Genomic DNA, 56286 nt, shown 5'->3' on the forward strand with positions numbered 1-56286 from the left:
CTCGTCGCCCGCTTCGTACCCGTCGGAGTCCCCGTCCCCGAATGCGACGGACCCTCAACACCAACATCACCCGTGGCGGCCGACGCGGCGACTGGCACGACCGCTGCGCTCAATGCAACCAGAAGGGCTGTCAGCAGCGCGTGGAGCCGCAGGTTCCGCCACCTGCGTTGTCGAAGACCAGCCGTGCCGCTGCCACCCCATCTGACGAAAGGCCAGGAAGTCTTGCGCGTCAGCAACCGCGCACGTTCGTTGTAGGTTGGCATGAGGGCTCCGATCTTTGTTTATACCTGTCTGTTTTGCAGCTTTAACCGCGGCCAGTCCGGAAAGTGGTGTTTTCTCGTTAAGGCCATCTCAAGGGCGGGCGCAAGCGGGGAGGCAAACCGGCTGATGTCGTGGGACCTGTCCTGCTGTCCACGTTCAGCATCCCGGTGATCCTCCAAGACGGCGGCGAACGGGGACCCACAGCGGCGTCTTTTTCCCTGCAGGGCTGTTGCACCTCAACCAGGCCGAAGCAGGGTACCCGCACGAGGCTGCCGATGGTGTGATTAACGGTGTGCCCGCAGGCGATGACAATCTTCTGGACGATGCGGTCTTCGTACGAAGCACCAACTGCGCATGGCCCTTTAGTCTCCCCCATGCCGTAGAGCGTATGGTCCGCCCCCTAGGGGAGTCCTGAGTAGCCGGTACCCGCTTTTCCAGCAACATCAATCCGCTTTAGGTAAGTACGGGGTTTACGACGCGGCTCCTTGGATAGGGATAGGGGTTTTTGGCTGCACTCTTTCCCGCATCTCTGCGTGTTCACGTAAGACCGCGGCGGCTGGTAGGGCAGAAGAACGCAGATTGTATCTGGCACCCCCAACCCCTGAAACGGCGTTATTGGCGACGGCAGGGGGGAAAGCTCGCGGAAGGAGGCGCCTGACCGCACGGCAGCCTCTTCGCTCACTTGGCCTGGGCGCAGAATTGTTTTCCAGCGCCCGCTTCGCTTCCGGGATATCCAGGAGGACGGAGCTCAAAGTCGCCGACGTTCTGTTCAACCTGTAGAACGAAAGACACTATGCTGTACGCATGACCTTCACCAAGACCGTGGCCATCGCCGTCCCGCTCGAAGCCGAGCTTGTGGACCAGATCCGTGCCATCGACCCCTCCATCACCGTCCTCTATGAGCCCGACCTCCTGCCGCCGGAACGCTTCCCAGCCGACCATGCAGGCGATCCCGCCTTTCAACGGACAAAGGAACAGGAAGACCGCTACTGGGCCATGCTCAACAGCGCCGAGGTGCTGTACGGCTTTCCCAACGAGAGCCCTAACGGCCTCGCCCGCACCGCAAAGGAAAACCCCAGACTGGAGTGGGTCCATGCCATGGCAGCCGGCGCGGGCGGAGCCGTCAAGGCATCCGGGCTCGGCCAGGAGATCCTGCAAAAGTTTAAGATCACCACCTCCGCCGGGGTCCATGCCCTGCCCCTCGCAGAGTTTGCAGCGATGGGAATCCTGAACGGCTTCAAGCGCAGCGCCGAACTTGCGCAGGACCAGGCCGCGAAGGCCTGGCCCAGCCTCCGGGTCCCCACCCGGCTGGTCAACGGATCGGACCTGGTCATCAGCGGCCTCGGTGAAATCGGACTGGAAACCGCCCGGATCGCGCGGGCACTGGGCATGAAGGTCAGCGGCACCAAGCGGACCGTGGAGCCCATCGACGGAATCGGCCAGGTAGTGGACAACGCCGGCCTCCCCGCCCTCCTGGCCACGGCAGACGCCGTCGTCAACACCCTGCCCGGCACCGCCTACACGGAAAAGCTGTTCAACCGGAACCTGTTCGCCGCCATGAAGCCCGGGACCACCTTCGTCAACGTGGGCCGCGGAACCGTGGTGGACGAGGAGGCGCTGCTGGAGGCCCTGGACAACGGCCAGGTGGGCTACGCCTGCCTCGACGTCTTCGCCGTGGAACCACTGCCGCAGGACAGCCCCCTGTGGAACCATCCCAAGGTCATGGTCTCGCCGCACACCTCGGCCCTCAGCGCCGCCGAGAACCGCCTCATCACCGAACGGTTCTGCAGCAACCTCCGGACGTTCCTCGACGGCGGGGACCTCCCCCACCTCGTGGACACGGTCCACTTCTACTAGGACGCGGCGGAGAACAGGTGCGCATCGCAAGACTAAATACAGCAGCAGGCCCGCAGTACGCCGTTGAACGCGACAGCGGCTGGGACCACATCGTTGACCCGTTTGAGGAAGTTCTCCGCTACACCGGCGGCACCACCGCAAACAGCGAGGCCACATTCCTCGCCCCGGTGACGCCCGCCGTCGTCCTTGGCATTGGACATAACCGGACCTTGAATGACCACCCCCTGCCCATCCAGGCGTGGCATAAGTCCGTCCACACCGTCGCCGGACCCGGCGACGCCATTACCGCAGTCAGGGACCACGGGACGGTGAACGCGGAGGGTGAGCTCGCCGTCGTGATCGGTAAGGCCGCCACACACCTGACCGCCGGGAACGCCCTGGAGCACGTCCTCGGCTACACCTGCGTCAACGACGTCACCAACGTGGACCAGAACGCGGTGGACGAGCGGAACTTCCAAGGCAAGTCCGGCGTCAACTACACACCCCTGGGCCCCTGGATAGAAACTCAAATCCCGGATCCCGAAAAAGTGGCCATCGACGTTTACGTCAACGGGACAGCCCAGGCCACCTCCGGAACCTTCAACCTCCCCTCCTCGGTGGTGGACTGCCTCGTCTACGTCACTTCATGGCTGACCCTGGAACCCGGGGATGTGGTCATGACGGGAGCACCCTCCACAGTGGTACCCGTCGAGCCTGGGGACCGGGTGGACATCGTTGTGGAGGGCATCGGCACCCTGAGCAGCGTCGTGGCCTGACGGGCAGAGTGAGCCAACGCGGCACTTATGATGGATTGCGTTCAGTTGACTGAACGCAACCGCACTCTGCCTTGGCGACCTAAGGAGAATCATGGCCGATTCCCATATCCCCGCGTCATCCGACAAGCCGGGAGCCACCTCGCCGGCGCCGGCCGTTACCCGGGCAGCAGCCGTCCTGGATGCCCTCGCCGCCTCGGCGACCGGCCGCCTCACCTTGAGCGACCTCTCGCGTGAGGTGGGAATTCCCAAGTCGTCCACCTCCAACCTCCTGCTGGCACTGGAGGAGGCCCGGCTCATCAGCCGGCAGGGATCGGAGTTCATGCTGGGCCGCAAGCTGGTGGAACTCGGCGCCGCCTATCTCGGCCGGATGGACGAGGTGCAGGAGTTTTACCGCTACTGCGAGCAGGCCTCCGTCCTTTCCCGCGAAACGGTGCGGATCGCCATGCTGGATGGCACCAACGTTATTTACCTGGCCCGGTATGAGGGCCACCCCGCGGTACGGCTCACGTCCAACATCGGCGACAAGATGCCGGTGTCCCTGTGCGCCGTGGGCAAGGCCCTGATCGCGCGGCTGCGTGACCATGACCTGGAGGAAATGTTCCCGGACGACGCCGAATTGCCGGCGCTCACCCCCAAGTCCCTGCGCACCGGCGCGGAATTGAAGGCGCAGCTGAAGGAGATCCGCGAGCAGGGCTTCGCCTTCGAGGACGAGGAATCGACCACCGGCGTAGTGTGCCTGGCCGTCTCCGTCCCCACCCGCGGAGCCCATGGCCCCAGCCTGGGCCTGTCCGTGACCGCGCTCAAAGCCACGTACACCCCTGAGCAGGGGTCCCAGATGGTCAAGGAACTGCAGGAACTTGCCCATTCGCTGGGCAACCCCATGGGCTAACTCCACCAGCCCCAGGAATTCAAAAACCAAAAACTGTTGCCAGCTGTTCAGCTTGCTGTATTGTGTTCAGCATAGTGATCGGCACAACAGGTGTTGTCGCTATCCCACCAGGCCAACGGGGGCCTGGAGTGCATTAGAGGGAGTTCTCTTGACAACTCGTACTAACTCACCGCAGGCCACTGCGGACGGCGCCGTCGTCGATCCGGACCAGCTGCGAAGGGCAACACTTGCCAGCTCCGTGGGGTCCGCCCTGGAGTACTACGACTTCTACATCTACGGCCTTGCGTCGGCCCTGATCTTCGGCCCGCTGTTCTTTGCCCCGCTGGGTGAGAGCGGAGCGGTCATCGCCTCCTTCGCCACCTACGGCGTCGGGTTCGCGGCACGGCCCTTCGGCGGCGTGGTGTTCGGACATATCGGGGACCGCTTCGGCCGCAAGATGGTGCTGATCCTGACCATCGGCCTGATGGGCCTGTCCAGCTGCGCCATCGGCCTGCTGCCCACTTTTGAACAGGCGGGAATGCTGGGAGCGGTACTCCTGGTGACGCTGCGCATCCTGCAGGGCCTGGGTGCCGGCGCCGAGCAGGCAGGCGCCACCACCCTGATCTCCGAGGTGGCCCCGCGCCGCCGTCGTGGTTTCTTCGCCTCCCTCCCATTCGTTGGCATCCAGCTGGGAACCCTCCTGGGTGCGGGGACCTTTGCCTTGATGGCACTGGCAGACAAGCAGGTCCTACAAGGCTGGCTCTGGCGGGTTCCGTTCCTGGCCAGCATCATCCTGATCGCGATTGCCGTCTTCATCCGCCTCCGCCTCAAGGAGACCCCGGTCTTCCAGGAACTCGAAAAGCACAAAGCGGTGGTCAAGAACCCGGTGGGCCAGATCTGGAAGCACTCCAAGAAGAACGTTCTGGTCGGAATTGGCCTCCGCATGGGCGAAAACGGCAACTCGTCCATCTACTCCGCGCTGCTGGTGTCCTTCATCAGCATGCCGGCCGGCGTCTTCCCCGGCGACAAGTTCATCGGCCCCACCGGCCTGCTGATCGCCGCGGGCTTCGCAGCGGTGTTGGTGGTTGCCTTCGGCGCCCTGTCCGACCGTTTCGGCCGCGTCCCCGTTTACCGCTATGGCGCGCTCTTCCAGGCCGTCATCGCCCTGCCGGCCTTTTACCTGGTGACGCTGGGCAATGTGGCCCTGGTCTGGGCGGTCATGGTGGTGGGCATCGCCCTCGGCGTGCAGTCCATGCTCGGCCCGCAGTGCGCGCTGCTCCCGGAGCTCTTCGGGTCCCAGCACCGCTTCACCGGCGTGGCCCTGAGTCGTGAGCTATCCGCGGTGCTCGCAGGCGGCTTCGCCCCAATGATCGGCGTGGCGCTGCTGGCGGCAACCAACCACTCCTGGCTGGTGCCCGCGCTCTACTCGCTGGTCCTGGCCGCGATCTCGTTCGCTGCCACGTTCTTCACCCCGGAAACCAACGGCCGCGACCTGGTGCTCGTGGAGGACGCCAGCTGAACAACGGCAACGCCGCCCCAACTGGCCCATCATTGAGCTGCGGGACCCCGGAAACCCGGGGTCCCGCAGTCGTTCCTGCCTTCAAAAGTGGGCCACTCTGGCACCGGTCCACGAGTTCGAAGGCTGGCGGCCTGCTATATTCTGTTTTCCCGTCCGGTCCAGGAGAAGGCAGGACACAGCACGTCGAACGGCCCGCCATTGATTCCAAGCAGCGCACACCCAGGATCCACGCCAGGGAAAGCCCCGCACGCCGACTTCCTCAACTGCCCCACAGGATTCGTCGAGTATTACTTCGCGGACGGCATCTTCCGCTGGTCGGACGGGCTGTACCGCATGTATGGATATGAACGGGGCGAAGTGGTCCCTTCCGTTGAGATGGTGCTCCCCCACGTCGAGCCCGAAGACAGGCCAAGGGTCCAGGCCTACTGGGACCACGTGGCCTCCCACGGCGGCCCGTCGTCCATTTATGTGTCCATCCGGGACCGCAAGGACCGCCAGCACAAGTTGCTCTACTCCGCGGACTACATCCTGGACGGAACCACACCGATCGGCGTCTGGGGTGTGGTGGTTGACCTCACCACCTCCATCCACACGGACCGGCACCAGCTGGCCACCGAGGCGGTGGCCGCGTCCGCCCTGAACCGCGCGGTCATCGAACAGGCCAAAGGCATCCTGATGGGACGCACTGGTGTCACTGCCGATCGGGCCTACGAGCTCATCAGCCAACTTAGCCAGGACACGAACCGCAAGGTTTATGCCGTTGCCCAGGACATTGTGGACCGCGCCACCAGCCGCGCCGGCGGGCCGGAGAACAAAGGCCATCCCCTCCTGTAACTGCGGGGCAGTACCACCCTTTTCACAGGACAGTGGAGCAGCGACGGCGTGGACCGCCGTCGTCCGCCTAAAGGGCCAGCCGGGGCCCATCAGCCAGGACAGGCCCGGAACCGACAACGGGCAGGGCATCGGTGAACGCCTCGACGACGGCCATCTGGCCGGTGGAGTCCGGGACACCGGGGTACTGGACATGCGCAACCTCTGCCGGTTCGGCGGCAGCTTCCTCCGAGCGCATGCGGACCAGCGCCACGGCAGAGATCAGGAACCAGGCGACATTGGTGACCACTGAGGGCCACGCGCCGTGCAGGGTCCCGTTGATGATGAAGGCAACCGAACCGAACAGGTTGGCCGTCTGGAAGCCCTTCCCGGCCTTCAGCCACCCCATGGAAACAGACAGGTAAGCACTGAGAATCGCAACCGCGCCTGCCCAGCCGGCAATTTCCCACAGCAGTTCCATGGCGTCCTTCCAAGGTGCCTGCGCAGTATCAGGGCAGGGCTTAAGAGGTGGTTCAAGGTTGGGTTTTGCCGGATGCCGCTCCATAAGAACCTGCATCATCCAGCTCTGCGTTGACTCGAGCCCTGTTCGGGCGAGGACCTCTTACGCTGGCCGGCGGCATAATCATATCCCGCGCCCGGGCACCGCTTTTACCGGCGAAACGTGATACTCCCCACGTCTGGACAAGACCCCCGGCGCGTAGCACGATCGAAGCTGTGACCAGCAGTCCCGTCTCCGACCCGTACCTCCGCGAACTCACCCAGCTGAGGCACGTCAAAGACCGGATGGACCGCGAATATGCGCAGCCGCTGGACGTCGAATCGCTGGCGAAGGACGTGCACATGTCCGCTGGCCATTTCAGCCGCCGCTTCAAGCTGGCCTACGGCGAATCCCCGTACAGCTACCTCATGACCCGCCGGATCGAACGGGCCATGGCGCTGCTCCGCAAAGGCGACCTCAGCGTCACGGACGTGTGCTTCGCCGTCGGCTGCTCCTCGCTGGGCACCTTCAGCACCCGCTTCAGTGAACTGGTAGGCATGCCGCCGAGCGTCTACAAACAGGAGGCAGCGGAGGCGACGGCGGGAATCCCGGCGTGCGTGGCGAAACAGGTGACCAGACCGGTCAGGAATCGAGAAGCGCCGGCCCGTGAGCCGTCACTAGCATGACTGATATGGACATCAACATTTCCTCAACCTTCCTTCCCGCCACCGATCCCGACGCTTCCCTCGCCTTCTACCGCGACGCGCTCGGCTTCGAAATCCGCAACGACGTGGGCCGCGGCACCATGCGCTGGATCACCGTGGGCCCCGCCGGCCAAAAGGACGTTTCCATCGTCCTGCACCCTCCGGCCGTGGACCCGGGCATCACAGAAAGTGAGCGCCGCACCATCACCGAGATGATGGCCAAAGGCACTTATGCCACGATCGTCCTCTCCTCCCCCGATGTGGACGCCGCGTTCGCCAAGGTAGAGGCAACCGGCGCGGACGTGGTGCAGGAACCCATCGACCAGCCATACGGCATCCGCGACTGCGCGTTCCGCGACCCCGCCGGCAATACGGTCCGCATCAACCAGCAGCCCTAGGCATATAAACAGACACGTATATAACGGACGACGCCGGAGGGCGGCTGCCAGCGCAGCTTCCCCTCCGGTGCCGCTCCAGGAAGAAGGGGGACACCTTGAGCACGGAAGCAGACATGGACACCAGGCAGACGGGGCACGTTGCAGACAGCCACGACCTGATCCGGGTGGAGGGCGCCCGGGAAAACAACCTGAAGGACGTGAGCCTGGAGCTGCCCAAGCGGCGCCTCACCGCGTTCACGGGAGTGTCCGGCTCCGGCAAGAGCTCGCTGGTGTTCGCCACCATCGCCGCGGAGTCGCAGCGGATGATCAACGAAACCTACAGCGCCTTCGTCCAGGGGTTCATGCCCAACCTGGCGCGGCCGGACGTGGACCGGCTGGAGGGATTGACCACGGCCATCATCGTGGACCAGGAGCGGATGGGCGCCAATCCGCGCTCCACCGTGGGCACCGCCACCGACGCCAACGCCATGCTGCGGATCCTCTTCAGCCGGCTCGGTAAACCCTACGTCGGCCCGCCCACGGCCTTCTCCTTCAACGTCCCCACCCGCAAGGCCAGCGGCATCATGAGCACCGAAAAGGGGGGCCGGGTGGAAAAGAACGTGGTCCGCCAGGTGACCTACCTGGGTGGGATGTGCCCGCGCTGCGAAGGCATGGGGAACATCAGCGACATTGACAGGGCGGCGCTGTACGACGACTCCAAGTCCCTGAATGAAGGCGCGCTCACCGTTCCCGGCTACTCCATGGACGGCTGGTATGGCCGCCTCTTCGAGGGCATGGGCCTGCCCATGGACAAACCGATCGCCAAGTTCACGGCGAAGCAGCTGGACACGATGCTGTACGCGGAGCCCACCAAGATCAAGGTGGAAGGCGTCAACCTCACGTTTGAAGGCGTCATCCCCAAGATCCAGAAGTCCATGCTGTCCAAGGACGTGGAGGCCATGCAGCCGCACGTGAAGCGGTTCGTGGAGCGCGCCGTCACGTTCGCCACCTGCCCGGACTGCGGCGGCACCCGGCTGACTCCCGACGTGCTCGCTTCAAAAATCAACGGCAGGAACATCGCGGACCTCTGTACGATGCAGATCAACGATCTGGCCCAGTGGATCCGGGAACTGGATGAACCATCGGTCCGGCCCCTGCTCGCCGGGCTGCGGGACCTGCTGGATTCGTTCGCCGAGATCGGCCTGGGCTACCTGTCGCTGGACCGTCCCGCCGGCACGCTCTCCGGAGGGGAAGCGCAACGGACCAAGATGATCCGCCACCTGGGCTCCTCCCTCACGGACGTCACCTATGTTTTCGACGAGCCCAGCATCGGCCTGCATCCCCACGACATCGAGCGGATGAACACGCTCCTGCTGCAGCTGCGGGATAAGGGCAACACGGTCCTGGTGGTGGAGCACAAGCCGGAGATGATCGCCATCGCCGATCACGTCGTCGACCTCGGCCCCAAAGCGGGCACCGGCGGGGGCGAGATTGTCTACGAAGGCGATGTGGACGGGCTGCGTTCCAGCGGCACCATCACCGGCCGGCACCTGGACGACCGCGCCCGCGTCAAGGACTCCGTCCGGAAGGCCACCGGCGCGCTCGAGGTCCGGGGCGCCTCAACGAACAACCTGCAGGACGTCGACGTCGATGTGCCGCTCGGCGTGCTCTGCGTGGTGACGGGCGTGGCCGGCTCCGGGAAGAGCTCCCTGATCCACGGCTCGCTGGCAAAGCGGGAGGGCGTGGTGGTCATCGACCAGGGCGCCATCAAGGGCTCCCGGCGCAGCAACCCGGCCACCTACACGGGGCTGCTGGAGCCGATCCGGAAGGCCTTCGCCAAGGCCAACGGCGTGAAGCCGGCACTGTTCAGCTCCAACTCGGAGGGCGCGTGCCCCACCTGCAACGGCGCCGGCGTGATCTTCACCGAACTGGGTGTGATGGCCACGGTCGAGTCCACCTGTGAGGACTGCGAGGGGCGCCGCTTCCAGCCCGCCGTCCTTGAATATACTTTGGGCGGCATGAATATCGCCGACGTCCTGGACCTGTCGGTGGACGCGGCACTGGCGTACTTCGCCGACGGTGAAGCCAAGACGCCCGCCGCCCACAAAGTCCTCGAACGCCTGGCGGATGTGGGCCTGGGCTACGTCACCCTGGGCCAGCCGCTGACCACCCTGTCCGGCGGCGAGCGCCAGCGGCTCAAGCTGGCCACCCAGATGGCGGAGTCCGGGGACGTCTACATCCTGGATGAGCCCACGGTGGGGCTGCACCTGGCGGACGTCCAGCAACTGCTGGGGCTGCTGGACCGGCTGGTGGACTCCGGCAAGTCCGTGATCGTCATTGAGCACCACCAGGCGGTGATGGCGCACGGTGACTGGATCATCGACATCGGTCCCGGAGCAGGGCACGACGGCGGCAGGATCGTTTTCGAGGGCACCCCGGCCGACCTGGTGGCGGGGCGGGCCACGCTCACCGGCCAGCATCTGGCAACGTATGTGGGTGCCTAGAGCCGCCCCAGAGCAGGACCGCCCAGGGTGCACCGGCGGAAGCCGCGGCCAGCAGGATGCCCGGCAGCAGCGGGTGGCCACCAGGACGGCGGGATTTCAATGCCGGGCTGGCCTACGCTGGCCGTATGCCCCAAAAGTTCCGGTACGACGTCGAGATCCTGCATCTGCTGGTGTCCCCCGCGCACGCCTATTTCGGCCGTGCCCGGGACGGTGCCGCCGACGTTCCCACCACTGATGCTCCGCAGGCTGAGGTGGTGGCCGGCAAGGGCATCGTGGGCGACCGGTTCTTCGGGAAGGCGGCGCACATGGACGCCGCGGTGACCCTGTTGGCCGTCGAGTCGCTGGAAGCCATCGCCGCGGAGTTGGGCGCGGCGCCGTTCGATCCCCTGCTGACCCGCCGGAACGTGGTGCTGCGCGGAGCGCAGCTGGTCCCACTGTTGGGGCAGGACTTCGTGCTGGAGTCCTGCGGCTCTTCGGTGACCCTCCATGGCGGCCGGCATGCCCAGCCCTGCGCGTGGATGAACGAGATGCTGGCGCCCGGTGCCCATCCGGCCATGCGGGGCCGCGGGGGCATCCGCTGCCGGGCCGTCTCCAGCGGATTGCTGCACCGCGGCCCGGCCGTGCTGGTCAGCCCCGTGCCGCTGGACCCGGCGCAGGCAGGCGAGGCGAGCGTCCTCCGGCCCTCAAGGCTCCCGTAGCCAAGGGGCTCCCCCGGGGCCCAAGCGTACGACGGCGTCACGCACGGCACGCTTACGGCCCACCTGAGGCGGGGAAGCCCCGGAAACCCGGGATCCCGCCGTCGTGCACTGCCTGAAAGCATGCCCGGCGTGACGCTTCCGCACCCTACCTTTTCCGGTGGATGGACTTGTAGCTCAGGTAGGCGTTGAGGCCCTCGATCCCGTACTCGGTGCCCAGCCCGGAGTCGTGCCGGCCGCCGAACGGGGCGGCGTGGTTGGAGGCGAAAAAGTTCAGTCCCACCGATCCCGTGTCCATCCGGTCCGCCACCGCGAGCGCGGCGTCCTCGTCCCGGCCGAACACCAGGCCGCCCAGGCCGAATTCGGTGTTGTTCGCCAGCGCCACTGCCTCGTCGACGCTGCCGCCGGCGTCGTTGTATTTGAGGATGGTGATCACCGGCCCGAAGATCTCCTCGCGGGCTATCCGCATGTCCGGGGTGACGTCGGCGAACACCGTGGGCTCCACGAAGTAGCCGTTCTCCAACCCCGCGGCAAGCGAGGCAGGGCGCCCTCCGGTGGTGGCGCGGGCGCCTTCAGCCCGCCCGGACTCGACGTACTCCATGACGGTCCGGTACTGCGATTCGGTGGCGCAGGGGCCAAACACCGTATCGGGATCAAGGGGGTCGCCCTGTTTCCCGGCGGCGATGGTGGCCGTGACCATGTCCACTACCTCGTCGTACCGGCTGGCCGGGGCCAGGATGCGGGTGGAGATGTAGCAGGTCTGCCCGGTGTTGCGCATGGAGGACTTGATGAGCACCCGGGACATGGCGTCCAGGTCCGCGTCCGGCAGCACGATGGCGCTGGACTTCCCACCCAGTTCCAGCGTGACCGGGCGCAGCAGCTCACCGCAGGCCGCGGCAATCTTCCGGCCCACCGGCGTCGAGCCTGTGAACGCCACCTTGGCCACCCCGGGGTGCTTGACCAGCACGTCGCCCAGGCGGCCGGAGCCCGTGACCAGGTTGACGACGCCGGCCGGGACGCCTGCAGCGGCAATGGCATCGATGATCACCCGGATGGACAGCGGGGTGGGCGACGCCGGTTTGATCACCACGGTGCAGCCGGCCAGCAGCGCCGGCGCCAGCTTGATCATCACCAGGTTGATGGGGAAGTTCCACGGGGCAATGAGCGCGCACACGCCCAGCGGATCGCGCCGCACCACCGATTCGCCGCCGCCGCGGGGGAAGGGACGGACGTCCTCCTGTTCCAGGTATCCGGCCAGGGTGGCGAAGTAGCGCAGGATGCCGGCGGCGTTGGCGGCGGCACCGGAGGATTCGGCCACCGGGGATCCGTTCTCCCGGGAATTGGTCAGGGAGAGTTCCTCGGCGCGTTTCTCCACTTCATCGGCGATCCGGAGCAGGTAGGCGGCCCGCTCGGACGGCGCCAGCCGGGGCCATTCGCCGTCGAAAGCCTTTTGGGCGGAGCCGACGGCGGCGTCCACGTCCTCCGGGGTGCCGTCGGGGACAGAGCCCCAGACTTCGCCGGTGGCGGGGTCGGTGACCGGGTTCCGGCCGGTGCCCCGGGAGGGCTGCCAGGCGCCGTCGACGTAGATGGTGTCCACGTGGGTGTGCGGCAGGGCCAGGCCGGACCGTGTGGCCAGGGCCGGTGCGTCAGCCGGTGCGTCATGCGCGGCGGAGGTCATCGGATCACCGCCGTCTTCAGCAGGGCATTGGACCTGGCAAGGTCCGCGGTGGCCATGTCCAGGGCAGCCTCAGTGATGAGCTCCGGGATGATCTCGGTGGCCAGCCGGTCCGTGTAGGTGGCGGGATCCATGCCGAACCAGGAGGAGGCAAGGGCGATGCCGGCGTGGTCGAATCGCCACAGCCTGTCAGCGTCGCGCATCAGTGCATCCTCCAGCGAACGGGCCACGGGCCTGGTGTCGTGGCCGTCGATGATTGCGCAGACCTGCTCCACGAACCCGGGGGCATAACCCAGGCCGGGAAGGACCCGGCGGGCAACGTCGCAGCCCTGTTTCTCGTGCTCATAGCGGATGGTGGCCTTGCGCCAGTCCCCCGTAAACCCTTCCGAAAGGATCCGGGACTCATCCACGTGCGCCCAGCCGGTGTCGTGGAGCAGCGTTGCCACCCGCACCAGTTCTGCATCCGCGTCCGGGTAGGCCCGGCACAGCCGTTCGGCGAAGGCAAGGGAGATGGGCAGGTGGATGTCGTTGCCGCGGGTCCTGGTTTCGTGGACCACGGCCTTCCAGAGCGCGTCGAGCGAATCCAGGGCCGCGGGGGTGCCGGCGATGGGGGTGGTGTCCACGGGACCATGGGCGGGAATGGGGCGGACGCTGTATTCGGCGGCGAAGGCATCGGCCAGCGCGTCGTCCGTGTCCGTTGCGGCGCCGGGGGCGCTGCCGGCGGCAGTGCCGGGCTCCGCCGGGGCAAACGGCGTCTTGGGGGTGCTCATAATGCTCCTTCGGTTGGCCAACCTACTGTCTGGGTGCAGTTAGCTGTCCGTGGTGATGGTCTTGAGTTGGGTGCCGGGGTCTGCCGCGGCCTCGGCGGGAATGTTGAGGCCCTTGGCGAGCGCGTTCTTGACGGCCATGAAGTCCAGCGGTGCGTTCACGCAGTCCGCGGCGATGATGCGGCCCTGCCGGTAGTAGAGGACGCTGAATTTGCCGCGTTCCCGGTCGTTCCGGACCACGGTCTGGTCGTAGCCGTTGCACAGCCCGGCGATCTGCAGCTTGAGGTCCGCCTGGTTGGACCAGAACCACGGGATGCCGGCGTATTCCTCGCGCCGTCCGGTCAGCGAGTAGGCGGCCACCTTGGCGTGCTCGATCGCGTTGTTGACGCTTTCCAGCCGGATCCGCTCCCCGGGCTCGGTGCCGGGAACGGGGTTCGGCATGTTGGCGACGTCCCCCACGGCCACCGTGGTGCCGTCGGAGGCCAGCGCGAACCGGTCCACCACCACGCCGTTGTCCACGGCCAGGCCCAGCTGCTCTGCCAGCTGGGTGTTGGGAATGACGCCAATGCCGATCAGGACGATCTGCGCCGGCAGTACCGTCCCGTCCTGGAGTTCGACGGCGGCAACCCGGGTGCCGCCGTCGTCTGCGGTGAAGCGCCCGGCACTGGTGTTAAGGCGGATATCCAGGCCCCGGGAGCGGTGGGCCTGCAGGAAGTATTCGGCGGTCTCCTCCCCCACGGCCCGGCCCACCAGGCGCGGCCCGAACTCGAGCACGGTGACATTTTTCCCCATCTTCTGCAGGCTGGACGCGGCCTCGAGGCCGATGAACCCGCCGCCGATCACCACCACATCCGTGGCGTCGCCCACTTTTGCCTTCAGGGCCAGGGCGTCGTCGGCGTTGCGGAGGTAGAGCACACCGTCCAGGCCGCTGCCGTCGATCTCCAGCTTCCGGGCGCGGGCGCCTACGGTGAGGGCCAGCCGCTTGAATGGAAACTCCCGGCCCGAGGACGCATGTGCCACTCCGGAGCCGTCCGCTTCCTTGTCGATCCGGACGATGTATTCGCCCTTGACCAGGTCCACGTTGTGCTCGGCCCAGTAGTCGTTGGACCGGAAGATGAGGGATTCGCTTTCCACGGTGCCCTGCAGGAACTCCTTGGACAGCGCCGGCCGCTGGTATGGGCGGTGGTCCTCGTCCCCCAGCAGGGTGATGTGTTCATCGAAGCCCAGCGCCCTCAGCGATACTGCCAGCTGTACACCTGACTGGCTGGCACCAATGATCAGGAGCCCCGTCCGGGTGGGAACCGTGGCCGATGCGGTTTCCTGCTCCACTGCCTGCGTTCCCACGGTTACACCTGGGTTTCGGGGGTGGTGACGAACAGTTCCAGTTCCTCCGTCAGGCGGAGCTGGCAGGACAGCCGGGAGTTGTCCTCACGGTCCACGGCGGTGCCGTAGAGCATCTCGTCCTCCATGTCTTCCATGGCGGGCAGTTGCGAGGCGCAGTCCTCGCGGACGAAGACGTGGCAGGTGGCGCAGGACAGCGAGCCGCCGCATTCGGCCACGATGCCGGGGACGCCGTTGCGCACCGCGGTTTCCATGACCGAATCGCCTGCATTGCCTTCGACGTCCCGGACGGTGCCTTCTGCGTCGGTGAAGTGAACCGTTGGCATTGTGGTCCTCCTTGGTTGAAGTTGGTTGGATGGTGGCGGGGGTGGCCGGTCAGATGAACTGACGGCCGCCGTCCACCACCATGGTCTGGCCGGTGTAGTAGGAGCTGTCCGGCCCGGCGAGGAACAGGGCGGCGCCCACGATGTCCTCGGGCTGGCTGGCCCGCTTGATAGCGCCGCGGTCCACGCCGTAGTTCTCGGCGTTTTCCATGAGCCCGTAGCTGGCCTCCGTGAGCGTGAAACCCGGGGCGATCGCGTTCACCGTGACCCCACGCCGTCCCAGCTCCTTGGCCATGACCCGGGTGAGGGCCACCACCCCGCCCTTGGAGGCGACGTAGTGCGCCCATTGCTCGGAGCCGCTGAAGATCGTGGCGCTGGAGAGGTTGATGACGCGGCCACCCTCGGCCAGGTAGGGGCTCGCGGCGCGGGTCACCAGCCAGGGTCCCTTGAGGTTGACGTTCATCACCAAGTCCCACTCGGCCGGATCGATGTCCTCGAAGCGGCTGCGGGTCACCCCCGCGTAGACCGCCGCGTTGTTGAGGACGACGTCGATGCGCCCGTTTCCAAACTCGGCGCAGCTTGCGGCGAGCTGCTCCGTGGAGCCCAGGTCGGTCACGTCGGCGGCGAAGGCAGCGGCGCGGGCGCCGGCTTCCCGGACCAGCTTGGCGGTCTGCTCGGCACCTTCGAGGTTGATGTCGGCCACCGCCACCCGGTAGCCGCGGCCGGCGAAGCCGAGCGCGAACGCCCTTCCCAGCCCGCCGGCGGCTCCCGTGATGAGGACAGTCCTCGCATTCATGCCTTGCGCGGAATATTCTGCTGGCGGCATGTCCCGGTCAGACATGGCTGTGGCTGTGGGCACCGGGTCCGGCAGCCACCAGCTCGTCCTCGGCGTCCAGGATCTGGACCGTGCCCTTGGTGCCGTCCACACGGAGCCGTTGGCCGGTCTTGATGGTGGTGGACCCGGAGCCCGTGCCGGTGACGGCCGGCAGGCCGTATTCGCGGCAGACGATAGCAGCGTGGCTCATCATGCCGCCGATGTCAGTGACCGTGGCGCTGATCTTGCCGAAGATGGGACCCCAGGACGGCGCCGTCACCGTGGCCACCAGGATCTCGCCCTGCTGCACCTCTGAGAGCTGGTCGGCGTCGGTGACCACGCGGGCCAGGCCTTCCACCACGCCGGGCGAGGCAGCCATGCCGCGCAGTCCGCCGCCTTCCACTTCTTCACCGGCTCCCAGCCACTGCTGGACCTGTTCAGTGGTGATGCCCCACAGCATCCGGGTGAAGGGTTCGGTGATGGACGCCGGCGGGGTGTTCAGGGCCGGCGCGGGGCGGGCGGTCTTGAGGGCGTCCACGATGCCGCGGCGGCGTTCGATCTCCTCGGGCCAGTAGTCGGGGCCGATGGGCTTGGCGCCCACGCCCCAGCCGGTGACCAGGTCGAAGAGGGCGTCGCGGACCTCGTTGCGGCCCAGGTAGAGCAGGTCGTCCGGCTGGGTCCAGAAGCCCTCGGCATGCATCATGCGGGAGAGTTCGCGGATCTTGCGCCAGAAGACGCCCATTGTCCAGTGCTCGATGTAGAAGTTGTGGTTCTCCACGTAGGGGTAGGCGGTGGCGGCGAGCCCGCGCTTGGCGTCGAAGACTGCCTGGTTGTCGCCTTCGAGGAGGTCCCGGTATTCCTCGATGATGCGGTCGCGTTCGGCGATGAGGGCCTCGACGGGGCGCATGATCTCCTGGCCTTCGTCCACGCGGCGGATGTAGTCGGCGATGTAGCCCAGCGGGATTTCCTGGTTCACGTTCCAGTACTTGTCGTGGCCGTAGAAGCCGTTGCCCACGGTGAAGTTGAACCAGGGGTCCTTGGCACCTTCGTACTGGGCCAACCAGCGGTCCCCGCCCGGAGCGGCGGCGATGGCACCCAAAGTAGCCTCGACGTCGTCCGTGTTTCCAAAGTGGGGCTGGAGGCCCAGTTCGACGGCGAGCTTGGCGAGGTGCTTGAGCTCGTCATCCGGGCGGAACAGTTCCATGTCCACGCCCTGGACCATGCTGGCGATCGACTGGTCGGGGATATTCGGGAAGACCTGTTTGCAGAAGTTGAAGAAGTCCAGGTAGGCGATGTAGCCCAGGTTGAGGAACTCGAAGTGGTACTGCCAGTTCTGGTAGGCCAGCTGGATGAGCCGGTCGTAGCTTTCCAGGAGCTTCTCGGAGCCGTCCTTGCCCTTGCCGGAGGTGATGTCCTCGAGCGGGACCATGTCCGGCAGCCTGGGGAAGGAGATGGTTTCCATCTCGGCGATGGTGCCCTTGACCTTGACGTGCCAGTCCTTGAGTAGCTGCTCCCAGTTCTGGAAGTAGTGGCCGACGCGCTGCTCGAACAGCGGCACGCGGGCGGCGATCTGGTCCTCCGGGACGGGAATGGGGGACATGTAGAGGTAGCCCAGGTGGATGCGGAACTCGATGCCGTTGGCGTTGGGGATCATGAGGTGCCGGGCGTTGTACTGGCCCAGGCACTTGACCGCGAATTCGCCGCCGATGGTCTCGAAGGGCTTGAACACGGTGGGCCAGTGCTGGCTGTCGCAGAACCAGAACTTGGCGTCCTCCTGCTCCTTGAGCTTGTCCTGGAACACCAGGTAGTAGGGGTAGATCTTTTCCCAGCCTTCGGCCCCGGCGGGAACCGGCAGTTCGGAGGGCTTGGGGAACGACTTCATGGACATGGCGGTCCTTTCAGGAGGGCTCGGCGGTGAGCCTTGGTGGGGATGAAGCCTCGGATGGGGGTCAGGCAGTCGGTTTGAGCGCGGGGGTGCTCAGTCCGGAGAAGTAGCCGCCCGTGATGACGGGCTGGGGCGCGGTCACCGGTGCGGGCTTGGAGGAGTGGACCGTCTCCGGCCGGGACTGCAGGAGGAGCAGGTTTTCGCCGTCGGGGAGGTCCGCGTCGAGGGCCCACTCAATGTCCTGCGGGCACTTGTAGTGTTTCTCGGCCCGCTTGGCCATCTGGGCGACGGCGGTGAGCTCTGCGTCGGTGAGGCTGCGGCGGGCACGGCGTTCGTCGTCGACCTCGCGTTCCACCAGGCCCTTGGCGCCGGCGTCCGGGACCAGCTCGGCGTGCTTGTCGCCCAGGTGTTCGCTGACGACGGCGAGGGTCACCTTGTCCAGCACGATGTTGTCCGGAGTGACCTGGCCGGAGACCACCATCTCGCCCACGCCGTAGGAGGAATCGATGGTGATCTTGGACCGGTCGCCGTTGGTGGGATCCATGGTGATGGCCACCCCCGAAACCTTGGAGTTGACCATCTTCTGCACCACCACGGCCATGGACAGTCCCTCGTTGGGGATGCTGTTCTTGAGCCGGTAGATGATGGCGCGGGACGTGTAGAGCGAAGCCCAGCACTGGCGGATGTGGTCGGTGACCGCTTTGACGCCGTCCAGCCAGAGGTAGGTGTCCTGCTGGCCGGCGAAGGACGCGTCCGGCAGGTCCTCGGCGGTGGCGCTGGAGCGCACTGCCACGGGGACGGGGGCGTCGAAGCGTCCCATCAGGGATTCGTAGGCGGCGATGGTCATGCTGCGCAGTTCTTCAGGCACGGGGCGGGAGCAGATGTCCTCGCGGATGGCGGCGGACACCTGGTCCACCTGCCGGGTGTCCTCCGGGTCCAGGCCGGCCAGCAGTTCGTGGATCTTCGCGGTGATGCCGGCTTCGCCCATGAAGGCATCGAACTGCGCGGTGGTTACGACGAAGCCGGGCGGAACGGGCATGCCGGCGGAGGTCATGGTGACCAGGGACGCGCCCTTGCCACCGAGGTTTTCAAGCTTCGGCTCGATGCCGCCGTCGAAGAACTGGACATGATCGTTGCTTTGCATGGTGCTTAGGCCTTCCAGGTGACAGGAACGGTCTCGGGAACACGGAAGGACAGGTTTTCGCGGAAGGCGATGTCCTCCGGGGCGTCGAGCTTTAGCCGGGGAGCGAGCCGGGCCACTTCCTCGAGCGCGATTTTTGCCTGCAGCTTGGCGAGCATGTTGCCCAGGCAGTAGTGGATGCCGAACCCGAAAGAGAGGTGCTCGCGGGCGTTAGGCCGGGTGATGTCGAAGTCCTCGCCGTCGGTGAACTTGGTTTCGTCGCGGTTGGCCGAGCCCATCAGGAGCAGCAGCTGCGAGCCCTTTTCGATGGGCACTCCGCCCACCTCGGTGTCCTTAAGGGCTTTCCGGCGCCATCCGACAATGGAGCCGGCGTACCGGAGGACCTCGTCGATGGCCGCGGGGATCTTCTTGGGATCCGCCACCAGCTGCTGCCACTGCTCAGGACGGGCCAGGAGCTCGCGCAGGGCGTTGGAGATGAGGGTGGTGGTGGTCTCGTGGCCGGCGAAGAGCAGGCTGTAGAGGACCGAGGCGATCTCGTGGTCCGAGATCTCGGCACCGTCCTGCTGGGCCTTGACCAGGTCCGCGGTGAGGTTGTCGCCGCCCTGTTCGTGGGCCACCCGGACCAGGCGCAGGCATTCCTGCCAGTACTCCACCAGGTTGTGGGCGTGCGGGATCTGCTCCTCATCGGTCAGGTCGCCCCAGGTCATGGCGGCGCGGGAGTCGGACCAGCGCTTGAACGTGTCCACCTGGGAAACGTCCGCCCCGATCAGGGTGAGGATGGTGATGGTGGGAACGTCGTAGGCCAGGTCCTTGACCAGGTCCCCGCGGCGCTCTTCGCGGGAGAGCATCTTTTCGAGCAGGTCCACCACATTCTGCCGGATGAACGGTTCCAGCGCCTTGTAGCGGCGGGGCGTGAAGGCCTTCTGCACCACGGCGCGGATGCGGGTGTGCTCCGGCGGGCGGCGGGCGGACAGGCCGGAGTATGCGGTGAAGCCGCCGTCCTCCATGATCTTTTTCGCGGCGGCTCCCCGCTCCCGGACCGGGGCCTGGGCGTTTTCGCTGGAGAACGTTTCCCAGTCCTCGAAGACGGCTTTGATGTCGTCGTAGCGGGAGACGACGTACAGGCCGGTACGCTCATCGAACATCACGGGCTGCTCGGCCCGGAGCTCTGCGTAGGCGGTGAAGGGATCCTTCATCTGGAAGGGTTCGTAGCCGTGGTGCCCGGCGGGGGCTTCGGCGCCGTACCCGAAAGGACAGCGGCCAGCCGTTTCTGTCGACGATGACATGTTGACTCCTGGTGACTTGACTCCGCCCGGCGCCTCAGGGCGGCGGGGGTTTCTTAGTCACCAGTGTGGTCCACATCACCGGGCCGGGACAGCGCCGGCTTCCACTGGACGGAATCGAAAGTCAGAAGCGCGGTCCTTTGTGCACGCCAATCAGGGTCTCCAGGGGGATCCGCGCGGTGGCCTTTTCGATTTGGGCTGAGATGCCCTTGAGGACGGGAAGATACCTGGTCATGGTGGACGCCTGGGCCGTGGGCAGCACCAGGCCGATGGCGGCGCCGATCCGGCCGGTGTGGAACACCGGGACCGCAATGGAGCACGAGCCCAGCCGCACTTCCTCGAGGGTGGTGGCATAGCCCTGCGCGTGGATGGCAGCCAACTCGGCGGTGAACTTTTGCGGGTCGATGTGGGTGTGGGCGGTGGCGCGTTCCAGGTCCCGGTGGAGGTAGGCGTCGCGCACCCAGTCTTCCTCGAACGCCAGGATGACCTTCCCGACGGCGGTGGCGTGCATGGGCAGGCGGCCGCCCACCCGGGACGCGCGGGGCACGCGCTTGGATCCGTAGACCCTGTCGATGTACAGGACTTCATTGCCGGCCCGGATGGCCAGGTGTGCCGTCTCGCCGGTCAGCGAGAACAAGTCCTGGATGTAGGGGTGGGCGGCATCGCGCAGCTGGCGGCCGGTGTTCTGCGCCAGCTCCCACAGCCGGATGCCCAGCTGGTAGCGGCCGTTGGGTTCCCGGGACAGGAATCCCCAGTCGGTCAGTTCGTTCACCAGGCGGTGGGCAGTGCTGAGGGGGAGCCCGGACTTGTCCGCGATATCGGTCAGGCTCAGGGCGCCGCGGGAGGTCTCGAAGGCTTCAAGGATGGACAGCACTTTGGAGGTCACGGTGCGTCCGGGGTCGCGGCTGCCGCCGGCCATTGGGGGCCTCCTCGCTCCTGGCGCTGGGCCAAGGTGCCGGCAGCGTCCGGAAAGAGTCTAAGCGTGGGAACGGCTCCGGGCGGCGCCGATTTTCAGGTCAGGCAAGCAGGCGTTGCCGCTGCGGCCAGAGGGTGACCGATTCCAGTGCCGACAATGCCCGGGCCATGGCCTGCGCCTCCGCGGTGAACAGGTGGCCGTGCACGCGCTGGGAGCAGAGCCGCAGGGCCTGTCCGCGGTCCAGGCCGAACCAGTCCATGACTGTGTCGATGCCGTGGGGGCTGAGGCGCCACGTCTTATCCGCGTCCTTGACGATGGCGTCCTCGATGGTGACGGCCTCCCGCCGGGAATCGTGGCCATCGATGATGTCAAGGATGGCGGGGATGCTGCCGCGGTCGTAACGGCACTCCGCGAGGATGTCCGCGGCCAGGCGCGCCCCCTCCTTTTCGTGCAGCAGCACGAGGTCCGGCCTGCCGCCGCCCGGCGCAATGGCGGCCAGGACGTCGCCGGGCGGGACCCGTGACCAGCCGATGTCGTGCAGCAGGATGGCGGGAAGCACCACGGCTGCATCCGCTTCCGGGTGGGCGTCCAGCAGTGCGCGGGCCAGGCCGAAGGCGTACAGCGTGTGGGCGTCGTTGTCCCGGACCTTCAGGTATGGCGCGGCGAGTTCCCAGATCCCTGCGAGCACCGGGTCCAGCGCAATGACCCCTGCCGGGTCCGGTTCGATTCCGGAGGCAACAGCGGCGGCGTCGAGGCCTGAGTGGTTTGCGGCGGGCTGCAGCTTCGTCATCCACACAGCCTGCCCGGCAACCGGCCCGCGGGCAACGGGCGGCTTCTGCCCAGTGGAACCGGGTGGTGGGGCGGGCGACGGCGTCACGCACGGCACGCTTTCGGCCCGCGTTGGGCGGGGAAGCCCCGGAAACCCGGGCTGCCGCCGTCGTGCGCTGCCTGAAAAGGTGCCCTGCGTGACGCGGGAACGCGCTAGTCCAGCTGCACCCCGCGGAGCAGCAGGAGCGTCCCGCCCACCACGACGGCTGACGCGAGGAATACGCCACCCGCGCCCAGTCCGGCGGCAACAACGCCGATGGCGCTGGGCAGGACCACCTGTCCCACCCGGTTGCCGGCGAGCCGCAGGGCCAGTGCCCGCCCGCGCTGCCCGGCCGGCGCCTGCGCCGAAAGCCAGGACATGGTCAGCGGCTGGCCGATGCCCAGGCCCAGCCCCAGCACGGCCATCACCACAAAGAGCAGCCACGCCGGCATGGGAATGGCTGCGGCTGCCAGCGCCGCGGTGGATAAGGCCAGGCTCACCACCAACAGCCGCATCCGGCCAATCCTCCGGGACACCCGGCCCAGCAGGAGCCGCGACACCATGGAGAAGACGGCGCGGACGGTCAGCATGGCGCCCACGGTTGCCGCGGTAAGTCCACGGTCGGCGCCGAGGGCTGGCAGGTAGACCATGGTCAGGTCCACCACGGCCAGGACGGTGGCGCTGGTGGCGAGGGCCCGGGCCACGCCGGGTGACTTCAGCAGCGATACCGCACTGCCCGTACCAGCGGAACCGGCCTTCCGTTTCCCGGCGCTGACATGGGCCGGGACAACGAAGGTGGTGGCGAACAGCACCACGCCCATGATGACCGCCAGCATGAAGATGGCCTGTGTGTCGGGCCGGATGGAGGCGCCGCCCACCAAGGCAATCGCCAACGGCCCCAGGGCCTGCCCCAGGGATGCCGCGAACGTCAGGTATCCGAACGCGGAGTCCATGCGGGACGAGGCGGCGTTGTTGGCTACCACCGCCTGCTGCCCCACAACGCACGCCATCTGCCCGGCGCCCAGCAGTGCGGTTCCGATGACCAGGGCCACGATCGATGAGCCCCACAGCAGCAGGAAGACGGAGCAGGAAAGGACGACGGCGGACCCGATCGCCATGAGCCGGCGCTCACCCAGGCGGTCCACCAGGCCGCCCGTAGGCACGGCGAGCAGCAGCGGAAAGACGGCGTAGCTGGCGGCCAGCAGGCCCAGGGCGAAGCCGGGAACGTCCAGTTCCAGGGCACGGTACGTGGCTGCCGGGCGGACCAGGAACGTGACGGCCTGGATCAGCGCGGAATGGACCAGCAGGGCCGTGGACGTGCGCCGCCCGAGTTCGCCGATCATGCGCCTGCGGTGGTGGCGCCGGAGATGGCCCGCACCGCGGCGTCCCGGGCGCCCATCACGTGCTCGAACGCGATGTGGGCGGCCTTTTCCGGATCGCCGCCGGACACTGCATCCACCAGGGTCCGGTGCTGGGCCAGGGCCTGGTCCCGGCGCTCCTGCGTGCTGTTGGTGAAATGCCGGTACCGCTCCATGTGGCTGGAGATCTGGCCGTGGAAGCGGCGGGCCCAGGAGTTTCCGGCGATCGCGGCAATCTTGGCGTGCAGTGCCATGCCCTGCTGCATGGCGTCGTCAGCGAACGTCACCATGGCGGCGTTGCGTTCAAGGATTCCGTGCAGGGCTTCGATGTCAGCGGGCGTCGCTTTCAGGCAGGCGTTGCGGGCCATCAGGGATTCCATGGCCGCGCGGACCTCATAGAGTTCCGAAATTGCGGCTTCGTCCAGGGCCGGCACCAGCACCCCGCCGGTGGGCTGCTGCTCCAGCAGGTCCTCGCTGATGAGGCGCCGGATGGCCTCGCGCAGCGGCGTGCGGCTCACCTGCAGCGCGGACGCCATCGCCGGTTCGTAGATCCGCTCCCCCGGCTTCAGCTCAAGGCTCAGGATGCGGCGTTTCAGCTCGCCGTAGACAAAATGGGCCCCGGTGTTCCGGGCGGGTGAATCTGGCATCGTTTGTACCTCCGTCCCACATCATACTTGTATACATCTATACAGGGTGGGCCTCGGGTGGATCCCGCCCAGCCCGGGGACCACACTCGGGGCACACGAAGAAGGGGCAGCAGCTGCTGCCCCTTCTTCGGTTGTCTTACCTGCGGAACTAAGCGCGGCCTGCGGCTCGCCCGGCCTTTTGCGTCTCGAGGTCCTCGAGCGACGTGCCCTTCGTATCGGAGGACATCAGCGTGGCCACGGCGGAGACCAGGCAGATGCCGAGCGTGGTCAGCCCGATGGTCAGCGGGATATTCGCCGAGCCAGGAGGCGCGATCGCGGTGAAGATGCTCGGGAAGAACGAAGCAATCATGAGTCCGATGTTCTGCGAGACGGCGAAGCCGGTCACGCGGATCCGCATGGGGAACTGCTCCTGGAAGAAGGTGGCGAAGGTGGCGTTCCACATCTGGAAGAAGATGCCCTGGACGATGACCACACAGACGAAGACCAGCGGCAGGCTCCCCTGCTCGATCGCCCACAGGTATCCGGTCACCAGAAGGCCGCCAACCACGCCGCCGGCCGCCATGAGCATCCGCCGCCCGATCCTGTCCGACAGCGCACCGAACAGCGGGATGGTGGCCACGGCCGCGATGTTGGCCACCAGGGTCACCCACAGGAACTCGCTGCTGGAGAAGCCGTTGCCGTAGCCCTTCTGCGTGGCGAAGGAGACGCCGAAAATCAGGGTGGCCATGCCGATGACGTTGGTGAAGGTCATGAGGATGCAGCGGACGAGTGCCCCCGGGCGGGTACGCAGGAGCTCGGCGAGCGGAAAGCGGCGCTTGGTCCCTGCGGTATCCGGCTGGGCGGCGTAGGCGGGGGGCTCGGTAACCCGGCGGCGGATGAGGTATCCGGCAAAAATGACGACGGCGCTGAGCAGGAACGGGATGCGCCATCCCCAGGCGCCGAACTGGTCAGCCGGGAGGAGGGCGGCGAGCGGCAGCAGGACCCCGGTGGCCAGGATTGACCCCACCTGCGTGCCCTGGAGGCTGAAGCTGGCAAAGAAGCCGCGCCGGGCATCGGGAGAGTGTTCGACGATCATCGCACTGGCGCCGCCGAGTTCGCCTGCGACCGCGAAGCCCTGGATGAGGCGGAGGATCACCAGCAGGGCGGGGGCAAGGAGGCCCACCTGCCCGTAGGTTGGCAGGAGCCCGACGGCGAAGGTCGCGAAACCCATGAGCAGCATGGCGAAGACGAGCACCTTCTTGCGTCCGTGCCGGTCACCGTACGCCCCAAGGACGACGGCGCCTACCGGGCGGGAGACATAGCCCACCGCGTAGGTTGCCAGGGAGGCGATGATCCCTACGGTGGGGTTCTCGGCGGGAAAGAAGATGGTGGGGAAGATCAGCGTGGCAGCCAGCGAGTACAGCGCGAAGTCGTAGTACTCGAGGGCACTTCCGATCCAGCCGCTCATGGCCGCCTTCCGCGGATCACGGGAACTGGTTCCGAGTTGCTGGTTCGCCTGGACGACGCGGGTTGGGGTGGTGCTCATGTGCTTGTCCTTCGTCTTCATTGGCAAGGAACCGGATCCGCTGGATTCCGTAGATGTTCAGGAGTGTGCCTGCGCCGAAAATGGTCTTACCTGGCCAGCGGCTGTAGCTCTTGAATCGATTCATCCAATATAGAAGGTGACGTTTGTTACGTCAATGGGCAAGCGCTATCCGGCGCAGGACAGCAGCGTCTGGGCGGTGCCTGCTACCGGCTCGCGAAGTACGCCGCAGCCATGTCCTGCTTGGCGCGGCCCTGTTCTGCCACCCGGTCCAGCCTGGCGGCGAACGCTTCGGCGCCGTCGAGCTTCACGCCCTGCTCAGCGGCGGCATCGACGATCAGGTGTGCGTCCTTGCAGGCGGTGTCCACGGCGAAGGAAGCCGGTTCAAGGCCGCCGTCCATGATGAGGCCCATCTTGGTCCGCAGGTAGGGAAGGTCCAGGCCGCCGCCGTCGATCACGCTGAGGAACTGCTGCGGATCGACGCCGAGCGCCTCAGCCAGGGCAACCACCTCGCCGGCGGCGTTGGAGGCGGCAATGACCCAGCTGTTCACCACGAGTTTCAGCCGGGTGGCGGACCCTTGGGCGGGGTCCTGCCCCGTCCAGATGGTTCGGGCGCCGATGGCATCCAGGACCGGCGCCACCCGCCGGCGCACAGGCTCAGGCCCGGCGGCCAGCACCAGGAGCTGGCCGGCTTCAGCGGGGGCGCGGGTGCCGGACACGGGCGCCTCCACCAGGTCCAGGCCGAGTTCCGCGGCCAGTTTGGCCAAAGATGGCGCGTCCTGCACACCCACGGTGGTGGACTGGACCCAGGCCGTGCCGGGCCGGAAGCCAGGGGTGGCGGCCCGGACGACGTCTTCCACCGCGGCCGCGTCGTAGAGCATGGTCAGGACCACGTCGGCCGCCTCAACTGCCTCGGCCGGATTGGCGGCGCGCCTGGCGCCTTCAGCGCCCAGGGGTTCGGTTTTGGCCGCATCCCGGTTCCACACCGAGACGTCATGGCCGGCCCGCAGGAGGTTCCGGGCCATGGCCGCTCCCATGGTTCCCGTTCCGAGCACTGCGACTTTGAGCTTGGTATCCATTGAGTCATTCTCCCGGCTGCGTTGAGGTCTGGCGTCTACCTACTCAACGTCTCCAGGATTCCCCGATTTATTCAAGCCATGGCATCCCGGCACGCACGCTCCACCGGAATGTCGGCGCCCCGACCTAGACTCGTACCCATGAGCGACAGCAACCAGGAAACCATCGGCAGCCCGGAACCGGAACCGAACGCAGGCCTCAACAGGGACCCGGAAGACTGGGTGACCGGCGATGAACCCATGACGGCGGCCCAGCGCAGCTACCTCGATACCCTCGCACGCGAGGCGGGCGAGGAGCTTCCCGCAGACCTGAGCAAGGCGGAGGCGTCCAAGCACATCGACCGGCTGCAGCAGCGCAGCAACCGCGTGGGCGGCGACGGGGACAGCAGCGCCGGCAGTTAGGCGGTAAAGGGGCGACGCCGGCGGTGACGGCGGCGCCAAAGGCACCGCCGTCAGGGGCACGCTACGTTCGGGGGGCCCGGCCAGGCCAGGCGCGTGCTAAAGGGCCCTACCAGGCCTGGTGTTCGCGGGTAAGGCCGAAGGGGACGGTGTCGCTGAGGTCCACCGTGAACTTGTCGGCGCCATGCCGGGTCACCAGGATGCCGTGGCGGCGGCCCATGAGTGCGTGGGCCTTGGCCGCTGCGACGGCGGCGTCGAGCTCGGTGTCCATGCTGTGGCGGTCGGAGACGGTGAGGGTCAGGGGGAAGTTCATGGATATTGCCTGTGTCTTTCAGGGGGCGGGTGGGCATGCGCCGCCCAGCGCTCCCCCTGGCTGCTTAGGCGGTTGGCACTTTCGTACCTCGACCCATGGTGCCCGAGCAAAAATGTGCCAGCAACTTTAGATAAATGACGCAGGTCAGCGCCTTGGACACCACCATTTGTCCTGACAATTACTGGCCGCAGGGCGCCGTCAATTAGAGTTGAAAGGGAGTGGGAGCCGGTTTTCGGGGCTTCCATCTGCCTGTTAAACCCGCCCCGCGGCCCACCCGAGCCATTATTGCGCCACCGCCGGCTGTGCAACGACCTGACAAGGATTCCGCCATTTCCACCGACGCTCTCTTCGGCAATCTGACCAGGATCCGCAACGTCATCCTCCCCGCCCCCGTAAGGAGCGGACTAAACTCCGGGCGCGGGCTGCTGGGCGGATTCATTGTGGTCCACTTGGTCTTCCTGGTCTTCGCGGCTTCGCTCTCCCTGCGCGGCGAGGCGTTCAGCGACACCTTCATCTACCGCGACTGGGCCATGGCAGGCTTCAACGACGCGAACCTCCGGGGCGGCCCCAGCCCTTGGGTCTACCCCATCCTGGCGTTGATCCCCATGGCCATTGCGGGGCTCGCAGGCCCGGGTCCGTTCTTCTTCCTCTGGGTCCTCATGACAACGCTCCTCAACGGCTGGGCGCTGCTGAAACTCACCGGACGCGGCCGCATCGCGGACGCCATCCCTGCCGGCTGGTGGTGGCTCGCCTTTACCTTCCTCATGGGCTGGCTGGGATTCGCCCGCGTTGACGGCCTCACCGCCCCGCTGGTCCTCGTGGCCCTGGCGTACGGCGTCCAGCGTCCGTTTATCGCCTCGGTCCTGCTGGCCATCGGCACCTGGGTGAAGGTCTGGCCGGCGGCCATCATGCTGGCCCTCTTCGCCGTCGTCAAGAACCGCCTGCTGGTGGTGCTTGCAGGAATCGCGACGACGGCGGGCGTCGTTGCGCTGGCGGCAGCCCTTGGCAGCGTCCCCAAGCTCCTGAACTTCCTCACCCAGCAGGGCGACCGCGGCATGCAGCTCGAGGCTACCTTCACCACACCGTGGCTCTGGCTTTCCGTCCTGAACGTGGGCGGCTCCCGCATGTACATGAACACGGACATCAACTCCATGCAGGTGGACGGCCCGGGCACCGCCACCATGTCCGTGCTGATGCAGCCGCTCCTGGTCCTGGCCGCCCTGCTGGTGGCTGGCCTGGCATTCTGGGCCCTGCACAACGGCAAGCAGCACAGGGTGGCCGGAGGCGTGGACCGGACCGAGCTGCTCCTGGCCGGCGCCCTCGCCCTGGCCGCCGCTTTCGTGGTGTTCAACAAGGTAGGGTCGCCCCAGTTCATGGTGTGGCTCGGACCGGCGGTTGCCGTCGGCCTGGCGCACAGCTGGCGCGAATGGCGCGTCCCGGCACTGATGCTGATCGCCATCGCCGTCGCCACCTACTTCATCTACCCCCTCTTCTACGACGCCCTCAGCCACAACAACCCGTGGATGGCGCTGGTGCTGACCATCCGCAACGTCCTGCTGGTGGTCCTGTTCCTGTGGAGCGTCCGGCGCCTGTACTCGCTGGGCAAGAAGACCGCCGCACCCGCCCCCGCGCTCAAGGAGACCTGAGATTTCCACGAGGTTCTTTGACCGTTTGGTGACGGTCCGCAGCAAAGTCCTGCCGGCCAAGGTGGTGGACTGGTTCGCCCGCCCGTCCAGCGTGTGGTGGGGCTTCGCCGTCGTCCATTTGTACTTCCTGGGCTGGATGGCGTCCTTCTTCCTGAACGGCGACACCTTCAGCGACACCGAGCAGTACCGGCAGTGGGCCACGGCCGGGTACAACCCGCAGGACCTGACCGGGAAGATCAGCCCGTGGGTCTACCCGGTGCTGGCGCAGATCCCCATCTTCCTCGCCAACATCGCGGGACCAAGCCTCTACCTGCTGGTCTGGTTCCTGATCATCACAGCGCTCAACACCGTCGGCCTGCTCTACCTGACCCGTGGTCCACGGAAGGTGACGGGCGTGGCCCCGGCCTGGTGGTGGCTGTTCTTCACCGTCTTCATGGGCTACCTGAGCTTCGCCAGGGTGGAAGGCATCACCGCCCCGATCGTGCTGATCGCGCTGCTCTACGCGGCGGAACGGCCGGTGGTGGCAGGCACCCTGCTCAGCATTGCCACCTGGATCAAGGTGTGGCCTGCAGCGGTACTGGTGCCCATTGTCATCGCCAGCCACAAACGCATCCCGGTGGTGCTCGCCGGCGCCACCGTGACCGCCGCCGTTGGCCTGGGGACCTGGCTGACCGGCGGCCTGCCGCACATCATGGACTTCCTGTTGAACCAGGGCGAGCGCGGCATGCAGCTCGAGGCCACGTTCTCCACGCCCTGGGTCTGGCTGAGCGTGTTCCACATCGCCGGGTCCAAGATGGCGGACAACACGGCCATCAACTCCACCGAGGTCTACGGCCCGGGCGCCAGTACCGCGGCGTTCCTGATGCAGCCGCTGCTGGTCCTCGCCGCCGTCACCGCGGCCATCCTCTTGGTGCGGGCCATGCGGCGCGGCGCCGAGCGGGAGGAACTGTTCCTCGAGGGCTCGCTCATGATGGTCACCGCGTTCATCGTCTTCAACAAGGTGGGTTCGCCGCAGTTCATCATCTGGCTGGCTCCGGTGATCATCGCCGGCCTGACGCACGACTGGGAGCGCTGGAAGGTCCCGGCGGCCCTGCTGATGGGCATCGCGATGACGACGTTCGTGATCTACCCGCTGTTCTACACGCCGCTGATCCACGCCCATCCGGTCATGGCGGCCATCCTCACCACCCGCAACCTGCTCCTGGTGGTTCTGCTGTGGTGGTCGGTGAAGCGCACGGCCGAGCTGGGCCGGAAGACGTCCACGCGGTTGACTGCGCAAGCCTAGCTGCTTGGGGCGCCGGCGCGTCCGGTTAGCGGCGTTCGGACCGGTCGACGGCGGCGGGCGCCTCGGGTGCCGCAGCGCGGCGTGCCGCCCGCCGTTCCACGGTCCACTGCCAGGCGCGGCGCGCCAGGTCCAGCGGCTTGCCCTCGATGAGGAGTTTCCGGGTGTGTACGTCCAGCACCAGCAGGTAGAACGTGAACGCGAGGGCGGTGAAAAAGGCCAGGGAGGACGCGTCGATGGGCAGTTCAACGAAGGACCAGACCGAGAGCTGGTCCTGGGCGCCAAACACCACGAAGAACGTCACGCCCACGTAGAGCGAGCGGATCTGCCAGTCGTCCCGGATGCCGGTGACCGCCAGGAAGGGCAGGAACCACAGGATGTACCAGGGCTGGATGATGGGTGAAAGCATCACGACGGCGGTGAACGCCAGGGCCATCCGGCGCACCGCACGGGAGTAGTCGCCGCGGAACATCAGCAGCAGGACCAAGGCGATGGCGCCCCACTTCATGGCCGTCCGCAGCCAGGTGGCCAGCGTTCCCCCGGGCAGGCCCAGGGCGTTGGCGAGCATCTCCACCTGCTGGCCCAGGAAGCCCGACGGCGAGTACCCCGTGTAGCCGGGGGTGGGGTCCATGATGGCCCAGGTCCAGCCGATGCCCAGGTTGTACGGGATGCCGCTGAGGGCCAGCACGCCAAAGCTGATGCCTGCCGTCGCTCCCCACATGAGGAACTTGCGCGGCCAGGAGGCCGAGGGGCCCGCCCACATGACGCCGATGAACGGCAGCAGCAGTACCGTGATGGGCTTGATGCCGATGGAGGCGGTGACCAGGAGGATGCCCAGCACGTAGCGGCGGGTGGCGGCCAGGTAGACACCGGCGACGGCGAGTCCCACCATGAGTGCGTCGTTGTGGGCGCTGGCGATAAAGCTGATGAGGAACAGCGGGTTGGCCACGGAGATCCACAGGGCCCTGGCCCCGTTGATGCCGTGCAGTTCGGCCAGTTTGGGCACGTAGATAACGCATAGCAGGACGCCGACGCCGGCCAGGAGCCTGAAGAGCAGGACTGACGCGTCCGGCTGGGCACCCGTCAGTCCCACCACGGCACGTGCCAGCCACAGGAAGTACGGTCCGTAGGGGGTCCTGTTCTCGGCCCAGGCGGGGTCGGCGCCCAGCGAAAACCAGTTGTTGAGCGTGGAAATGCCCACCTCATAGGGGTTCTGGCCCTCCTGCACCAGGCGGCCCTGGCCCGTGTATGCGTAGACGTCGCGGGAAAAGACCGGGACGCAAAACAGCAGCGGCAGGGACCAGGCGGAGACGGCCACCACCACGGACCGGAGCGAGGACTTGCCCCAGTCCCCCAGCCGCTGGCCCAGCCTCAGCCAGGAGCGCATCAGGAGCATGGCGCCCGCCGTCAGCAGCACCGTGGATACCGCCACACCCCAGCCTTCGGTGCGGAGCGCAATCACCACCGGCTGCCGGATCATGGGTGAGCCGTTGGCAATCCAGCCCGTGCCGATGGAGCCGACAAACATCATGAGGGCGCCGACGAAACCTTCGATAGTGGCGAGGTAGGCCCGGCCCCTGGCGGGCGCGGAGGCGTCGACCGGCTTGCCCGGCCGGCTTTCCGACGTCTCGAGGTGTGACCCGCCTGCCGTCATGATTGTGTGGTCCCCTACTTTGTTACGGCATTGGTTGCACCGGCCTATGGGCCACCCTGCAACCCGGTCATTTTATCAGCCGTGCTTACTGCCGCCCCTGGGCCATGTCCGGGCGGCAAGGCACAGTTTGGCAACGGCACCATGTTTCCCTACTGTGCGCGCAGCAGTGCCAGGAACTCGTCGGCCATTCCGAGTTGTTCCTCCAGCTTGGCACGGCGCTTCGCTGCCTCTTCAATGAAACCGTTCAACTCGGACCGGATGGCCGTAACATCCTGGCCGGGTCCAGCCGCCTCCAGTGCGTCGATAACCTTCAGGAGGCCGGACATGGCTTCGAGCGTGAACCCCAGCGGCTTCATCCTGCGGATCAGCAGCAGGCGCGTGAAGTCGCGTTCGGTGTAAAGGCGGAATCCCCCTTCGGTGCGGCCGGACGGCTTGAGCAGGCCCACCTCGTCGTAGTGGCGGATGGTCCGCAGCGACATCTGTGAACGGTCAGCGAGTTCGCCGATATGCATCGTCGCCACTACTTCTTCAGCGGTCATCTCTTTCACCATCACGTCACCAATCCGGCTCAACCCTCACGTTAGGGTAGTGTTGCATAGGCAGCCGGCAGTCCCCGGCGCCTTTCTCTCCACCCCAATTGTCTTCCATGACAGGGCTGGGCCCGCGCGCACTGTGGCGCGCAAAACGATTCCCACCCGCTCTTCCACGAGAGCCAAGTCCCAGGAGCCGCTCCTTGGCCGTCGCCGATAGCACCCGCCCCACCCGGCAACAGAACAATGTTATGGCCGCCCTGCGCTCTCCGCGGCAGCTGACCCGCGAAGTCCTCGCCGGCATGGTCACCACGCTCGCCCTGGTCCCGGAGGTCATTTCGTTCTCGATCGTGGCCGGGGTGGATCCGATGGTCAGCCTTGTCGCCTCCATCGTGCTTGCCCTGGCGATGTCCATCCTGGGCGGCCGCCCAGGCGTGGTCACTGCCGCCGCCGGCTCCGTGGCCCTGGTCATTGCCCCGCTGGTCCACGAGCACGGCGTCCAGTACGTCCTGCCCGCGGTGCTGCTTGCCGGCGTGATCCAGGTGGTCTTTGGCCTGGCCGGACTTGCACGCCTGATGCGGTTCATCCCGCGGTCGGTGATGATCGGGTTCGTCAACGCCCTCGGTGTGCTGATCTTCATGGCGCAGGTGCCCCATGTCCTCAATGTTCCCTGGCTCGCCTACGTCCTGTTCGCCGTGACGCTGGCCATCATCTTCATCCTTCCGCGCTTCACCAAGGTGGTCCCGTCGCCGCTGGTGGCCATCGTCGTCGTCACGGCGATCGCCATCATTGCGGGCCTCGCTGTTCCGAACGTCGCCGACGAGGGTCCCCTCACGGGCCAGATGCCCGGGTTCACCCCCTTCCAGGTGCCCCTTGACGTCGAGACCTTCAAACTGGTCCTGCCCACGGCGCTGAGCGTGGCGTTCGTCGGCCTCATGGAAACCCTCCTCACGGCGAAACTGGTCGATGACATCACCGAGACCCCCTCGCACAAAGGCCGCGAGTCCTGGGGCCTGGGCGTCTCGAACATCCTCGCCGGGTTCTACGGGGGCATCGCGGGCTGCGCCATGATCGGCCAGACCGTCCTCAACGTGAAGACGGGCCAGGCGCGCACCCGCATCTCGACAGTCGTTGCCGGGGTGTTCCTGCTGGCCCTGGTGACCGGGCTCAGCCCAATCATGGGACAGATCCCCATGGTGGCTCTTGCCGCGGTGATGATGGTCGTGGCCGTCACCACGGTGGACTGGCACAGCGTCAGGCCGTCCACCCTGAAAAGGATGCCCCTGCCGGAGACGATCGTCATGGGCGTCACGGTCGCCGTCGTGGTCTTCACCGGCAACCTGGCCTACGGCGTCCTGGTGGGCGTCATCCTTGCGATGGTGCTGTTCGCCCGCCGGGTGGCGCACGTCATCACCGTCGAGCGGACCCTGGCGGACGACGGCGGGAGCGTGCGTTACGAGGTGGTGGGGCCGCTGTTCTTCGGCAGCAGCAACGACCTGGTGGAGCATTTCGCGTACGCCGACGACCCCGCCTCGGTGACCATCGACCTCAGCCGGGCCCAAATCTGGGACGCGTCGACGGTGGCCGCCCTGGACTCAATCGAGACCAAGTACGGGCACCACGGCGCCACGGTGGCCATTGAAGGCCTCGATGAGCGCAGCACCGGCTTCCACCGCCGCCTTACCGGGCATCTGGGCGCCTGAGCGGCGCCCTTCGCAATGAGGCGGGGCCGCAACACGGCCCCGCCTCATGGCATAAGTACTCTCTGCTTAAGAACTAGGAGAAGCGCCCCGGCCGGAACGTTGCCAGCATGGGGTGCTTCCGGCCGGTCAGGATTTCGCCGGCAAGAAGTTCACCGGCGATGAGGCCCAGGGTGGCACCGGAGTGCGTGAAGGCAACGAAGCAGCCTGGCACCTGGCCCAGTTCACCCAGGACGGGTTCGCCGTCGCCGGGGATCGGCTTGTAGCCGATCTTCCAGGAGGCCGGCTTGAGTTCCGGGTTGCCGGCAACCAGCCTGGACGCTTCATCAGCCAGTTCCTGCACCACTTCTTCCGGAATGGTGAAGGAGCCGTCCGCGTGCTCGGTGATGTGTTCCTCGTACCAGTCGTGGTCCAGGGCGAAAGTGCCGCCGGGGTTGGGCCGGAGCGCGGCGCGGGGGGTGTTCATCACGGCGGTGACGTCGTGCGGAACCTGCTTGGTCACCACCAGCATGGACACGGGCGAACCGTTGGGGATGCGAATGCCCATGGGTTCGACGACGGCGGGTGTTGCTGCGCCGCAGGCCACCAGGACCGCGTCGGCCGGGTAGGTTCCGCCCGACGCCGTCTCCACGCCGGTGGTGCGGCCGCCCTCCAGCATGACGGAGGCCTTGCCGGCGTTGAGGACAAGTTCCCCGCCGCGGGAGTGGAACTCCTCCATCAGGAAGTCGATCAGGTCCGGCAGGCTCACCCATCCTTCGCCGGGGTTGAAGATGGCATTGTCGGGCACGGCGGCCGAGTCGATCCCGGGGGTGACGGAGGCGATTTCCTCCGGGGCGACGAGCTTGGAGTCGTAGCCGATGGACTTCTCGTAGGCGTGCCGGGCCTCTGTAGCCTCACTCTGTCCCGCGGCGTTCCACATGAGGCCGCCGCCGAACTGGAGCCACTCACGGCTGGGGTCGGAAGCGAAGAGGGTGCGGTAGCGGTCAACGCCTGCGACCCGGAGCTGGTGGTACGGAGTGGACCGTTCACCGGCGGAGTTCAGCCAGGACAGCGACCGGCCACTGGCTTCGCTGGCCAGGCCGCGCTCGGTCAGCAGAATCACCGAGGCGCCTTCGCGGAGCAGGTGCACGGCGGTGGAGACGCCCAGGATGCCGCCGCCGATGATGGCAACGCGCTTGGTGGCTGGAGCAGAGGACATTGGTGTCCCTTTCTGTGGAATTCGTGGTTGTGGCGGACGCTAACGGAGCGTCAAAGGAAAAGCGCCGGGGCCCGGGACGTTCAGGCCAGGGCGTGGATGCCCTCGATAACCTTGAGTACTTCAAGCGGATCGGCGGGATCGACGGGCAGCGGCCCCTCCCCGCGGAGGGCGGCGGCGAGCTGCACGTAGAACTGCGGGTAGGCGCCGCGTTCGGCAGGAACGGGGGACGTTGCGCCGTCGACTCCCAGGAGCCCCCAAGACTCCTGGGGGTCACGTCCGTAGCCCGGATCCGACGGCGGCATCCCCGCCGCCAGGGCAGGTTCCTGGCCGTCAAGACCCCACTTGGTGTACCCGGCCTCGGAGCCGAGGACGTGGAAGCGGGCGCCCGCCTGGGCGGCCATGCCGTTCATCCACAGCCGGGAGCGGACTCCGGAGGCGTGCAGCAGTGACACGAACGCTTCGGTGTCGGCAGCGTCCGGGTGCGGCCCGCGGTTGGCCGTCTCGCCGTAGCTCCGTTCCACCGGGCCGAACAACTGTATGGCCTGGTCGATCAGGTGGGCTCCCAGGTCGTGCAGGATGCCGCCGCCCTCGGAGAGGGACACGGTGTCCCGCCAGTTCCCAAACCCTTCCGGCCGCCACCACTCGAACCGTGACTCGAAGCTGGTCACCTGCCCCAGCGCTCCGGAAGCCAGGACTTTCCGGAGGGTCAGGAAGTCCGCATCCCACCGGCGGTTCTGGAACACCGTGAGCCGCACCCCGCCGTCGTCCGCCCTGCTGAGCAGTTCCTCACCCAAGGCGGACGTCGGCACGAACGGCTTGTCCACCACCACGTGCAGGCCATGGGCGATGGCCGTCGCGGCCAGTCCGAAGTGGGTGTGGGGCGGGGTGCCCAGGATGACCAGGTCCAGGTCCGCGGACAGGGCGAAAAGCTCTTCCGGAGTTCCAACGATCCGTGCCCGTGGGTAGAGGCGTGCCGCCTCGGCCGCGCGCCCGGGCTGGGCCGTTACGATCACGTCAAGCGAGAAATCCGGGTTGGCCGCGATCAGCGGCGCGTGGAAGACCTTTCCGGAGATCCCAAAGCCGACGACGGCGGTCCGGACGGGCGCAGTGGCAACCGTACCCATCAGAGCACCTCGGAGAGGAACCGTTGGAGGCGTTCGCTGCGGGGGTTGTCGAAGAGTTGGGTGGGGGTTCCTGCTTCGACGACTTCGCCTTCGTCCATGAAGACCACCTGGTCGGCGACTTTGCGGGCGAAGCCCATTTCGTGGGTGACCACCAGCATGGTCATGCCGCGGCGGCCCAGGCCCGCCATGAGGTTCAGGACGCCCTTGACCAGCTCGGGGTCCAGGGCGCTGGTTGCTTCGTCGAAAAGCATGACTTCGGGTTCCATGGCCAGGGCGCGGGCGATGGCCACGCGCTGCTGCTGGCCCCCGGAAAGGTCGCGGGGGCGGTGGTCAGCGCGTTCGGCAAGGCCTACTTCGGCCAGGCGTTGGCGGGCTGTGGCCATGGCCTGGGCTTTGGGCATACCCTTGACGCTCCAGAGTGCCAGGGCCACGTTTTCTTCCGCGGTGTGGTCCGGGAAGAGGTTGAAGTGCTGGAACACCATGCCGATGCGGGTGCGCAGGGTGTCCGGGTTGGTGCCCAGGGTGCTGTCGCCGGCGAGCAGCACGTCCCCGCTTTTGGGTTCGTGGAGGCGGTTGATACCCCGCAGGAGGGTGGATTTGCCGGAGCCGGAGGGACCGATGATGCAGGTGGTGGTTCCTGGGGCAACCGTCAGGCTGACGTTGCGCAGGACGTCGATGTCGCCGTAGGCCATGGTGACGTTGCGAAGTTCCAGGCTGGAGCCGTGGAACGTCCTGGCCTCCATGGGCCCTGCTGTGGCGGTGTTTTTGGTGGGGGTGTTCATGTGTTGCTCCCGGTGGTGAGCGGCGAGGCCGCGTCGAGTTCCTTGACTTCCTTCAGCCCGCTGGTGGGCGGGGCGGCGCGGCGGCGTCCGGTGCGGAACTTGTTGTCGAAGTGGTTTACCAGGTGGGTCAGCGGGACGGTGATTACCAGGTAGAACAGGCCCGCCGCGACCAGGGGTGAGAGGTTGCCGGAGAGCACGGCGGCGTCCTGGCCCACGCGGAAGAGTTCGCGTTCGGTGACCAGCAGGCCCAGGAAGTACACCAGGGATGAATCCTTGACGATCGCAATGAACTGGTTCACCAGGGCCGGAAGCACCCGGCGTACACCCTGGGGCACCACCACCAGGGCCATGGACTTGGCGTAACTCATGCCCAAGGCGCGGCAGGCCTCGCCTTGGCCCTTGTCCACGCTGAGGATGCCGGCGCGGAAGATCTCCCCGATGTAGGCGCTGGCGATCAGGCTCAGCGCGATGATGCCCAGCGGGTACGGGGACGGCCCGAAGATCGACTGGCTGAGCCGGGCGAAGCCCTGGCCGATCAGCAGGATGGTCAGGATGGCCGGCAGGCCCCGGAAAAGGTCCGTGTAGATCCGGGCCGGAACCCGCAGCCATTTCGAGGGTGAGATGCCCATGACGGCCACCACCATCCCCAGCACCGTGCCAAGGACGGTTGCGGCGATGGAGATGATCAGCGTGTTCAGCAGGCCGACCGCCAACAGTTGGGGCAGGACCTCGGCCATAGCGCCGAAGTCGAAGAAAGTACGGATGATGGTGTTGAACCAGTCCATGGTTGCTCTCAGACGTAGATTGGGTGGAGGTGCCGGGGCGGGCCGCGGCCAGCGGGGCCCGCCCCGGCCGTGAAGCTGGAGGGCTGGTGCGCGCGGGCTACTTGCTCGGTGCCGGTGAGGCGGAGGCGGCCTGTTCGGCCTTCGGCAGGTACTGCTTAGGCATCGGGGAACCCGGGAACCACTTCTGGTAGAGCTTCTTCCAGGTGCCGTCCTCCATGGCGGCAGCCAGGCCCTTGTTCAAGGCTTCCTTGAAGGCGGTCTTGCCCTTGGCGACGGCGAACCCAGCCGGAGCGTCGAAGGACGGGATGTCCGCGGCGCTGACCAGGCCGTGCTGGTCCTCGTAGGCCTTCGCTGCCTCGTAATCCAGGAAGTGGGCGTCCACGCTGCCGCTGTTCACGGCCGCGATGGCGGTGTTGTTATCCGGGAAGCGGACCAGGCTTGCCGAGGTGAAGTTCTTGACGGCGTACGCTTCCTGCAGGGTTCCCTGGACCACGCCCAGGCGCTTGCCGGCCAGGCCCTCAGCGCTTGAGATGCCCGACGTCTTGGTGGTGATCACCGTCAGGTAACCGGCCAGGTAGCCGTCCGAGAAGTCCACGGTTTCCTTCCGCTTGTCCGTGATGCCGATCGCGGCCACACCGGCGTCGAACTGCCCGTTGGCCACTGCGGCAAGGAGGCCGGAGAAGTCCTGGCCGGTGAAGACGACGTTGTCCACACCGGCCCGGTGGGCCACATCCTTGAACAGTTCGACGTCGAAGCCGGTGAAATTACCCGACGCGTCGGCGAAGGTGTACGGCTTGGAGTCCCCCAGGCTGGCCACGCGGATGGTGCCCGGCTGGATCAGTCCGTAGGGGTTGTTCTCTGTGGTGGAAGCGGCGGAGGTGGAGCTGCAGCCGGAGAGCGCCAGGACCGCAGCCAGTGCTGCGGCGGCGATTCCGGCCGGGCGGAGGTTCTTTTTCTTCACAGCGTTGTCCAATCGTTGGGAGGGAGGCGGTGCTGTCAGGGCCGCCGAAGAAAGTCGCCGATGCTCTTGTTGAGTCCGGTCTCACACCCTAGGATTGAGACCGGACTCACATCGATGGATAGAAATGTAGCGGAAGTCACAGGGGGCGTCAACAGCCCTTCGAAAGGTGAAGATGAGCGCTGAAGGAGCACGGCGGCGGGACGTCACCGTTGCGGACGTCGCAAAGGCAGCCCAGGTCTCCAAGGCCCAGGCCGCCCGCGCGTTGGGCAATTACGGCGCCGTCAGCGACGACGTCCGCGAGCGTGTCCTGGCCGCAGCGGAGGCCCTCTCCTACCGGCCCAATGAGCTTGCGCGGAGCATGAACACGGGTAAATCGCACACCATCGGCGTGGTGGTGGGTGACATCGAAAACCCCCACTTCGGACTTGCAACCCGGGGCATCACGGACACGGCGAAGAAGGCCGGCTACAACGTCATCCTGGTCAATACTGACGAGGACCGCGAGGCGGAAGTGGACGCCGTCCGGGTGCTGCTGGACAAGCGCGTGGACGGGCTGATCGTCGCTCCTGCGTCATCGGTGGACACCGGACATCTCCAGGAGGTGCACCGGTCCGGCCGACCCATGGTCTTCATCGACCGCACTGCCGGGGACATGCCGGTTGAGACCATGGCCGTGGACATGGCGCGGATTTCGCGCGAGGCTACGCGGTACCTGCTGGATGCGGGCCACCGCCGGATCGCCTTCATTTCCACGTTGAGGACTAATGCCCCGTACACCCCCGGGGTGAAGCTGGAGTCCTCCCAGATCGCCGACCGTATCGAAGGCATGCGGGAGGCCTTCCTGGAGTCCGGGCTGGCTTTTCCGGAGGATCTGGTCCGGTTGAACGCGGGCGATGAAGACTCAATCCGCAGCATTACCCGGGAAGTGCTCAGGGGGCCGGACCGGGCCACGGCCGTAGTGGCGTCCGACGGCCTCATCGCCCTCAGCGTTGTGGAAGCGATCCAGGAACTGGGCCTGTCCATACCGGCGGATGTTTCATTCCTGATGTACGACGACTTTGCGTGGACCAGGCTTACAGCCCCGCCCCTCACAGTCATCGCCCAGCCCGTCTACAACATGGGAGTAGCGGCAGCGAAGGCGCTGATCCGGCAAATGGAGGGGCTCCCACCTGCCGCTCCCGCGCAGTTCACGGCAACCCTGGTGCGGCGGGGGTCAGTGGGACCGTGCCGGGCCGCTACCGGGAAACCCGGCCGCGAACAGCTGGCGGGAAAGCCCGCCTGACGCCCCGGGCTCCTACTGGGCGGCGTCGAATCCCGCGAGCAGTCGCCGGGATGCTGTCTTCATGTGGGAGCTCATGGTCGCCGTCACGGCCCCGGCATTCCGGGCAACCAGGGCCTCGTAGATTTTGGTGTGCTCCTTCAGTGCAGCAGCAGCATGCCCTTCGTCCGTGAGGGCCCGGTCCACCCAGATCCGCAGCAGTGAACGGATGCTTTGCAGTAGCTCCTGGAGGACCTGGTTTCCGGAAGCTGCAGCAATCTCGCGGTGGAAGGAGGCGTCAGCCTCCACGAAAGCCGCAAGGTCATCCAGGGTGCCCGCCATTGTGTCGAGGTTCCCCTTCATGCGCTCAAGCGCCTCGTCCGTGATGCGCTCTGCGGCCAGCTGGGCAGCCTGTACTTCCAGCCCGCTGCGTAGCTCAACCAACTCACGCGTGCGGGGTGCTCCAAGCATCAGGCCCCAGCTGAGCGTGCGCGGCAAGAGCTCGGAGACGCCGTCGCGAAGGTAGGTGCCGGAGCCGGGGCGGACCACAACGATGCCCAGGATTTCCAGGGCCGCGAGCGCCTCGCGCACCGCGGAACGGCCCACGCCGAGTGAGGCCGCGAGCGTCCGCTCAGCCGGAAGCCTGGTGCCTGGCGCGATATCGCCGCTGGTAAAGAACGCGAGCAAGCGTTCTGCCACTTCCGACACCACCGAGCCCTGCCCAACGGAACCGAGGGCGGCGCTGATCTTGGCCGTTGCGGCGGCGGATTCTACGGACACCTCCCAAGCGTAACAACTGCCTGGCGTCGTGCAGCCGAGCCAACAGGGGGCAGCGGCAGTCGGTGGAAAAACAACAAGTCAACCGGTTGACCAATTACGTTTAGAGTCCTATGGTGGAACTCACAGCTTCATCCGCCGCGGAACCCCAAGCCCGCGTGCACATGAGACAGCCCCACGCCTCCAGTGACGGATGCGGCCGGGACACCAACACCTAGGAGTCAATGTGGACACCACACAATCGGTGGTCGAAAAATCCGCAATCAGGAAAGTGGCGATCAGGCTTGTCCCGTTCGTCGCGCTGATGTTCTTCATCAACTACCTCGACCGCACCGCCATCTCTTTCGCCGGCCCCAACGGCATGAACAAGGACCTGGCCCTGAACGCCGCCCAGTTCGGCTTCGCCTCCGGCGTCTTCTTCATCGGCTACATCCTGCTGGAGATTCCCTCCAACCTGGCACTGCACAAGTTCGGCGCCCGCCGCTGGCTGGCCCGCATCATGGTCAGCTGGGGCATCGTCTCCCTACTCTTCACCTGGGTGGCCAACGTTGAACAGCTTTACATCCTGCGCTTCATCCTGGGCGTGGCCGAAGCCGGCTTCTTCCCCGGCGCGATCCTTTTCCTGAGCCTCTGGGTTCCCGCCCGGCACCGCAGCAAGATCCTGGCCCTGTTCTACCTGGCCCAGCCGCTGACCACTGTCATCGGCGCCCCGCTGGCAGGCATCCTCATCCAGCAGCACGGCCTCTTCGGCCTCGAAGGCTGGCGCGTGATGTTCCTCGGCGTTGCCATCCCCGCCATCCTTATCGGCATCGTTTCCTGGTTCTACCTGGCCGACTCCCCTGCCAAGGCCAAGTGGCTCACCGCTGAGGAAAAGACCTGGCTGACCGGTGCGCTGGAGAAGGAAAAGAACGAAACGGCCGCGGGCAACAAGCATGCCAGCGTCCGCACTGTCTTCGGCAACGGCCGCGTCTGGATGCTCTCCCTGATCTACTTCGGCTTCATCTATGGCCTCTACGCCCTGGGCTTCTTCCTGCCGACCATCATCTCCGGCTTCGAAGGCATCTACGGCACCAAGTTCGACGTCTTCCAGAAGGGCCTGATCACGGCCATCCCGTACCTGCCGGCAGCCATCGCCCTGTACTTCTGGTCCAAGGACGCCACCAAGCGCGGCGTCAAGACCTGGCACATCGCAGTACCGGCCCTGGTGGGCGGCCTGAGCATCCCGCTGGCCCTGTTCGCCGGCTCCCCGGCAGCCACCATCGCCGTCATCACCATCACGGCAATGGCCATCTTCGCCGCGCTGCCCAACTTCTGGACGGTCCCCACCCAGTTCCTGACCGGCGCCGCCGCCGCAGCCGGCATCGCCCTGATCAACACGGTGGGCAACCTGGCGGGCTTCAGCGCCGGCTACATCACCGGCTGGCTCAAGGACTGGACCGGCGACTACACCGTGCCGATGTTCGTGGTGGGCGGCTTCATGCTCCTGTCCGCCGTCCTGATGGTGACGCTCAGCCGTTCCGGCCGCGTAACCGAGGGCGTCCGCGCCGAGGCACTTGATCCCGCCGGCGCCGGGCAGCACGCAGAACCCTAAAGCAGCCGAAAGATCCGGGGGCGCCTTCCTTTCCCGAAGGCGCCCCCACACCAACCACTGCCCCAGACCCTTCCCCAGCTAGGCCCAGGAGCTTTTCCCATGACCCGCCTGTTCAACGAACCGTCAGCCTTCGCTGACGAAATGATCGAAGGCTTCGTCGCCTCCCACGGACGCTGGGTAAAGCGCGTTTCCGGCGGCGTTGTCCGCAACACCAAGAGCACCCCGGACACGGTGGCACTGGTTATTGGCGGCGGCTCCGGCCACTACCCGGCCTTCGCCGGCCTGGTGGGCCAGGGACTGGCTCACGGCGCCGCCATGGGCAACCTCTTCGCATCGCCGTCGGCCCAGCAGGTTTACAACGTGGCCAAGGCCGCCAACAACGGCGCCGGCGTGCTGCTCGGATACGGCAACTACGCCGGCGACGTCCTGCACTTCACCCAGGCCCAGGAAAAGCTCCGCAGGGAAGGCATCGACTGCCGCAGCATCGCCGTCACGGACGACGTCTCTTCCGCCCCGATCGAAGAGCACACCAAGCGCCGCGGCATCGCCGGAGACCTGACCGTGTTCAAGGTGGCGGCCGCCGCCGCGGAAGCAGGCTACGCGATGGACCAGGTGCTGGAGATCGCCGAACGCGCCAACCACCGCACCCGCTCCTTCGGCGTCGCCTTCACCGGCTGCACCCTCCCGGGCGCAGACACGCCGCTGTTCACCGTCCCGGAAGGCCGGATGGCGGTAGGCATGGGCATCCACGGTGAGCCAGGCATCGAGGAAACAGGCATTCCGACGGCGGATCAGCTCGCCGAACTCCTTGTAGGCAAGCTCCTCACCGAAGTGCCCGACGGCGTGGACGCTACGGGAGCCCGTGTGGTCCCCATCCTCAACGGCCTGGGCAGCGTGAAGTACGAAGAGCTCTTCGTGGTGTACCGCCGCGTGGCCCAGCTCCTGGCCGAGGCAGGCCTGCAGGCAGTGGACCCGCAGGTGGGCGAACTGGTCACCAGCTTCGACATGGCCGGCACCTCCCTCACCCTCTTCTGGCTCGACGACGAACTCGAGACCCTCTGGAACGCCCCCGCCGACGCTCCGGCCTTCCGCCGCGGCGCCGTCACGGCCGAGGCCCTGGAGGAGACGGCGGGCGAGGCCGACGACGTCGACATTTCCATCCCGGAGGCAACCGCTGAATCCCGTGCCGGCGCCGCCCGGGTCCTCGCGGCGCTTGGCGCCGCCAAGGATGTAGTGGACGCCAACGCCGCCGAACTGGGCCGGATCGATGCGGTCGCCGGCGACGGCGACCACGGCATCGGCATGGAGCGCGGCGTCCGAGCCGCCGTGGAAGCCGCCGCAGCCGCCGTCGCGCGCGGTGCCGGCGCTGCCACCACCCTGTACTTTGCCGCCGATGCCTGGGCTGACAAGGCCGGCGGCACATCCGGTGCGCTCTGGGGCATGGCCCTGCGCGCCGTCGGTGACGCAGTGGGTGACAGCAAAGCCCCCGACGCCGGTGCTGTCGCCAACGGAGTCGCCGGAGCCGCCGCCGCGATCATGGACTTCGGCAAGGCCAAGGTGGGCGACAAGACCCTGGTGGACGTACTGGTCCCCTTCCGCGACGCCCTCACCGCCGGTGCCAACAGCGGCAAGCCGCTGGCCGACGCGTGGGATGCTGCCGCCAGCTCCGCCCAGCAGGCCGCCGAGGACACCGCCAACCTGCTGCCCCTCATGGGCCGCGCCCGGCCGCACGCCGAAAAAAGCCTAGGCACCCCCGACGCCGGCGCCGTCTCCATGGCCCTGATCGTCCGGGCCATCCACAACACCCTCAGCCAGAACACCACCATCAAGGAGAACGCATGAGCACCAAACTGCGCCTGGTCATTGGAGCCGACGACGCCGGTTTCGACTACAAGGAAGCCCTCAAGGCCGACCTGGAAGCCTCCGAACTGGTCGAATCCGTGACCGACATCGGGGTGGACCCCACCAGCCACACCCCCTACCCCTCCGTGGCCATCGCCGCCGCCGAACTCATCGCCGCCGGCAAGGCCGACCGCGCCCTCCTGGTCTGCGGCACCGGCCTCGGTGTCGCGATCGCTGCGAACAAGGTCCCCGGAGTCCGCGCCGTCACCGCGCACGATTCCTTCTCCGTTGAGCGGGCCGTCCTGTCCAACAACGCCCAGGTCCTCACCTTCGGCCAGCGCGTCGTGGGCCTGGAACTCGCGCGCCGCCTGGCGAAGGAATGGCTCACCTACACGTTCGACGAAACCTCCGCCTCGGCGGAGAAGGTCGCCCTGATTAAGGACTACGAGGGTGTCACTTCCTGCTAAAAACCCCCAAGCCATCATCGGCGTCAGCCTGAAAATGTACTTCGGCTACGCCCGCTCGGTGGACTACTGCCGCGACGTCGCCGCCATCGCCTTCGCCCACCCGGCGGTGCAGAGCGGCGACATCGAGCTGTTTGTCCTGCCCGTCCTCCCGGCCCTGCCCGAAGCGGCGCGGATCCTCGGCCCCGCCGGGGCAGCCACCGGAGCACAGGACATCTTCTGGGAAGACGAGGGCGCCTTCACCGGAGAAGTCGGCGGCAAAACCGTTGCGGAGCTTGGCGGACGGTACGCCGAGGTGGGCCACGCCGAAAGGCGCCGGATCTTCGGCGAGGATGACGCGATCATCGGCCTGAAGACCGCAGCCGCCTACCGCAACGGCCTTACTCCGGTGTTGTGCGTCGGGGAGCTGCAGCAGGGTTCGGTGGAGGAAGCCATTGCGCGGTGTTCGGCAGAGATCGACGGCGTCCTCAACCGTGCCCAGTCCCTTGGGCCGGCCGGCCGGACCATCGTGGCCTACGAGCCGCAGTGGGCCATCGGCGCCCCTGAGCCTGCCACACCGGAGTACATCAGCGCCGTCATCACGGGGCTGGACGCGCACCTGCGCGGCCTGCCGGGCCAGGAGAACAGCCGGGTGATCTACGGCGGCAGCGCCGGTCCGGGCCTGATCACCCAGCTGGATCCCGACGTCGCCGGCTTGTTCCTGGGCCGCTTCGCCCACGACCCGAAGGCGCTGAAGACCATCCTGGACGAGACAGCGGCCCGACTGGCCAAGGTGGGGGTGGCGGCATGAGCAGCAGGATTGGCCAGAGCAGAATCGGACTGAGCAGCTACGCGTACTTCTGGCAGCTCTCGGACAAGGTCGCTGAGCCGCTGAGCATCCATGACGCCCTGGAGCGGACGGCGGAGCTGGGCGTGGACCTGTTCCAGATCTGCGATTACGCGCCGCTGGAGGAGATGGACGACGCCGGCCTGGCCGCCGTGCGTGCCACCGCGGACTCCCTGGGGATCAGCCTTGAGCTGGGCACCAAGGGCATCCGCCCCGAGCACCTGCGGAAGTTCCTGCACATCGCCGGGATCCTCGGCAGCCCAATACTGCGGACCATGTTCAACACCCCGGGCCACACCCCCACCACGGAGGAAGCAGTGGCCATCTTCAAGGAGGTGCTGCCCGATTTCGAGGCCGCGGGGGTGAAGATCGCGGTGGAAACCTACGAACAGGTCCCCACTTCCCGCGTCCTGGACGTGATCCGCGGTGTGGACAGCCCGTACCTGGGGATCTGCAGCGACCCCGCCAACACCGTCGCGGCGCTGGAGATGCCGCGTGAGGTGATTGACGCCGTCGCACCCTACGTCCTGAACATGCACATCAAGGACTTTGCCTTCAGCCGCAAGGACGGGTGGGTGGGGTTCACCTACTCAGGCGCCCCGCTCGGCGAAGGCCTGCTCGACTACGGGTACATGGCCGGGAAGATCCGGCCGCACGAACGAAACATCAACCAAATCGTCGAACACTGGCTGCCCTGGCAGGACTCCGAGGCGGAAACCATCCGGCTCGAAAACCAGTGGACCCGGCAAAGCATCGAATTCCTAAGGAGCAAGTGAAATGTCAGCAGAAACTTTGACCGTCGCCGTCATCGGAGCCGGAGGCAAGATGGGGCTGCGCGTTTCCCGCAACCTCCAGAAGTCCGGCCACACCGTCTTCTACAGCGAGAACTCCCCCGCCGGCCAGGAGCGCGTCCGCGCCGAGGGCCGCGACATCACCGCCACGGACGACGCCGTCAAGGGCGCCGACGTCGTGATCCTCGCCGTCCCTGACACCGTCCTGGGCATCGTGTCAGAAGGCGTGGTCCCGCAGATGAAGGCCGGATCCATCCTCCTCACCCTGGACCCCGCCGCCGCCTACGCCGGCCTGCTGGCCAAGCGCGACGACGTCGTCCAGGCAGTTGCCCACCCGTGCCACCCGTCGGTGTTCCTGGAGCGCACCACCAAGGAAGAATGGGCCGACACCTTCGGCGGACAGGGCGCGCCGCAGAACGTTGTGGCCGCCATCGACGCGGACGCCCCGGAGGCCACCAAGGCTGCTGCCGAGGCAACAATCCGCACCATCTACGCCCCGGTCATCGACGTCCACTGGGTCACCGTCAAGCAGCTGGCCATCCTGGAGCCCACCCTGGTGGAAACCGTTGCCTGCATGATCGGCACCCTGCTCAACGAGGCCCTGCACGAGACCGTCCACACCGCCGGCGTCCCCGAGGAAGCCGCCAAGGCCATGCTGTTCGGCCACGTCCAGATCGCGCTGACCAACGCCCTGCGCGGCTCCAACCCGTTCTCCGAGGCCTGCGAAATCGCCATCCAGTACGGCAAGGACACCATCATCAAGGACGACTGGAAGAAGATCTTCGACGACTCTGAACTGGACGGCGTCATCGCCAAGATGCTCAAGCTTGAGGCAGTGAAGCGCTAGGACTTCCCGCCACAGCGGCGGCTGCCACCCTGCTCCTCTTCGGACGGGATGGCAGCCGCCGCTTTGTGTTCCACGCGCTGCCCACGCCGCCGCTCAGGCGGCTGGAGGGGCTGTGGACTCGCGGACAATCACGTGGGTGGCCAGCTCCACCCGGTGGGAGTCCAGGACTTCCCCGCGCGCCTGGCGCAGCAGTGACCGCAGGGCAGCCCTTCCCATCTCCTCGAGGGGCTGGGCAACCGAGCTCAAGGAGGGAACGGACTGCTCACCCTGGTTGGTGCCATCGAACCCGATGAGGCTGATGTCCTCGGGGACCCTGATCCCGTGGTGCCGCGCCTCGCTCAGGACGCCCAGGGCGATCGTGTCGCTTCCCGCGAAAATGGCGGTGGGAAGTTCATCAAGCTGGAGCAGGGCTTTGAGTCCCCTGACCCCGCTTTCGGTCCGGAACCGGCCCCCGGAGACAATGTACCGGGGGTCCACCGGCACGCCGGCAGCCATCAGGGCGGCCATGTAACCGTGAAGCCGCGCCTGGTTGCATTCAGCCCCCTCAATCCCGCCGATGTAGGCGATGCGCCGGTGCCCCAGCCCCAGCAGATGCTCGGCGGCCGCCTTGCCGCCGGCCCAGTTCGTCGCCCCGACGCTGACCACGTCAGCGGAAGGCGGATTGAGCGGGTCGATGACCACCACCGGAATCTGGCGGCGCCGGAACGCATTCAGCTGGGCCTCGCTAAAAGCCGAGGTGACCACGATCATTCCCGCCCTGCCCTCTTCCAGGATGCGCTGGGCACGGCGTTCGGGGCTGTGCGGCCCAACGGTGGACTGGCCGGTCACACTCACGAGGATTTCGACGTCGGCGCCGGCCGCGAACTGCAGGATGCCGTTCAGGACCTGGATGGTGTAGGCGGAATCAAGGACGTCGATGACCACTTCCACCACGGTGGCACGTTCCGTGGCTGCGCGGCGCTGCACAGGCGACTGGTACCCCGCCTGCTCCAGTACCGCGAGAATCCGCGCCCTGGTTTCGGGCGCCACGTCGTCCCTGCCGTTCACCACCTTGGAAACAGTTGGAGCCGAGACTCCTGCCTGCCTGGCAACGGTTGCGAGCGTGGGCTTGGTCCGCTCAGGCAATTTGGTCGTCATTGGTTCGCAATCTTTCGAAGATAGAGAGTGCACTAATTCTGGGGAAAGGTGGTTCGAAACGTCAAGCGCGGCTCGGGTTCCGATTTCCGCCCGGAAAAGATCCTCTACGATCCCTTGACCGCAGGGATTTTTAGGGCTTTAGTTTACAGCGTGACTTATATCACCGTTCGAAATGTTTCGAACGAACGTCGGAGCTGAAGCCCCGTACCTCGACAGCAAATTCACAATGGAGAAGCAATGAAGCAACCCCAGACGTCCCGGCGCTCTTTCCTCGCCCTCGCTGCCCTTACTCCCTTTGCCGTAGCCGCAACGACTGCCTGCGGAACGTCAGGTCCGGGCGCCTCGAGCGGCGGTGGAGGCGCCAGCATGTGGTACCTGTCCGGCGAACCGAACCAGACCACCATGCAGAAGGCGGTGGATGCATTCAATTCGGCCAACTCCGCTGACAAGATCAACGTCACCTACTTCCAGAACGACGCCTACAAGACCAAGATCAAGACCGCAATCGGCGCCAACCAGGCGCCAACCATCATTTACGGCTGGGGCGGCGGTGGCCTGAAGACCTACGCCGAGGCCAACCAGGTGGAAGACCTGACCAGCTGGCTTGAGCAGAACCAGGACCTGAAGAAGAAGTTCTTCCCGTCCTCCTTCGGCGCCGCCACGATCAACGGCAAGATCTACGCCCTGCCCAACCAGTACGTGGCCCCGATTGTCCTGTTCTACAACAAGGAGCTGTTCCAGAAGGCAGGCGTCCAGCCGCCCAAGTCGTGGGAAGACATCATGTCCCTGGTCAAGACCTTCAACGGCATGGGTGTGGCTCCCTTCTCCCTGGGCGGCCAGTCGCGCTGGACCTCGATGATGTGGCTTGAGTACCTGCTGGACCGCATTGGCGGCCCGGAGGTTTTCAAGGCGATCTTCGAAGGCAAGCCCAATGCCTGGATGGACCCGGCTGTTATCGAGACCGGCACCAAGGTCCAGGAACTGGTCTCCGCTGACGGTTTCATCAAGGGCTTCTCCTCCATTACCGCTGACTCGCAGGCAGACCAGGCACTGCTGTTTTCCGGCAAGGCGGCCATGATGCTGCACGGTTCCTGGACCTACGGTGCCATGAAGAAGGCCGGCCAGAACTTCGTCCAAAACGGCAAACTGGGCTTCGTCCCGTTCCCCACCATTGCCGGCGGCAAGGGCGATCCGAAAAATGGCGTGGGAAACCCCGCGGCCTACATGTCCATCTCCTCCAAGGCCAGCGACAAGGAAAAGGAATCCGCAAAGAAGTTCTTCAAGGACGGCATCCTGACCGAGACGGTGATTGACGCCTACATCAACTCCGGCTCGGTGCCCATCGTCAACGGCATCGAAGACAAGCTCAATACGTCCGAGGACAAGGAGTTCCTGAACTTTGTCTACGACATGGCCAAGAACGCCCCGAACTTCCAGCAGTCCTGGGACCAAGCACTGAGCCCAACCGCCGCCGAGGCCCTGCTGAACAACATCGACCAGCTGTTCCTGAAGTCCATCACGCCGCAGCAGTTCGCCGAGAACATGAACGGCACCCTCGGGAAATGAGTAACGCCATCTCCACCGCCCCGCGGGCCACTGCCAGGATCAAGGAATCCAGGCAGACCGAACAGCGCAAGGCCGCCCTGGCCTGGCTGACACTGCCCGCACTGTTCTTCTTCCTGGTGTTCGCCGTCATCCCGTTGGCCGGCGTGCTCATCCTCAGCTTCACCAGCTGGGACGGAATCGGTGCCATCGGGGCGGCGGGGCTGGACAACTGGTTCTCCGTGTTGGCAGATCCGGGGCTGTACAACGCCCTGGGCCTGACCTTCCTGATCATGATCGTCTCGTGGCTGGTCCAGACCCCCATCAGCCTCCTGCTGGGCGTCTTCACGGCAGGAAGCCAGCGGTACCGCGCCGCCCTGGCGGTGCTGTACTTCCTGCCCCTGCTGCTGTCCTCGGCCGCCGTCGCCATCGCCTTCAAGGCCCTGCTGGACCCGAACTTCGGCCTGGCAACCGGCCTGGGCCTGCCCTTCCTGGCGCAGGACTGGCTCGGGGTTCCGCACCTTGCCCTGGGCCTGGTCATCTTCGTCATCGCCTGGCAGTTCGTGCCGTTCCACACGCTTATCTACCAGGGCGGCGTGCGGCAGATCCCCAAGTCGCTGTATGAAGCGGCCCAGATCGACGGTGCCGGAACCATCAAGCAGTTCTTCCACATCACCCTGCCCCAGTTGAAGTACACCATCATCACCTCCTCCACGCTGATGGTGGTGGGCTCGCTGACCTACTTCGACCTGATTTTCGTCCTCACCGGCGGCGGACCCGGAAACTCCACCCGGATTCTGGCCCTGGACATGTACCTCAGGGGCTTCCGGGCCAACCTCATGGGTCCTGCCAGCGTCATCGCCGTCATTCTCGTCATCATCGGCCTTGCACTTGCCTTGTTCCTCCAGCGCCTTGGGGGCAAGGACAAGCAGGGCAGCCAATTGGAAGGTTTGTAGGGTGAGTACCGTCCTGAAGAGCAATACGCAGGAGGCCCGGACCGGAACCATTGGCGGCCCACCGGCCGCCACGAGGGGGCTCGGTTCACGGCTGAAGCGGCTGAATATTCCCGGCGGCCTTGGCGGGTGGATCTGGCTCGCCATCATCATCCTGCCGGTCTATTACGTGGTGATCACCAGCCTGAAGACGCAGGCAGGTTACTTTGGCCAGAATCCCCTGGCCCTGCCTGCCTCGCCCACGCTGGAGAACTACCAGATGGTCCTCGAGGCGGATTTCGCAACGTACTTCATGAACAGCGCCATCGTCACGCTCGGTTCCGTGATCCCCACGGTGCTGGTTTCCTTCATGGCCTCCTTCGCCATAGTCCGTGGCAGCGGCAGGTTCCTCAAGCTGGTCAACGGCGTGTTCCTCATGGGGCTGGCCATTCCGCTGCAGGCCACGATCATTCCCATCTACCTGATGATCATCCGGCTCAACCTGTATGACAGCCTGCTGGCGCTGATGCTGCCGTCCATCGCCTTTGCCATCCCGCTGACGGTGCTGATCCTGTCAAACTTCATCCGCGACGTTCCGAACGAACTGTTCGAATCCATGCGGCTGGACGGCTGCAGCGAATGGCAGACCATGTGGCGGCTGGCCCTGCCCCTGACCCGGCCGGCCATCGTGACGGTTGCCATTTACAACGGCCTGCACGTCTGGAACGGGTTCCTGCTTCCGCTGGTCCTCACCCAGAGCCCCGGCCTGCGTGTTCTGCCTCTGGGCCTGTGGACCTTCCAGGGCGAGTTCAGCGTCAACATCCCCGCCGTTCTTGCCTCCGTGGTGCTCAGCACCCTGCCCATCCTGGTGCTGTACGTCATCGGCCGCCGCCAGCTGCTCGCAGGCCTGACCGCCGGCTTCAGCAAGTAACGCCCGGGATTTCCAGAAAGGACTATCAACATGACCACCCCGAAATCCCTGCGGGTCGGCATGGTGGGCTACGCCTTCATGGGCGCCGCCCACTCCCACGCCTGGCGCACTGCACCCCGGTTTTTCGACCTTCCCCTGCAGCCACAGCTCACCGCGGTGGCAGGCAGGAATGCCGACGGCGTCCGCGCCGCGGCGGACAAGCTCGGCTGGGAATCCGTCGAGACCGACTGGCGGCGCCTGATTGAGCGGGACGATATCGACCTCATCGACATCTGTACGCCCGGCAACACCCATGCCGAGATCGCCATCGCCGCCCTTGAGGCCGGCAAGCACGTACTATGCGAAAAGCCGCTGGCCAACTCCGTGGAGGAAGCCGAACGGATGACGCTCGCCGCGGAGACGGCCGCGAAAAACGGCGTCTACTCGATGTGCGGCTTCAGCTACCGGCGCACACCCGCACTGGCCCTGGCCAAGCGGTTCGTGGAACAAGGCCGGCTGGGCGACATCCGCCACATCCGCGCCCAATACCTGCAGGACTGGCTCACCGACGCCAACGCCCCCATGACCTGGCGGCTGGACAAGAGCAAGTCCGGCTCAGGCTCACTGGGTGACATCGGAGCACACAGCATCGACGCCGCGCAGTGGGTCACGGGCCTGAACATCAGCGGGGTATCGGCACTGCTCGAAACCTTTGTCCCGGAACGCCCGCTGGCCGGTGACCTGGTAGGCCTCGGCGGCCACGGCGACCTCAGCAGTGACGCCCCGCGCGGGACAGTCACCGTTGATGATGCGGCCATCTTCAGCGCAAAGTTCGACGGCGGCACTTCAGCAGGTGCCATCGGCGTCTTTGAAGCCACGCGCTACGCGCTGGGCAGGAAGAACGCCATGCGGCTGGAGGTCAACGGCACCAGGGGTTCGCTGGCCTTCGATTTTGAGGACATGAACGTCCTGTCCTTCTACAATGCGGCGGAATCCCCCGACGCCGGCTTCCGCCGGATCTTCGTGACTGAGCCCGAGCACCCGTACGTGGGGAACTGGTGGCCCACCGGTCACGGCCTGGGGTACGAGCACGGCTTCACCCACCAGGTGGTGGACCTCGTCACGGCCATCGGCGAAGGCCGCCAACCGGAACCGTCCTTCGCGGATGCCCTGCAGGTGCAGCGGGTCCTGGCTGCCGTGGAGTCAAGCGCCGCGAACTCCAGCCAGTGGCAAAAAGTCTGAGCACCTACGGCTTCGATCAATCTAGGAACACACATGACACGACCAATCACGCTGTTTACCGGCCAGTGGGCCGACCTGCCCTTTGAGGAAGTGGCGCGGCTTGCCGGCGAGTGGGGCTTTGACGGGCTGGAGATCGCCTGCTGGGGCGACCACCTGGACCCCCGCCGGGCGGCCGAGGACGACAACTACCTGCAGGGCCGGCTGGACATCCTGGAGAAAAACAACCTCAAGGTGTTCGCCATCGCCAACCACCTGACCGGCCAGGCCGTGTGCGACGACCCGATCGACGAGCGCCACCAGGGCATCCTGTCCGCCGAGACCTGGGGCGACGGTGAGCCGGAAGGAGTACGCCGCCGGGCAGCGGAAGCCATGAAGGACACCGCCCGGGCGGCCGCACGCCTCGGCGTGAAGACCGTGACGGGGTTCACCGGCTCCTCCATCTGGAAGGCGGTGGCCATGTTCCCGCCCGCCTCCCAGGCCATGATCGACGCCGGCTACCAGGACTTCGCCGACCGCTGGAACCCCATTCTGGACGTCTTCGACGAGGTAGGTGTCCGCTTCGCCCTGGAGGTCCACCCGTCCGAAATCGCCTACGACTACTGGACTGCCAAGCGGACCCTCGAAGCCATCGGACACCGGGAGGGCTTCGGCCTGAACTTCGATCCCTCCCACTTCATCTGGCAGGACCTGGACCCCGTGATGTTCCTGCAGGACTTCGCGGACAAGATCTTCCACGTCCACGTCAAGGAGTCCATCCGCCAGCTCGACGGCCGCAACGGCCGCCTGGGGTCGCACCTTGCCTGGGCCGACCCCCGGCGCGGCTGGGATTTCGTCACCGCAGGGCATGGGGACGTGCAGTGGAACCGGATCTTCCGCACCTTGAACGCCATCGGCTACGACGGCCCCACCAGCATCGAGTGGGAGGACGCCGGAATGGACCGGCTGATCGGCGCCCCGCAGGCGCTGGCCATGGTCCAGGAACTGGCCCGGATCGCCCCGCCGGCGGCAGCCTTCGATGCTGCCTTCGCCAGCCACTGACCCTACGCATTGCCGGCACAAGCCGGCAGCCAAACAAAGGAACACTTCAATGACAGAACGCAAGAATGCGCTGGTGGTCCGCGGCGGCTGGGACGGCCACCAGCCCTACGAGGCCACCGAACTCTTCATTCCCTACCTCAGGGACAACGGCTACGACGTCCGCGTGGAGGAATCCCCCAAGGTCTACGCCGACGCCGAATACATGGCAGGGGTGGACCTGATCATGCAGTGCATGACCATGACCACCATCGAAAAGAACGAGTTCGCCGGACTGCGGGCAGCCGTGGAGAACGGCACCGGCCTGGCCGGCTGGCACGGCGGCATCGCTGACTCGTACCGGAACACCTCCGACTACCTGCACCTGATCGGCGGCCAGTTCGCCTGCCACCCCGGCAAGCACCCGGACGAATGCATCGGCGAACAGTCGGACAACTACGTGCCCTACACCGTCAACATGCTGCCCGCCGCCGCCGAGCACCCCATTACCAAAGGCATCAAGGACTTCGACCTCGTCACCGAGCAGTACTGGGTCCTCGCAGACGACTACATCGACGTCCTGGCCACCACCACGCAGAAAGTCCGCGAGTGGGACCCCTGGAACCGCGAAGTGACCTCCCCTGCCATCTGGACCCGCCAGTGGGGCAAGGGACGGATCTTCGTGTCCACCCCGGGCCATCGCGTGGAAATCCTCCAGGACCGGAACGTACGCACCATCATCGAAAGGGGCCTGCTGTGGGCAAGCCGTTGAAAGTAGGAATCGTTGGCTGCGGAGCCATCATCGCGCAGTACCTCACCAACTTCCGGCGGCTGGACCAGATCCAGCTGGTGGCCGTGGCGGACCTTGACCCGGCACGCGCCCAGGCAGTGGCAGACGACTACGACGGCGTCCGCGCCCTCTCCGTGGAGGAACTGCTCGCCGCAGACGACGTGGACCTGGTCCTGAACCTGACCATCCCCGCGGCGCACGCGGACGTGGCGCTGAAGGCGATCGCCGCCGGAAAGAGCGTCTACGGCGAAAAGCCGCTCGCCGCCACGACTGAAGAGGCACGCAAGGTGCTGGACGCGGCACGCCAGGCAGGCGTCGTCGTCGGCTGTGCCCCTGACACTGTGCTGGGCACCGGGATCCAGACCGCCCGCAAAGCCATCGACGACGGCCTGATCGGCGCACCCATCTCGGCGTCTGCCACCATGGTGACGCCGGGCCACGAGCGCTGGCACCCCAACCCGGACTTCTACTACCAGCCCGGCGGGGGCCCCCTCCTGGACATGGGCCCCTACTACGTCACCGCACTCGTGACGCTGCTCGGCCCCGTAGTGTCGGTAATGGGTGCCGCCAGCCACACCCGGAATGAGCGGACCATCGGATCGGGGCCGCGCCAGGGGGAAAAGGTACCTGTAAACATCGATTCCCACGTCACCGGGGTCCTGGTCCACGCTTCCGGGGCACTGTCCACGCTCTTCATGAGCTTTGACGCCGTGAAGTCCAAGTCGCCGAACATCGAGATCCACGGCGAGCGCGGATCCCTGGTGGTGCCGGACCCCAACCACTTCGACGGCGACGTCCAGCTGTTCTCCCTGGGCGCCGAGGACTGGGAAACCCTGCCCGTGTCCGCCGGCTACGTTGATTCCGGCCGCGGGTTCGGCATCGCGGACCTGGCCGCCACGCCGCAGGGAAAGGAGCCCCGGGCGGGCGGCGCCTTGGCCTACCACGCCCTGGAAGTCATGGAGTCCGTGCTGGAGTCCGCCCGCCGGGGCACGGCAGTGGCCATCCAAAGCACTGTCGAGCGGCCTGACAGCGTGGAGCTGACGGTCCTGGCTGAGCAAGCGGAGGCACTCCAGTCCAAGTAGCGATACGGAACCGCGCCGCCGAAGCAGTAGGGCTAGTGCAGCCCGTCGCTGCGGGCGGCGCGGTTCCTGCCCAGGGACTTGGCCCTGTACAGGGCGGCATCCGCCGAGGCGATGAGATCATCCACATCGGAAGTTCCGCCGCCGTACGTGGAAATCCCGTAACTCGCGGTGGGCATCTCCATCCCGTCCGGCGTTTTCGCGCCGGTGAGGCGCTGGCTGATTTCCTGCGCGATAGTTTCCGCCCGTTCGGCGCTTGCCCCGGGAACCAGGATGACGAACTCTTCCCCGCCGTACCTTCCGATCAGGTCGGTGGAGCGCACGGTCGCAACGCAGGTTTCGGCGAAGGCCTGCAGCGCCAGGTCGCCGGCGGCATGGCCGTGGGTATCGTTGACCGCCTTGAAGTGGTCAAGGTCGGCAAGGATCAAGGCTCCGGAGCCGCCCGTAATGCTCCGGTCGGCCAGC

53 protein-coding genes (1 of these 53 only partly in view) are annotated in these 56286 nt (G+C 66.4%); 27 read left to right on the forward strand and 26 right to left on the reverse strand.

All coding sequences use genetic code 11. The features are described from left to right. The first annotated feature begins 1065 nt into the window (after nt 1-1065). The 5 genes from ACTHQS_RS19310 to ACTHQS_RS19330 all read left to right on the forward strand — a co-directional run bounded on the left by ACTHQS_RS19310 (nt 1066) and on the right by ACTHQS_RS19330 (nt 6094). Complete coding sequence (locus ACTHQS_RS19310; protein WP_440172090.1) at nt 1066-2118, forward strand: D-2-hydroxyacid dehydrogenase; 1053 nt, start codon at nt 1066-1068, stop codon at nt 2116-2118. A gap of 17 nt (nt 2119-2135) precedes the next feature. Continuing rightward, nucleotides 2136-2873: a fumarylacetoacetate hydrolase family protein gene (locus ACTHQS_RS19315; RefSeq protein ID WP_440172093.1), complete on the forward strand. Its 738-nt coding sequence runs from the start codon at nt 2136-2138 to the stop codon at nt 2871-2873. Between the two features lie 91 nt (nt 2874-2964). Next, on the forward strand, nt 2965-3762 hold the full coding sequence (locus ACTHQS_RS19320; protein WP_440172096.1) for an IclR family transcriptional regulator: 798 nt from the start codon (nt 2965-2967) through the stop codon (nt 3760-3762). Nucleotides 3763-3910: 148 nt separating this feature from the next. Then, on the forward strand, nt 3911-5260 hold the full coding sequence (locus ACTHQS_RS19325) for an MFS transporter (protein ID WP_440172098.1): 1350 nt from the start codon (nt 3911-3913) through the stop codon (nt 5258-5260). A 198-nt stretch (nt 5261-5458) separates the two neighbouring features. Further along, nucleotides 5459-6094, forward strand: coding sequence for a PAS and ANTAR domain-containing protein (locus tag ACTHQS_RS19330; RefSeq protein WP_440172100.1), 636 nt, complete (start codon nt 5459-5461; stop codon nt 6092-6094). 67 nt (nt 6095-6161) lie between these two features. Here ACTHQS_RS19330 and ACTHQS_RS19335 read toward each other — a convergent pair whose 3' ends face one another. Beyond that, on the reverse strand, nt 6162-6551 hold the full coding sequence (locus tag ACTHQS_RS19335; protein WP_440172101.1) for a CBU_0592 family membrane protein: 390 nt from the start codon (nt 6549-6551) through the stop codon (nt 6162-6164). 254 nt (nt 6552-6805) lie between these two features. Between ACTHQS_RS19335 and ACTHQS_RS19340 the strand changes: the two genes are divergently transcribed. From ACTHQS_RS19340 to ACTHQS_RS19355, 4 genes are all read left to right on the forward strand, one after another. After that, a complete protein-coding gene (locus tag ACTHQS_RS19340) occupies nt 6806-7255 on the forward strand; it encodes a helix-turn-helix transcriptional regulator (RefSeq protein ID WP_440172103.1) in 450 nt (149 codons plus the stop codon). Next, on the forward strand, nt 7252-7671 hold the full coding sequence (locus ACTHQS_RS19345; protein ID WP_440172105.1) for a VOC family protein: 420 nt from the start codon (nt 7252-7254) through the stop codon (nt 7669-7671). The genes ACTHQS_RS19340 and ACTHQS_RS19345 overlap by 4 nt, the downstream gene beginning before the upstream one ends. 113 nt (nt 7672-7784) lie before the next feature. Beyond that, a complete protein-coding gene (locus ACTHQS_RS19350) occupies nt 7785-10154 on the forward strand; it encodes an ATP-binding cassette domain-containing protein (RefSeq protein ID WP_440172212.1) in 2370 nt (789 codons plus the stop codon). Between the two features lie 125 nt (nt 10155-10279). Further along, the gene (locus ACTHQS_RS19355; protein WP_440172107.1) at nt 10280-10852 is read left to right on the forward strand and encodes an MOSC domain-containing protein; all 573 of its coding nucleotides are present in this window, start codon (nt 10280-10282) and stop codon (nt 10850-10852) included. A 145-nt stretch (nt 10853-10997) separates the two neighbouring features. Here ACTHQS_RS19355 and ACTHQS_RS19360 read toward each other — a convergent pair whose 3' ends face one another. The 14 genes from ACTHQS_RS19360 to ACTHQS_RS19425 all read right to left on the reverse strand — a co-directional run bounded on the left by ACTHQS_RS19360 (nt 10998) and on the right by ACTHQS_RS19425 (nt 26408). After that, on the reverse strand, nt 10998-12527 hold the full coding sequence (locus ACTHQS_RS19360; protein WP_440172109.1) for an aldehyde dehydrogenase family protein: 1530 nt from the start codon (nt 12525-12527) through the stop codon (nt 10998-11000). After that, the gene (locus ACTHQS_RS19365) at nt 12524-13294 is read right to left on the reverse strand and encodes an HD domain-containing protein (RefSeq protein ID WP_440172111.1); all 771 of its coding nucleotides are present in this window, start codon (nt 13292-13294) and stop codon (nt 12524-12526) included. The genes ACTHQS_RS19360 and ACTHQS_RS19365 overlap by 4 nt, the downstream gene beginning before the upstream one ends. Before the next feature lie 39 nt (nt 13295-13333). After that, nucleotides 13334-14635 carry an NAD(P)/FAD-dependent oxidoreductase gene (locus tag ACTHQS_RS19370; protein ID WP_440172113.1) on the reverse strand — a complete coding sequence of 434 codons (1302 nt, stop codon included), beginning with the start codon at nt 14633-14635 and terminating at the stop codon, nt 13334-13336. A 2-nt stretch (nt 14636-14637) separates the two neighbouring features. Further along, nucleotides 14638-14958 (reverse strand): 2Fe-2S iron-sulfur cluster-binding protein, encoded by a 321-nt coding sequence (locus ACTHQS_RS19375; RefSeq protein ID WP_110542213.1) that lies wholly within the window; start codon nt 14956-14958, stop codon nt 14638-14640. Between the two features lie 49 nt (nt 14959-15007). After that, complete coding sequence (locus tag ACTHQS_RS19380; protein WP_440172115.1) at nt 15008-15751, reverse strand: SDR family NAD(P)-dependent oxidoreductase; 744 nt, start codon at nt 15749-15751, stop codon at nt 15008-15010. Between the two features lie 37 nt (nt 15752-15788). Next, nucleotides 15789-17657, reverse strand: a complete 1869-nt coding sequence (locus ACTHQS_RS19385) for a PEP-utilizing enzyme (RefSeq protein ID WP_440172117.1) — start codon at nt 17655-17657, stop codon at nt 15789-15791. Nucleotides 17658-17718: 61 nt separating this feature from the next. Continuing rightward, nucleotides 17719-18798 (reverse strand): PEP/pyruvate-binding domain-containing protein, encoded by a 1080-nt coding sequence (locus ACTHQS_RS19390; protein ID WP_440172119.1) that lies wholly within the window; start codon nt 18796-18798, stop codon nt 17719-17721. 5 nt (nt 18799-18803) lie between these two features. Next, nucleotides 18804-20081, reverse strand: a complete 1278-nt coding sequence (locus ACTHQS_RS19395; protein WP_440172121.1) for a cytochrome P450 — start codon at nt 20079-20081, stop codon at nt 18804-18806. 121 nt (nt 20082-20202) lie between these two features. After that, nucleotides 20203-20997, reverse strand: a complete 795-nt coding sequence (locus tag ACTHQS_RS19400) for an IclR family transcriptional regulator (protein WP_440172123.1) — start codon at nt 20995-20997, stop codon at nt 20203-20205. 97 nt (nt 20998-21094) lie between these two features. Then, on the reverse strand, nt 21095-21784 hold the full coding sequence (locus ACTHQS_RS19405; protein ID WP_440172125.1) for an HD domain-containing protein: 690 nt from the start codon (nt 21782-21784) through the stop codon (nt 21095-21097). 191 nt (nt 21785-21975) lie between these two features. Then, nucleotides 21976-23145: an MFS transporter gene (locus ACTHQS_RS19410; RefSeq protein WP_440172127.1), complete on the reverse strand. Its 1170-nt coding sequence runs from the start codon at nt 23143-23145 to the stop codon at nt 21976-21978. Then, nucleotides 23142-23807 (reverse strand): GntR family transcriptional regulator, encoded by a 666-nt coding sequence (locus ACTHQS_RS19415; protein WP_440172129.1) that lies wholly within the window; start codon nt 23805-23807, stop codon nt 23142-23144. Before ACTHQS_RS19415 ends, ACTHQS_RS19410 begins: the two co-directional genes overlap by 4 nt. A gap of 148 nt (nt 23808-23955) precedes the next feature. Next, complete coding sequence (locus ACTHQS_RS19420) at nt 23956-25332, reverse strand: MFS transporter (protein ID WP_440172131.1); 1377 nt, start codon at nt 25330-25332, stop codon at nt 23956-23958. Nucleotides 25333-25535: 203 nt separating this feature from the next. Then, nucleotides 25536-26408: an NAD(P)-dependent oxidoreductase gene (locus ACTHQS_RS19425; RefSeq protein ID WP_440172134.1), complete on the reverse strand. Its 873-nt coding sequence runs from the start codon at nt 26406-26408 to the stop codon at nt 25536-25538. Between the two features lie 138 nt (nt 26409-26546). On the opposite strand from ACTHQS_RS19425, the gene ACTHQS_RS19430 reads away from it, so the two are divergent. Further along, nucleotides 26547-26807: a DUF3072 domain-containing protein gene (locus ACTHQS_RS19430; RefSeq protein WP_440172136.1), complete on the forward strand. Its 261-nt coding sequence runs from the start codon at nt 26547-26549 to the stop codon at nt 26805-26807. 106 nt (nt 26808-26913) lie between these two features. Here the strand turns inward: ACTHQS_RS19430 and ACTHQS_RS19435 are convergent, their stop codons facing one another. Beyond that, the gene (locus ACTHQS_RS19435; RefSeq protein WP_440172138.1) at nt 26914-27117 is read right to left on the reverse strand and encodes a hypothetical protein; all 204 of its coding nucleotides are present in this window, start codon (nt 27115-27117) and stop codon (nt 26914-26916) included. Between the two features lie 356 nt (nt 27118-27473). Between ACTHQS_RS19435 and ACTHQS_RS19440 the strand changes: the two genes are divergently transcribed. Then, nucleotides 27474-28763 (forward strand): glycosyltransferase 87 family protein, encoded by a 1290-nt coding sequence (locus ACTHQS_RS19440; protein ID WP_440172214.1) that lies wholly within the window; start codon nt 27474-27476, stop codon nt 28761-28763. 28 nt (nt 28764-28791) lie between these two features. Then, nucleotides 28792-30048, forward strand: coding sequence for a hypothetical protein (locus tag ACTHQS_RS19445; protein ID WP_440172140.1), 1257 nt, complete (start codon nt 28792-28794; stop codon nt 30046-30048). 25 nt (nt 30049-30073) lie between these two features. Here ACTHQS_RS19445 and mptB read toward each other — a convergent pair whose 3' ends face one another. Together mptB and ACTHQS_RS19455 are read right to left on the reverse strand one after the other, a co-directional pair. After that, nucleotides 30074-31699: a polyprenol phosphomannose-dependent alpha 1,6 mannosyltransferase MptB gene (gene mptB / locus ACTHQS_RS19450; protein WP_440172143.1), complete on the reverse strand. Its 1626-nt coding sequence runs from the start codon at nt 31697-31699 to the stop codon at nt 30074-30076. A 149-nt stretch (nt 31700-31848) separates the two neighbouring features. Next, entirely contained in the window at nt 31849-32250 is a 402-nt protein-coding gene (locus ACTHQS_RS19455; RefSeq protein WP_440172145.1) for a helix-turn-helix domain-containing protein, read from the reverse strand. A gap of 230 nt (nt 32251-32480) precedes the next feature. Between ACTHQS_RS19455 and ACTHQS_RS19460 the strand changes: the two genes are divergently transcribed. Next, nucleotides 32481-33932: a SulP family inorganic anion transporter gene (locus tag ACTHQS_RS19460; RefSeq protein WP_440172216.1), complete on the forward strand. Its 1452-nt coding sequence runs from the start codon at nt 32481-32483 to the stop codon at nt 33930-33932. A gap of 73 nt (nt 33933-34005) precedes the next feature. Here ACTHQS_RS19460 and ACTHQS_RS19465 read toward each other — a convergent pair whose 3' ends face one another. The 5 genes from ACTHQS_RS19465 to ACTHQS_RS19485 form a co-directional block, all read right to left on the reverse strand. Continuing rightward, nucleotides 34006-35127: an NAD(P)/FAD-dependent oxidoreductase gene (locus ACTHQS_RS19465; RefSeq protein WP_440172147.1), complete on the reverse strand. Its 1122-nt coding sequence runs from the start codon at nt 35125-35127 to the stop codon at nt 34006-34008. A gap of 80 nt (nt 35128-35207) precedes the next feature. Beyond that, nucleotides 35208-36251, reverse strand: coding sequence for a Gfo/Idh/MocA family protein (locus ACTHQS_RS19470; RefSeq protein ID WP_440172149.1), 1044 nt, complete (start codon nt 36249-36251; stop codon nt 35208-35210). After that, nucleotides 36251-37033, reverse strand: coding sequence for an amino acid ABC transporter ATP-binding protein (locus ACTHQS_RS19475; RefSeq protein WP_440172151.1), 783 nt, complete (start codon nt 37031-37033; stop codon nt 36251-36253). Before ACTHQS_RS19475 ends, ACTHQS_RS19470 begins: the two co-directional genes overlap by 1 nt. Further along, nucleotides 37030-37818 carry an amino acid ABC transporter permease gene (locus ACTHQS_RS19480; RefSeq protein WP_159634867.1) on the reverse strand — a complete coding sequence of 263 codons (789 nt, stop codon included), beginning with the start codon at nt 37816-37818 and terminating at the stop codon, nt 37030-37032. The genes ACTHQS_RS19475 and ACTHQS_RS19480 overlap by 4 nt, the downstream gene beginning before the upstream one ends. Before the next feature lie 97 nt (nt 37819-37915). After that, nucleotides 37916-38779 carry an ABC transporter substrate-binding protein gene (locus ACTHQS_RS19485; protein ID WP_440172153.1) on the reverse strand — a complete coding sequence of 288 codons (864 nt, stop codon included), beginning with the start codon at nt 38777-38779 and terminating at the stop codon, nt 37916-37918. A 172-nt stretch (nt 38780-38951) separates the two neighbouring features. Here ACTHQS_RS19485 and ACTHQS_RS19490 point away from each other — a divergent pair, with 172 nt between their 5' ends. Then, the gene (locus ACTHQS_RS19490; RefSeq protein WP_440172154.1) at nt 38952-40061 is read left to right on the forward strand and encodes a LacI family DNA-binding transcriptional regulator; all 1110 of its coding nucleotides are present in this window, start codon (nt 38952-38954) and stop codon (nt 40059-40061) included. Nucleotides 40062-40073: 12 nt separating this feature from the next. Here the strand turns inward: ACTHQS_RS19490 and ACTHQS_RS19495 are convergent, their stop codons facing one another. Beyond that, the gene (locus ACTHQS_RS19495; RefSeq protein ID WP_440172156.1) at nt 40074-40817 is read right to left on the reverse strand and encodes a FadR/GntR family transcriptional regulator; all 744 of its coding nucleotides are present in this window, start codon (nt 40815-40817) and stop codon (nt 40074-40076) included. A 223-nt stretch (nt 40818-41040) separates the two neighbouring features. Between ACTHQS_RS19495 and ACTHQS_RS19500 the strand changes: the two genes are divergently transcribed. The 6 genes from ACTHQS_RS19500 to ACTHQS_RS19525 all read left to right on the forward strand — a co-directional run bounded on the left by ACTHQS_RS19500 (nt 41041) and on the right by ACTHQS_RS19525 (nt 47175). Next, nucleotides 41041-42405: an MFS transporter gene (locus ACTHQS_RS19500; RefSeq protein ID WP_440172158.1), complete on the forward strand. Its 1365-nt coding sequence runs from the start codon at nt 41041-41043 to the stop codon at nt 42403-42405. Nucleotides 42406-42504: 99 nt separating this feature from the next. Next, nucleotides 42505-44247 (forward strand): dihydroxyacetone kinase family protein, encoded by a 1743-nt coding sequence (locus tag ACTHQS_RS19505; RefSeq protein WP_440172159.1) that lies wholly within the window; start codon nt 42505-42507, stop codon nt 44245-44247. Next, on the forward strand, nt 44244-44714 hold the full coding sequence (locus tag ACTHQS_RS19510; protein ID WP_440172162.1) for a ribose-5-phosphate isomerase: 471 nt from the start codon (nt 44244-44246) through the stop codon (nt 44712-44714). The genes ACTHQS_RS19505 and ACTHQS_RS19510 overlap by 4 nt, the downstream gene beginning before the upstream one ends. Beyond that, a complete protein-coding gene (locus tag ACTHQS_RS19515; protein WP_440172165.1) occupies nt 44698-45501 on the forward strand; it encodes a triose-phosphate isomerase family protein in 804 nt (267 codons plus the stop codon). Before ACTHQS_RS19510 ends, ACTHQS_RS19515 begins: the two co-directional genes overlap by 17 nt. Further along, nucleotides 45498-46313 carry a sugar phosphate isomerase/epimerase family protein gene (locus tag ACTHQS_RS19520; RefSeq protein WP_440172168.1) on the forward strand — a complete coding sequence of 272 codons (816 nt, stop codon included), beginning with the start codon at nt 45498-45500 and terminating at the stop codon, nt 46311-46313. The genes ACTHQS_RS19515 and ACTHQS_RS19520 overlap by 4 nt, the downstream gene beginning before the upstream one ends. A gap of 1 nt (nt 46314) precedes the next feature. Further along, complete coding sequence (locus ACTHQS_RS19525) at nt 46315-47175, forward strand: phosphogluconate dehydrogenase C-terminal domain-containing protein (RefSeq protein WP_440172171.1); 861 nt, start codon at nt 46315-46317, stop codon at nt 47173-47175. Nucleotides 47176-47268: 93 nt separating this feature from the next. Here ACTHQS_RS19525 and ACTHQS_RS19530 read toward each other — a convergent pair whose 3' ends face one another. Continuing rightward, nucleotides 47269-48312: a LacI family DNA-binding transcriptional regulator gene (locus ACTHQS_RS19530; protein ID WP_440172173.1), complete on the reverse strand. Its 1044-nt coding sequence runs from the start codon at nt 48310-48312 to the stop codon at nt 47269-47271. A 237-nt stretch (nt 48313-48549) separates the two neighbouring features. Here ACTHQS_RS19530 and ACTHQS_RS19535 point away from each other — a divergent pair, with 237 nt between their 5' ends. From ACTHQS_RS19535 to ACTHQS_RS19565, 7 genes are read left to right on the forward strand one after another with little or no spacing between them, the layout of a single operon-like run. Then, nucleotides 48550-49878 carry an extracellular solute-binding protein gene (locus ACTHQS_RS19535; RefSeq protein WP_440172176.1) on the forward strand — a complete coding sequence of 443 codons (1329 nt, stop codon included), beginning with the start codon at nt 48550-48552 and terminating at the stop codon, nt 49876-49878. Continuing rightward, nucleotides 49875-50810 carry a carbohydrate ABC transporter permease gene (locus ACTHQS_RS19540; RefSeq protein ID WP_440172179.1) on the forward strand — a complete coding sequence of 312 codons (936 nt, stop codon included), beginning with the start codon at nt 49875-49877 and terminating at the stop codon, nt 50808-50810. The genes ACTHQS_RS19535 and ACTHQS_RS19540 overlap by 4 nt, the downstream gene beginning before the upstream one ends. A 1-nt stretch (nt 50811) precedes the next feature. Then, nucleotides 50812-51717 (forward strand): carbohydrate ABC transporter permease, encoded by a 906-nt coding sequence (locus ACTHQS_RS19545; protein ID WP_440172181.1) that lies wholly within the window; start codon nt 50812-50814, stop codon nt 51715-51717. Nucleotides 51718-51747: 30 nt separating this feature from the next. Continuing rightward, nucleotides 51748-52938 carry a Gfo/Idh/MocA family protein gene (locus tag ACTHQS_RS19550; RefSeq protein WP_440172183.1) on the forward strand — a complete coding sequence of 397 codons (1191 nt, stop codon included), beginning with the start codon at nt 51748-51750 and terminating at the stop codon, nt 52936-52938. A 33-nt stretch (nt 52939-52971) separates the two neighbouring features. Beyond that, complete coding sequence (locus ACTHQS_RS19555; RefSeq protein WP_440172185.1) at nt 52972-53976, forward strand: sugar phosphate isomerase/epimerase family protein; 1005 nt, start codon at nt 52972-52974, stop codon at nt 53974-53976. Between the two features lie 49 nt (nt 53977-54025). Continuing rightward, nucleotides 54026-54724: a ThuA domain-containing protein gene (locus tag ACTHQS_RS19560; protein WP_440172187.1), complete on the forward strand. Its 699-nt coding sequence runs from the start codon at nt 54026-54028 to the stop codon at nt 54722-54724. Continuing rightward, nucleotides 54709-55824: a Gfo/Idh/MocA family protein gene (locus ACTHQS_RS19565; RefSeq protein WP_440172189.1), complete on the forward strand. Its 1116-nt coding sequence runs from the start codon at nt 54709-54711 to the stop codon at nt 55822-55824. Before ACTHQS_RS19560 ends, ACTHQS_RS19565 begins: the two co-directional genes overlap by 16 nt. 32 nt (nt 55825-55856) lie before the next feature. On the opposite strand, the gene ACTHQS_RS19570 is transcribed toward ACTHQS_RS19565, so the two are convergent. Next, on the reverse strand, nt 55857-56286 hold the 3' portion of the coding sequence (locus tag ACTHQS_RS19570) for a diguanylate cyclase (RefSeq protein ID WP_440172218.1). The gene runs 722 nt beyond the window's last position; only the last 430 of its 1152 coding nucleotides appear in the window; the start codon falls outside the window, past its right edge; it ends in the stop codon at nt 55857-55859.

The sequence above is a fragment of the Arthrobacter sp. SAFR-044 genome (assembly GCF_051965175.1).
Classification (GTDB): Bacteria; Actinomycetota; Actinomycetes; order Actinomycetales; family Micrococcaceae; genus Arthrobacter.

Excerpts from the sequence above, each read along its gene's own strand:
- ACTHQS_RS19310 (WP_440172090.1), top strand. The coding sequence starts at position 1,066 with ATGACCTTCACCAAGACCGTGGCCATCGCCGTCCCGCTCGAAGCCGAG.
- ACTHQS_RS19320 (WP_440172096.1), top strand. The coding sequence starts at position 2,965 with ATGGCCGATTCCCATATCCCCGCGTCATCCGACAAGCCGGGAGCCACC.
- ACTHQS_RS19335 (WP_440172101.1), bottom strand. The coding sequence starts at position 6,551 with ATGGAACTGCTGTGGGAAATTGCCGGCTGGGCAGGCGCGGTTGCGATT.
- ACTHQS_RS19345 (WP_440172105.1), top strand. The coding sequence starts at position 7,252 with ATGACTGATATGGACATCAACATTTCCTCAACCTTCCTTCCCGCCACC.
- ACTHQS_RS19350 (WP_440172212.1), top strand. The coding sequence starts at position 7,785 with ATGGACACCAGGCAGACGGGGCACGTTGCAGACAGCCACGACCTGATC.
- ACTHQS_RS19355 (WP_440172107.1), top strand. The coding sequence starts at position 10,280 with ATGCCCCAAAAGTTCCGGTACGACGTCGAGATCCTGCATCTGCTGGTG.
- ACTHQS_RS19360 (WP_440172109.1), bottom strand. The coding sequence starts at position 12,527 with ATGACCTCCGCCGCGCATGACGCACCGGCTGACGCACCGGCCCTGGCC.
- ACTHQS_RS19365 (WP_440172111.1), bottom strand. The coding sequence starts at position 13,294 with ATGAGCACCCCCAAGACGCCGTTTGCCCCGGCGGAGCCCGGCACTGCC.
- ACTHQS_RS19375 (WP_110542213.1), bottom strand. The coding sequence starts at position 14,958 with ATGCCAACGGTTCACTTCACCGACGCAGAAGGCACCGTCCGGGACGTC.
- ACTHQS_RS19380 (WP_440172115.1), bottom strand. The coding sequence starts at position 15,751 with ATGAATGCGAGGACTGTCCTCATCACGGGAGCCGCCGGCGGGCTGGGA.
- ACTHQS_RS19385 (WP_440172117.1), bottom strand. The coding sequence starts at position 17,657 with ATGTCCATGAAGTCGTTCCCCAAGCCCTCCGAACTGCCGGTTCCCGCC.
- ACTHQS_RS19390 (WP_440172119.1), bottom strand. The coding sequence starts at position 18,798 with ATGCAAAGCAACGATCATGTCCAGTTCTTCGACGGCGGCATCGAGCCG.
- ACTHQS_RS19395 (WP_440172121.1), bottom strand. The coding sequence starts at position 20,081 with ATGTCATCGTCGACAGAAACGGCTGGCCGCTGTCCTTTCGGGTACGGC.
- ACTHQS_RS19400 (WP_440172123.1), bottom strand. The coding sequence starts at position 20,997 with ATGGCCGGCGGCAGCCGCGACCCCGGACGCACCGTGACCTCCAAAGTG.
- ACTHQS_RS19405 (WP_440172125.1), bottom strand. The coding sequence starts at position 21,784 with ATGACGAAGCTGCAGCCCGCCGCAAACCACTCAGGCCTCGACGCCGCC.
- ACTHQS_RS19410 (WP_440172127.1), bottom strand. The coding sequence starts at position 23,145 with ATGATCGGCGAACTCGGGCGGCGCACGTCCACGGCCCTGCTGGTCCAT.
- ACTHQS_RS19415 (WP_440172129.1), bottom strand. The coding sequence starts at position 23,807 with ATGCCAGATTCACCCGCCCGGAACACCGGGGCCCATTTTGTCTACGGC.
- ACTHQS_RS19420 (WP_440172131.1), bottom strand. The coding sequence starts at position 25,332 with ATGAGCACCACCCCAACCCGCGTCGTCCAGGCGAACCAGCAACTCGGA.
- ACTHQS_RS19425 (WP_440172134.1), bottom strand. The coding sequence starts at position 26,408 with ATGGATACCAAGCTCAAAGTCGCAGTGCTCGGAACGGGAACCATGGGA.
- ACTHQS_RS19430 (WP_440172136.1), top strand. The coding sequence starts at position 26,547 with ATGAGCGACAGCAACCAGGAAACCATCGGCAGCCCGGAACCGGAACCG.
- ACTHQS_RS19435 (WP_440172138.1), bottom strand. The coding sequence starts at position 27,117 with ATGAACTTCCCCCTGACCCTCACCGTCTCCGACCGCCACAGCATGGAC.
- mptB (WP_440172143.1), bottom strand. The coding sequence starts at position 31,699 with ATGACGGCAGGCGGGTCACACCTCGAGACGTCGGAAAGCCGGCCGGGC.
- ACTHQS_RS19455 (WP_440172145.1), bottom strand. The coding sequence starts at position 32,250 with ATGGTGAAAGAGATGACCGCTGAAGAAGTAGTGGCGACGATGCATATC.
- ACTHQS_RS19460 (WP_440172216.1), top strand. The coding sequence starts at position 32,481 with ATGGCCGCCCTGCGCTCTCCGCGGCAGCTGACCCGCGAAGTCCTCGCC.
- ACTHQS_RS19465 (WP_440172147.1), bottom strand. The coding sequence starts at position 35,127 with ATGTCCTCTGCTCCAGCCACCAAGCGCGTTGCCATCATCGGCGGCGGC.
- ACTHQS_RS19470 (WP_440172149.1), bottom strand. The coding sequence starts at position 36,251 with ATGGGTACGGTTGCCACTGCGCCCGTCCGGACCGCCGTCGTCGGCTTT.
- ACTHQS_RS19475 (WP_440172151.1), bottom strand. The coding sequence starts at position 37,033 with ATGAACACCCCCACCAAAAACACCGCCACAGCAGGGCCCATGGAGGCC.
- ACTHQS_RS19480 (WP_159634867.1), bottom strand. The coding sequence starts at position 37,818 with ATGGACTGGTTCAACACCATCATCCGTACTTTCTTCGACTTCGGCGCT.
- ACTHQS_RS19490 (WP_440172154.1), top strand. The coding sequence starts at position 38,952 with ATGAGCGCTGAAGGAGCACGGCGGCGGGACGTCACCGTTGCGGACGTC.
- ACTHQS_RS19505 (WP_440172159.1), top strand. The coding sequence starts at position 42,505 with ATGACCCGCCTGTTCAACGAACCGTCAGCCTTCGCTGACGAAATGATC.
- ACTHQS_RS19510 (WP_440172162.1), top strand. The coding sequence starts at position 44,244 with ATGAGCACCAAACTGCGCCTGGTCATTGGAGCCGACGACGCCGGTTTC.
- ACTHQS_RS19520 (WP_440172168.1), top strand. The coding sequence starts at position 45,498 with ATGAGCAGCAGGATTGGCCAGAGCAGAATCGGACTGAGCAGCTACGCG.
- ACTHQS_RS19525 (WP_440172171.1), top strand. The coding sequence starts at position 46,315 with ATGTCAGCAGAAACTTTGACCGTCGCCGTCATCGGAGCCGGAGGCAAG.
- ACTHQS_RS19530 (WP_440172173.1), bottom strand. The coding sequence starts at position 48,312 with ATGACGACCAAATTGCCTGAGCGGACCAAGCCCACGCTCGCAACCGTT.
- ACTHQS_RS19535 (WP_440172176.1), top strand. The coding sequence starts at position 48,550 with ATGAAGCAACCCCAGACGTCCCGGCGCTCTTTCCTCGCCCTCGCTGCC.
- ACTHQS_RS19540 (WP_440172179.1), top strand. The coding sequence starts at position 49,875 with ATGAGTAACGCCATCTCCACCGCCCCGCGGGCCACTGCCAGGATCAAG.
- ACTHQS_RS19550 (WP_440172183.1), top strand. The coding sequence starts at position 51,748 with ATGACCACCCCGAAATCCCTGCGGGTCGGCATGGTGGGCTACGCCTTC.
- ACTHQS_RS19555 (WP_440172185.1), top strand. The coding sequence starts at position 52,972 with ATGACACGACCAATCACGCTGTTTACCGGCCAGTGGGCCGACCTGCCC.
- ACTHQS_RS19560 (WP_440172187.1), top strand. The coding sequence starts at position 54,026 with ATGACAGAACGCAAGAATGCGCTGGTGGTCCGCGGCGGCTGGGACGGC.